Annotated in this window: 41 protein-coding genes (1 of these 41 running past the window's edge); 26 read left to right on the top strand and 15 right to left on the bottom strand. The window is 38.4% G+C overall.

What is annotated here, in order from left to right:
• Positions 1 to 21 precede the first annotated feature (21 nt).
• Together metH and EGI31_RS21680 are read left to right on the top strand one after the other, a co-directional pair.
• Positions 22 to 3,777, top strand: coding sequence for a methionine synthase (gene metH / locus EGI31_RS21675; RefSeq protein ID WP_255039283.1), 3,756 nt, complete (start codon positions 22 to 24; stop codon positions 3,775 to 3,777).
• A 210-nt stretch (positions 3,778 to 3,987) separates the two neighbouring features.
• A complete protein-coding gene (locus EGI31_RS21680) occupies positions 3,988 to 4,617 on the top strand; it encodes a 3-keto-disaccharide hydrolase (protein ID WP_255039284.1) in 630 nt (209 codons plus the stop codon).
• Between the two features lie 65 nt (positions 4,618 to 4,682).
• On the opposite strand, the gene EGI31_RS21685 is transcribed toward EGI31_RS21680, so the two are convergent.
• Positions 4,683 to 5,096 (bottom strand): OmpA family protein, encoded by a 414-nt coding sequence (locus EGI31_RS21685; RefSeq protein WP_255039285.1) that lies wholly within the window; start codon positions 5,094 to 5,096, stop codon positions 4,683 to 4,685.
• A 481-nt stretch (positions 5,097 to 5,577) separates the two neighbouring features.
• Positions 5,578 to 7,797 (bottom strand): catalase/peroxidase HPI, encoded by a 2,220-nt coding sequence (gene katG, locus EGI31_RS21690; RefSeq protein WP_255039286.1) that lies wholly within the window; start codon positions 7,795 to 7,797, stop codon positions 5,578 to 5,580.
• 177 nt (positions 7,798 to 7,974) lie between these two features.
• Between katG and EGI31_RS21695 the strand changes: the two genes are divergently transcribed.
• Complete coding sequence (locus EGI31_RS21695) at positions 7,975 to 8,913, top strand: hydrogen peroxide-inducible genes activator (RefSeq protein WP_255039287.1); 939 nt, start codon at positions 7,975 to 7,977, stop codon at positions 8,911 to 8,913.
• Here EGI31_RS21695 and EGI31_RS21700 read toward each other — a convergent pair.
• The 3 genes from EGI31_RS21700 to EGI31_RS21710 form a co-directional block, all read right to left on the bottom strand.
• Positions 8,910 to 10,337 carry a DUF1501 domain-containing protein gene (locus tag EGI31_RS21700; protein ID WP_255039288.1) on the bottom strand — a complete coding sequence of 476 codons (1,428 nt, stop codon included), beginning with the start codon at positions 10,335 to 10,337 and terminating at the stop codon, positions 8,910 to 8,912. The two genes, EGI31_RS21695 and EGI31_RS21700, sit on opposite strands and share 4 nt — an antisense overlap.
• Before the next feature lie 72 nt (positions 10,338 to 10,409).
• Positions 10,410 to 12,851: a PSD1 and planctomycete cytochrome C domain-containing protein gene (locus EGI31_RS21705; protein WP_255039289.1), complete on the bottom strand. Its 2,442-nt coding sequence runs from the start codon at positions 12,849 to 12,851 to the stop codon at positions 10,410 to 10,412.
• A 127-nt stretch (positions 12,852 to 12,978) separates the two neighbouring features.
• Positions 12,979 to 14,370 carry a vanadium-dependent haloperoxidase gene (locus EGI31_RS21710; RefSeq protein WP_255039290.1) on the bottom strand — a complete coding sequence of 464 codons (1,392 nt, stop codon included), beginning with the start codon at positions 14,368 to 14,370 and terminating at the stop codon, positions 12,979 to 12,981.
• 63 nt (positions 14,371 to 14,433) lie between these two features.
• Here EGI31_RS21710 and polA point away from each other — a divergent pair, with 63 nt between their 5' ends.
• From polA to EGI31_RS21725, 3 genes are all read left to right on the top strand, one after another.
• Positions 14,434 to 17,241 carry a DNA polymerase I gene (gene polA, locus EGI31_RS21715; RefSeq protein WP_255039291.1) on the top strand — a complete coding sequence of 936 codons (2,808 nt, stop codon included), beginning with the start codon at positions 14,434 to 14,436 and terminating at the stop codon, positions 17,239 to 17,241.
• A gap of 182 nt (positions 17,242 to 17,423) precedes the next feature.
• Positions 17,424 to 17,888: a hypothetical protein gene (locus tag EGI31_RS21720; protein ID WP_255039292.1), complete on the top strand. Its 465-nt coding sequence runs from the start codon at positions 17,424 to 17,426 to the stop codon at positions 17,886 to 17,888.
• 11 nt (positions 17,889 to 17,899) lie between these two features.
• Entirely contained in the window at positions 17,900 to 18,535 is a 636-nt protein-coding gene (locus tag EGI31_RS21725) for a hypothetical protein (RefSeq protein WP_255039293.1), read from the top strand.
• A 62-nt stretch (positions 18,536 to 18,597) separates the two neighbouring features.
• Here EGI31_RS21725 and EGI31_RS21730 read toward each other — a convergent pair whose 3' ends face one another.
• The 4 genes from EGI31_RS21730 to EGI31_RS21745 all read right to left on the bottom strand — a co-directional run bounded on the left by EGI31_RS21730 (position 18,598) and on the right by EGI31_RS21745 (position 22,050).
• On the bottom strand, positions 18,598 to 19,362 hold the full coding sequence (locus EGI31_RS21730; protein WP_255039294.1) for a hypothetical protein: 765 nt from the start codon (positions 19,360 to 19,362) through the stop codon (positions 18,598 to 18,600).
• 131 nt (positions 19,363 to 19,493) lie between these two features.
• Positions 19,494 to 20,090 (bottom strand): c-type cytochrome, encoded by a 597-nt coding sequence (locus EGI31_RS21735; RefSeq protein WP_255039295.1) that lies wholly within the window; start codon positions 20,088 to 20,090, stop codon positions 19,494 to 19,496.
• 209 nt (positions 20,091 to 20,299) lie between these two features.
• The gene (locus tag EGI31_RS21740) at positions 20,300 to 21,439 is read right to left on the bottom strand and encodes a DUF4932 domain-containing protein (RefSeq protein ID WP_255039296.1); all 1,140 of its coding nucleotides are present in this window, start codon (positions 21,437 to 21,439) and stop codon (positions 20,300 to 20,302) included.
• 23 nt (positions 21,440 to 21,462) lie between these two features.
• A complete protein-coding gene (locus tag EGI31_RS21745) occupies positions 21,463 to 22,050 on the bottom strand; it encodes a hypothetical protein (protein ID WP_255039297.1) in 588 nt (195 codons plus the stop codon).
• A 384-nt stretch (positions 22,051 to 22,434) separates the two neighbouring features.
• On the opposite strand from EGI31_RS21745, the gene EGI31_RS21750 reads away from it, so the two are divergent.
• From EGI31_RS21750 to EGI31_RS21770, 5 genes are all read left to right on the top strand, one after another.
• On the top strand, positions 22,435 to 22,821 hold the full coding sequence (locus EGI31_RS21750; RefSeq protein ID WP_255039298.1) for a hypothetical protein: 387 nt from the start codon (positions 22,435 to 22,437) through the stop codon (positions 22,819 to 22,821).
• 80 nt (positions 22,822 to 22,901) lie between these two features.
• Positions 22,902 to 25,406 (top strand): YbcC family protein, encoded by a 2,505-nt coding sequence (locus EGI31_RS21755; RefSeq protein ID WP_255039299.1) that lies wholly within the window; start codon positions 22,902 to 22,904, stop codon positions 25,404 to 25,406.
• 1 nt (position 25,407) lies between these two features.
• Positions 25,408 to 27,276, top strand: a complete 1,869-nt coding sequence (locus EGI31_RS21760; protein ID WP_255039300.1) for a proton-conducting transporter transmembrane domain-containing protein — start codon at positions 25,408 to 25,410, stop codon at positions 27,274 to 27,276.
• Between the two features lie 32 nt (positions 27,277 to 27,308).
• Positions 27,309 to 28,898: a SulP family inorganic anion transporter gene (locus EGI31_RS21765; protein WP_255039301.1), complete on the top strand. Its 1,590-nt coding sequence runs from the start codon at positions 27,309 to 27,311 to the stop codon at positions 28,896 to 28,898.
• Positions 28,899 to 28,974: 76 nt separating this feature from the next.
• Complete coding sequence (locus EGI31_RS21770) at positions 28,975 to 29,730, top strand: DUF2490 domain-containing protein (protein WP_255039302.1); 756 nt, start codon at positions 28,975 to 28,977, stop codon at positions 29,728 to 29,730.
• A gap of 350 nt (positions 29,731 to 30,080) precedes the next feature.
• On the opposite strand, the gene EGI31_RS21775 is transcribed toward EGI31_RS21770, so the two are convergent.
• Positions 30,081 to 32,327 carry a fused MFS/spermidine synthase gene (locus EGI31_RS21775; protein ID WP_255039303.1) on the bottom strand — a complete coding sequence of 749 codons (2,247 nt, stop codon included), beginning with the start codon at positions 32,325 to 32,327 and terminating at the stop codon, positions 30,081 to 30,083.
• 147 nt (positions 32,328 to 32,474) lie between these two features.
• Positions 32,475 to 33,548 carry a serine hydrolase domain-containing protein gene (locus EGI31_RS21780; RefSeq protein ID WP_255039304.1) on the bottom strand — a complete coding sequence of 358 codons (1,074 nt, stop codon included), beginning with the start codon at positions 33,546 to 33,548 and terminating at the stop codon, positions 32,475 to 32,477.
• A gap of 380 nt (positions 33,549 to 33,928) precedes the next feature.
• Between EGI31_RS21780 and EGI31_RS21785 the strand changes: the two genes are divergently transcribed.
• A complete protein-coding gene (locus tag EGI31_RS21785; protein ID WP_255039305.1) occupies positions 33,929 to 34,909 on the top strand; it encodes a WD40/YVTN/BNR-like repeat-containing protein in 981 nt (326 codons plus the stop codon).
• A gap of 112 nt (positions 34,910 to 35,021) precedes the next feature.
• Here the strand turns inward: EGI31_RS21785 and EGI31_RS21790 are convergent, their stop codons facing one another.
• Positions 35,022 to 36,779 (bottom strand): DUF885 domain-containing protein, encoded by a 1,758-nt coding sequence (locus EGI31_RS21790; RefSeq protein ID WP_255039306.1) that lies wholly within the window; start codon positions 36,777 to 36,779, stop codon positions 35,022 to 35,024.
• 14 nt (positions 36,780 to 36,793) lie between these two features.
• On the opposite strand from EGI31_RS21790, the gene EGI31_RS21795 reads away from it, so the two are divergent.
• From EGI31_RS21795 to EGI31_RS21820, 6 genes are all read left to right on the top strand, one after another.
• The gene (locus tag EGI31_RS21795; protein WP_255039307.1) at positions 36,794 to 37,009 is read left to right on the top strand and encodes a hypothetical protein; all 216 of its coding nucleotides are present in this window, start codon (positions 36,794 to 36,796) and stop codon (positions 37,007 to 37,009) included.
• A 145-nt stretch (positions 37,010 to 37,154) separates the two neighbouring features.
• Entirely contained in the window at positions 37,155 to 37,889 is a 735-nt protein-coding gene (locus EGI31_RS21800) for an acetylxylan esterase (protein ID WP_255039308.1), read from the top strand.
• 49 nt (positions 37,890 to 37,938) lie between these two features.
• Positions 37,939 to 39,390 (top strand): family 43 glycosylhydrolase, encoded by a 1,452-nt coding sequence (locus tag EGI31_RS21805; protein WP_255039309.1) that lies wholly within the window; start codon positions 37,939 to 37,941, stop codon positions 39,388 to 39,390.
• Between the two features lie 194 nt (positions 39,391 to 39,584).
• Positions 39,585 to 40,337, top strand: a complete 753-nt coding sequence (locus EGI31_RS21810) for an acetylxylan esterase (RefSeq protein ID WP_255039310.1) — start codon at positions 39,585 to 39,587, stop codon at positions 40,335 to 40,337.
• A gap of 95 nt (positions 40,338 to 40,432) precedes the next feature.
• Entirely contained in the window at positions 40,433 to 41,875 is a 1,443-nt protein-coding gene (locus EGI31_RS21815) for a family 43 glycosylhydrolase (RefSeq protein WP_255039311.1), read from the top strand.
• 91 nt (positions 41,876 to 41,966) lie between these two features.
• Positions 41,967 to 43,388, top strand: coding sequence for a CotH kinase family protein (locus tag EGI31_RS21820; RefSeq protein ID WP_255039312.1), 1,422 nt, complete (start codon positions 41,967 to 41,969; stop codon positions 43,386 to 43,388).
• A gap of 192 nt (positions 43,389 to 43,580) precedes the next feature.
• Here the strand turns inward: EGI31_RS21820 and EGI31_RS21825 are convergent, their stop codons facing one another.
• Positions 43,581 to 45,731, bottom strand: coding sequence for a hypothetical protein (locus EGI31_RS21825; protein WP_255039313.1), 2,151 nt, complete (start codon positions 45,729 to 45,731; stop codon positions 43,581 to 43,583).
• 485 nt (positions 45,732 to 46,216) lie between these two features.
• On the opposite strand from EGI31_RS21825, the gene EGI31_RS21830 reads away from it, so the two are divergent.
• From EGI31_RS21830 to EGI31_RS21840, 3 genes are all read left to right on the top strand, one after another.
• Complete coding sequence (locus tag EGI31_RS21830) at positions 46,217 to 46,915, top strand: helix-turn-helix transcriptional regulator (RefSeq protein WP_255039314.1); 699 nt, start codon at positions 46,217 to 46,219, stop codon at positions 46,913 to 46,915.
• A gap of 69 nt (positions 46,916 to 46,984) precedes the next feature.
• Positions 46,985 to 47,407 (top strand): DUF1761 domain-containing protein, encoded by a 423-nt coding sequence (locus EGI31_RS21835; protein WP_255039315.1) that lies wholly within the window; start codon positions 46,985 to 46,987, stop codon positions 47,405 to 47,407.
• 70 nt (positions 47,408 to 47,477) lie between these two features.
• A complete protein-coding gene (locus EGI31_RS21840; RefSeq protein ID WP_255039316.1) occupies positions 47,478 to 48,032 on the top strand; it encodes a YdeI/OmpD-associated family protein in 555 nt (184 codons plus the stop codon).
• A 36-nt stretch (positions 48,033 to 48,068) separates the two neighbouring features.
• Here the strand turns inward: EGI31_RS21840 and EGI31_RS21845 are convergent, their stop codons facing one another.
• Positions 48,069 to 48,512 carry a GNAT family N-acetyltransferase gene (locus EGI31_RS21845; RefSeq protein WP_255039317.1) on the bottom strand — a complete coding sequence of 148 codons (444 nt, stop codon included), beginning with the start codon at positions 48,510 to 48,512 and terminating at the stop codon, positions 48,069 to 48,071.
• 49 nt (positions 48,513 to 48,561) lie between these two features.
• Positions 48,562 to 50,130 (bottom strand): hypothetical protein, encoded by a 1,569-nt coding sequence (locus EGI31_RS21850; RefSeq protein ID WP_255039318.1) that lies wholly within the window; start codon positions 50,128 to 50,130, stop codon positions 48,562 to 48,564.
• Positions 50,131 to 50,993: 863 nt separating this feature from the next.
• Between EGI31_RS21850 and EGI31_RS21855 the strand changes: the two genes are divergently transcribed.
• The 5 genes from EGI31_RS21855 to EGI31_RS21875 form a co-directional block, all read left to right on the top strand.
• Complete coding sequence (locus EGI31_RS21855; RefSeq protein WP_255039319.1) at positions 50,994 to 51,842, top strand: helix-turn-helix domain-containing protein; 849 nt, start codon at positions 50,994 to 50,996, stop codon at positions 51,840 to 51,842.
• A gap of 318 nt (positions 51,843 to 52,160) precedes the next feature.
• On the top strand, positions 52,161 to 53,489 hold the full coding sequence (locus tag EGI31_RS21860) for an alpha/beta fold hydrolase (protein WP_255039320.1): 1,329 nt from the start codon (positions 52,161 to 52,163) through the stop codon (positions 53,487 to 53,489).
• A 20-nt stretch (positions 53,490 to 53,509) separates the two neighbouring features.
• Entirely contained in the window at positions 53,510 to 54,454 is a 945-nt protein-coding gene (locus EGI31_RS21865) for a glycine-rich domain-containing protein (RefSeq protein WP_255039321.1), read from the top strand.
• A 334-nt stretch (positions 54,455 to 54,788) separates the two neighbouring features.
• A complete protein-coding gene (locus EGI31_RS21870; protein WP_255039354.1) occupies positions 54,789 to 55,052 on the top strand; it encodes a tail fiber domain-containing protein in 264 nt (87 codons plus the stop codon).
• 571 nt (positions 55,053 to 55,623) lie between these two features.
• Positions 55,624 to 57,671 carry the 5' portion of a VPS10 domain-containing protein gene (locus tag EGI31_RS21875; RefSeq protein ID WP_255039322.1) on the top strand. Its footprint extends 1,102 nt past the window's final position, so only the first 2,048 of its 3,150 coding nucleotides appear in the window; it begins with the start codon at positions 55,624 to 55,626; its stop codon lies off the right edge, out of view.

Raw genomic sequence — 57,671 nt, forward strand, 5'->3', positions numbered from 1 at the left:
AAAAATTCAGAGAAAGGCTAAATGAGCAAAATTACAGACGTTTTAAAAGAAAGAATTTTAGTTTTAGATGGTGCCATGGGTACCATGATTCAACGATATAAACTTACAGATGAAGATTACAGAGGAGAAAGATTCAAGGACTTTCCACACGATATAAAAGGCAACAATGATTTGCTTTCGATTACTCGTCCAGACGTAATCTTGGCCATACACAAAGAATATTTAGATGCTGGGGCAGATATCATCGAAACCAATACTTTCAGCGGAACTACAGTGGCCATGGCCGACTACCACATGGAGGATTTGGTATATGAAATCAACTTTGAAGGTGCAAAAGTGGCACGACAAGCCGCTGACGAGTACACAAAAGTCAATCCGGCCAAACCAAGATTTGTTGCTGGTTCCATGGGTCCAACTACGAAAATGGCTTCTCTTTCTCCAGATGTGAACAACCCAGGCTTTAGAGCTATCACTTTTGATGAACTGTTGATAGCATTCAAGGAGCAAGTAAATGCCCTCATTGACGGTGGAGTGGATTTGTTATTGATAGAAACCGTAACAGATACATTAAACTGCAAGGCAGCCATTTATGCTGCCACAGAGGTAATTGATGAGCGAAAACTCATCGATCCGAGTTTCGAAATGCCTATAATGGTATCAGGAACCATCACCGATCAATCTGGACGCACACTTACAGGACAAACCTCCGAAGCTTTTTACAATTCGGTATCGCATGGAAACCTCATGTCTATCGGTCTAAACTGTGCCTTGGGTGCAAGGGCCATGAAACCCTATTTGGCGGAACTATCACGAGTAGCCGATTGTATGGTGAGTGTTTATCCAAATGCTGGGTTGCCCAACGAAATGGGCCAATACGACGAATCACCGGCTTATATGGCCGAGCAAGTTCGCGAATTCTTAGAAGAAGGATATGTAAACATTTTGGGTGGATGCTGCGGTACAACACCAGATCACATCAGAGAATTTGCAAAAATAGCGGGTGAATATGTTCCAAGGCAACCTAAAACCATTGAACCTCATTTGAGATTAAGTGGCTTGGAACCAATGACTTTAACCAAAGAACTTGGTTTTGTAAACGTAGGTGAAAGAACCAACGTCACGGGATCCAAGAAATTCCTGAGATTGATAAAAAATAGACAGTTTGAAGAAGCACTCTCGGTAGCACAAGACCAAGTAGAAGGTGGGGCAAACGTGATAGACATCAATATGGACGAGGGTATGTTGGACGGGATAGAGTCTATGACGACCTTCTTGAACCTCATTGCCTCCGAGCCCGAGATTTCGAAAGTACCTATCATGGTTGACTCTTCAAAATGGGAGATTATTGAGGCTGGTTTGAAATGTGTTCAAGGTAAAGGGGTTGTAAACTCCATTTCACTTAAAGCTGGTGAAGAAGAATTTATCCGTCAGGCAAACATCGTTAGAAAATTCGGAGCAGCTGTAATCGTCATGGCTTTTGATGAAGCAGGACAAGCGGATACTACCGCCAGAAGGATTGAAATAGCCAAACGCTCTTACGATATTTTGGTAGAAAAAGTAAACTTTCCACCGCAAGATATCATTTTTGACCTAAATATTTTCCCAGTTGCGACTGGTATTGAAGAACACAAAATCAACGCGATTTCATTCTTTGAAGGCACAAAATGGGTGAAAGAAAACCTTCCTCATGCACACATCAGTGGGGGTGTAAGCAATGTATCTTTCTCTTTCCGTGGAAATGATAAGGTAAGAGAGGCCATTCATTCTGCTTTTCTGTACCACGCCACGCAGGCAGGAATGGACATGGGAATCGTAAACCCAAGTATGTTAGAAGTTTACGACGACATTCCGAAGGACCTTTTGGAGGCAGTTGAAGATGTACTTCTGAACAGAAAAGAAGACGCAACAGAGCGTCTCTTAGATATGGCTGAGAGCCTTAAAGGCAGCAGCAAAGAAACCGAAACAGTAGCCCAGGAATGGAGAAGTTATCCACTCGAAAAGCGTATTGAACATGCTTTGGTTAAAGGTATTATCGAATTCATTGACGAAGACATGCAAGAGTCTTTGGAAAAATATCCCGTGCCTTTGCATATTATCGAAGGTCCTCTGATGGACGGCATGAACGTGGTTGGGGATTTGTTTGGTTCTGGAAAAATGTTTCTCCCACAAGTGGTTAAATCGGCGAGGGTGATGAAAAAAGCTGTCGCCTATCTCCTACCAGCTCTTGAAGCCGAAAAACTAAAAAGTGGCGACTTGAGTACAAACAACGGAAAAGTATTGCTCGCCACGGTGAAAGGCGATGTGCATGATATTGGAAAAAACATTGTGGGGGTAGTACTTGCCTGCAACAATTACGAAATTATTGATATCGGGGTGATGGTTCCGGCAGAGAAAATTCTTGAGGCTGCCGTCGAACACAATGTTGATGCCATCGGTTTGAGTGGTTTGATAACACCGTCGCTTGACGAAATGGTGTATATGGCCAAAGAAATGGAGAAAAGGGGAATGAAAATTCCACTACTCATCGGAGGTGCAACCACCTCAAGAGTACATACGGCTGTTAAAATCGACCCTTACTATTCTGGGCCAGTTGTACATGTTTTGGATGCTTCCAAGTCAGTTCCCGTAGTGAGTAATTTGTTGAGCAAGGAACTTTCAGAGAATTACGTTAGAGAGGTTAAGGCTGATTATGAGCGTTTTAGAGGAGATTATGAAAGTCGTCAAACCGCCAAAGCTTACATCAGAATCTCGGAAGCCCGCCAGAATAAACTGAAAATAGACTGGGAAAATACCCAAATCACCAAGCCTAAATTCCTTGGAACCAAGGTTTTTGAAAACTACAGCTTGAAAGAAATTGCAGAATTTATAGACTGGACGCCATTCTTCCAATCTTGGGATTTGCATGGACACTACCCAAAAATATTGAAGGACGAAGTAGTTGGTATTGAAGCTCAAAAACTCTACGACGACGCCCAGGTGATGCTGAAACAAATCATCTCCGAAAAATGGCTAAAAGCCAATGGTGTGGTAGGTTTCTGGCCGAGTAATGTTGAAAACGACGATACTCAAATTATCTATGGATTTGAAAAACAAGATGAAGGGCATACAAGTTCGTGTTCAAATCTAGCCCACGACCATACGGTTTACAAAGCAAATACACAGCAAACTTTGGCGAAATTTCAACATCTAAGACAGCAAGGTAAAAAAGGAGAAGGAGTACCGAATATTTCTCTAGCCGACTTTATAGCTCCAGTTTCAGTAGGAAAAACTGACTATTTTGGAGGATTTGCGGTAGGTATTTTTGGAGCTGAAGACCGTGCAAAAGCCTTCGAGGCTAATCATGATGATTACAATTCTATCATGCTGAAAGTATTGGCGGATAGGTTTGCCGAAGCATTTACCGAACTTTTACACAAAAAGGTAAGAACAGATCTTTGGGGCTATGCCAACGCAGAAAGTCTTAACAATGAGGAAATTATAAAAGAAAAATATCAAGGTATTAGACCAGCCCCAGGATATCCTGCTTGTCCCGACCATACCCTGAAAACCGATTTATTTAAGCTTTTGGATGTAGAAAATACAATTGGCGTCACACTAACCGAAAGCCTTGCCATGTGGCCAGCCTCAGCTGTTAGTGGTTTTTACTATTCGCACCCACAGTCCAAGTATTTCGGATTAGGAAAAATAGAAAAAGACCAAGTGGAAGACTATACCAAAAAACGCGGAATAGCGATTGAAGAGGCCGAAAGGTGGCTAAGTCCTGCCTTGAATTATTGAGTTTGGAGCCTATTTTCGAACACAGATGACACAAATCTGACTGATTTTCACAGATTATATTTAGAAAAGCCCTGAGTGATTGGGGCTTTTTTTATTAGGTTTATTTCCAAATTTTATTTTCTTTTTTAGATTTTTTTATGATTTTAAAACAAAAAATTCACTTTTCCACTAACTTACATTCACATTTATTTCAACCAAAAAAACAAAAACATGAAAAAAACTATTTCAATGGCCACATTGGCTGTTATTTTAACCGTTTTAATGGGCTTTCTAGCAAAAAAGCCGAAATGGGTTTCTTTATTTGATGGTAAAACCCTAAATGGCTGGAAAGTTGGAGAAAATGCCGCTTCTTTTAAAGTAGAAGATGGTGCAATAGTAGTCAATGGACCTGTAGGCCATTTGTTTTATGATGGTGCCGTAGGCAATCATGATTTCAAAAATTTTGAGTTTAAGGCAAAAGTAATGACTATGCCAGGCTCCAACTCTGGGTTATATTTCCATACCAAATATCAGGAGAAAAGCTGGCCCTCAAAGGGTTACGAAGTACAAGTAAACAATTCACACACCGACTGGAAACGCACCGCAAGCCTCTATGATATTAAAGATGTGAAAGAAACCTACGTCACTGATAATGTGTGGTATACGGAGACCATCATTGTACAAGGTAAGCGAATCATTACCAAAATAAACGATAAAGTAGTAGTAGATTATACCGAACCTGACAAAATTGACCAATCAAAAGGTAGAAAACTGAGCAGTGGAACCTTTGCCATTCAAGCTCACGATCCCAAAAGCAAGGTTTATATAAAAGACATCATGGTAAAGATTTTGCCAGATTGAAACAAAAAAAGACTCTTCGATTAATATTCTCGAAGAGTCTCTTTCTTTTAAGTTATAGTCTAGACTTATTTTTCTTTTTTATCTAAAATTGCTCCAACACCCAAACCAACTGCTGCACCTGTGGCACCTCCAACCAATGCACCTTTGCCTCTTTTTTTAGAAACAACCGCTCCAGCCACCGCACCTGATGTAGCACCGATAATCACCCCTTTTTTCTTATTCGACCATTTCTTTTTTGCTGGTTTCGATTCGACCGAATTATTGTTACCAGTGCTGTTTCCGCCAGATGACACAACTGCTGCTTGTTCTTGTTTTGCCTCTTCTTTTTCTACCGTCGATGTTTGATTTTCGGCATTAATAGAATCAGCATTTATAGTAGGTGTGGCTATTTCAACGGCTGCTGTTTTGGTTTCTTTTTTCGGATTGGTACAATTTGCAAATATCACACTGACCGTTAAAAATAATGCTAGTTTTTTCATGATGGTAATTTGTTTAGTGATTTAAAATATTACTACTTTTCTGGGCAAATACGCCACATTCTATTTTTCCTCAATGGGAGAAATATTCGAATTATCTACGCAAAAATAAGCACTTAGGCCCAACAAATTATCACCCTAAAAAATAGTCTTAAAATATAAAAATCACTTTTAAGCCAAATTTAATACCTTAAAAAATATCATAAATACCTAAAAAACAATGACTTCTGAATAGAAATCCAATACTTCTTAAAACAAACATTGAGAAATTACAAAGCGAAATTTTAAGGGAAATTTAATTAAGATCCTTCTTATTTTAAGGTCTGTTTAATAGGACAAGGCTCTCTTCCGTTTTTTTGGTAAATTCTCAGACTGAGGAATCCATTCTTTATTGAAATCTTTTACTTGATATAATTAATTGACCGAAAAAAAAAGTGGCCTAGAGACTAGACCACCTAATGAAACATATAAATCTTAATAAAAATTAAGCGAGTTCAAAACGATCAAGGTTCATCACCTTGGTCCATGCAGCTACAAAATCCTTCAAGAATTTATCTTGTGAATCTGAGCAACCATATACCTCCGCCAACGCTCTCAATTCAGAGTTTGAGCCGAAGATTAAATCAACGCGTGTTCCAGTCCATTTCAAATCTCCAGTATGACGGTCACGACCTTCAAAAACATCTTGATGAGGCGATGCTGACTTCCAAGTTGTTCCTAAGTCTAGGAGATTTACAAAGAAATCGTTGGTTAAAGTCTCTGGACGATGAGTAAATACACCATTTTTAGACTTATCAAAGTTGGCATTCAAAACTCTAAGTCCACCTATTAGAACGGTCATTTCAGGTGGAGTAAGTGTCAACAACTGAGCTTTATCTACCAACATTTCTTCGGCAGAAGTGGTGTAGTGACCTTTTAGGTAATTTCTGAATCCATCGGCGATTGGCTCAAGAACTGCGAACGATTCTACATCTGTTTGTTCTTGAGAGGCATCAGTACGACCTGGTGTAAATGGAACAGAAATATCTTTTCCTGCATTTTTTGCTGCTTGTTCAATTCCCACACCTCCAGCAAGAACAATCAAATCAGCGATAGAAATTGCCTTTCCATCAGCCGCACTTGCATTAAATTCTGCTTTTATAGATTCCAGTTTCGAAAGTACCTTATCTAGTTGTACTGGATTATTCACAGCCCAGAATTTCTGTGGTGACAATCTTAGACGTCCACCATTGGCACCTCCACGTTTGTCTGAGCCACGGAAAGTAGAAGCCGAAGCCCAAGCTGTAGAAACCAATTCAGAAACACTTAGACCAGAAGCCAAAATTTTTGACTTCAACGTTGCCACGTCTTGATCATCCACTAATATATGATTCACTGTTGGAATCGGGTCTTGCCAAATAAGTTCTTCCTCAGGCACTTCTGGGCCTACATATCTAACTTTAGGACCCATATCTCTGTGAGTAAGTTTAAACCATGCACGAGCAAAAGCATCTGCGAACTGGTCTGGATTCTCGAAAAATCTACGAGATATTGGTTCATATATAGGATCAATTTTCAAAGCCAAATCCGTAGTAAACATGATTGGGGCATGTGATTTTTCCGGATTGTGAGCATCAGGCACCGAATTAGCACCAGCTCCACCTTTTGGCACCCACTGATGAGCACCTGCTGGACTTTTGGTCAATTCCCAATCAAAGCCAAACAAGTTTGCAAAATAGTTATTGCTCCATTGTGTTGGTGTTTGCGACCAAGCACCTTCCAATCCACTGGTGATGGTATATTCACCATGTCCTGTGCCAAAGCTGTTTATCCAACCTTGACTTTGGTGCTCTATGGCTGCACCCGCTGGCTCAGGACCTACATATTGACCAGGGTCTCCAGCTCCGTGGGCCTTTCCAAAGGTGTGTCCTCCAGCTATTAGGGCTACAGTTTCTTCATCATTCATGGCCATTCTACCGAAGGTCTCACGAATATCACGTGCGGCTGCCAAGGCATCCGGAACACCATTTGGGCCTTCTGGATTTACATATATCAATCCCATTTGAACGGCTGCCAAAGGATTTTCAAGTTCACGGTCGCCAGAATAACGCTTGTCAGCTAACCATTCGCCCTCTGAACCCCAATAAATATCTTCTTCAGGCTCCCATACATCTTCTCTACCTCCTCCAAATCCGAAGGTTTTGAAACCCATTGATTCAAGAGCACAGTTACCGGCCAAGATCATTAAGTCTGCCCATGAGATTTTTCTACCATATTTCTGCTTTATTGGCCATAACAGAAGTCTAGCTTTATCTAGGTTACCATTATCTGGCCAGCTGTTGAGCGGAGCGAAACGTTGTGTACCTGCACCAGCTCCACCTCTACCATCTGCTATTCTGTAAGTACCTGCACTGTGCCAAGCCATACGAATAAAAAATGGACCATAATGGCCATAATCTGCTGGCCACCAAGACTGTGAAGTTGTCATCAAATCATAGATTTCTTGCTTTAATGTAGCTAAATCCAATGATTTAAACTCTTCGGCATAATTAAAATCCGGATCCATCGGATTAGAAAGAGAAGAATGTTGACGCAGAATACTAAGGTTCAACTGATTGGGCCACCAGTCTTGGTTTCTAGTACCAAAACCTGCACTTTTTTTCACTTCGCCGTGATTGAAAGGGCATTTTGCCACTCCATTGGCTTCTGATGTATGATTTTCCATAAATAAATGATTATTAAAATTTTGTTATATTCTACAATTGTTCTCAATTACGCTATATAAGTATTCATAAAAAATGACCAGAGATATATTTATGAATTAATTTCACAAATATGGGAAGTTTTGTAGTATAAGACAAATCGATATATTTTATTTGTATATAAGTTTTAATTATACAACATGACCATAACGCAGTTAGGATATATTCTTGCACTTGAAAAGCACCAAAGTTTTGTAGAAGCCTCGAATTTTTGTAATATTTCTCAGCCGGCATTGAGTATGCAGGTCAAGAAATTGGAGGAGCAATTGGGTGTTGAAATATTCGACCGAACCAGCACACCCATCAAAATAACCAGCATCGGACAAGAGGTTATCAACCAAGCCAAACACGTTTTTAAAGAATATAAACAGGTTTTCGAAATCATTTCGGAATACAAAGATGCCATTAATGGAACATTAAAACTGGGTATTATCCCAACCGTTTCGCCATATTTGTTACCTCTTTTTTTGAAGAGTTTCGAAGAGAAATACCCAACTTTGAATATTGAAATAGAAGAACTTACTACTCAAAACATCGAGGAAAAACTTCGAAACGGAAGCTTGGACATGGGTATTTTGGCCACTCCTCTTCATCAAAGCGATTTGATGGAGGAACATTTATATTACGAGGAATTGGTAGCTTATGTTTCAAAGGAAAATATGCTTTACTCCAAAAACTATATTTTAAGTAAAGAACTAGACCTTAACCAACTTTGGTTGCTCGAAGAGGGACATTGTTTGAGAAATCAGATAGAGAATTTCTGCGAACTCAAGCAAAAACAAAACAAAAACTCACAGTTGAAACTAAAAACTGGAAGCCTAGAAACGGTAATAAAACTTGCGGACAATTACGCGGGAATGACGCTTTTACCAGAATTGGTCATTCATGATTGGCCGGAAGAGCAGTTAAACCACATTAGACATTTCTCTGGAGAAAAACCGATGAGAGAAATTAGCATCATTACCGAGAAGACCTATAAAAGAAATGCCATCCTGCAGGCCTTGAAATCTGAAATCTTTCTTCATTTACCAAAAAAAATAATCGAAAACACTTCCCGAAGCCCATTGAAAATCAATTAAGCTTTTTTCTCCAACAAATCCGTGGCCACTTTGCCTTTTCCATCAGGCGTAGTGTAAAATGGCCGTTTTTCTATTTCATAATTGGTATCAGGAGAAATACCCAAAGCATGATAAATGGTTTGATGCACTTCAGCTATTTTTATAGGTTTTTCGATGGTTTTACATGGTCTTTCGTCAGCAGTTTTACCAAAAACACTCCCTTTTTTTACGCCTCCACCAAACATCAACATAGAACACCCATCGGTGAAGTGTCGATGCATACCGTAGTTTTTGATGTCCTCTATCACATCGGGCTGATCTACTTGATCCAAAACCCTTAAATCAGGACGACCTTCCATGAGCATATCTCTACTAAATTCGCTGGCCAAAATCACTAAAGTTTTGTCCATCCTTCCACTTTCATCCAAATCCTTAATTAGCTGAGCTATTGGAGCATCTATCATTTTTTTCATACCCACCAATCTCGTATGACCGTTTTCGTGTGTATCCCAACCCTCAAAAGGAACATATTCGGTCGTAACTGTAATGTATCTCGCTCCTTGCTCAATCAATCTTTTGGCCATCAAACAGCCTAAACCAAACTTTCCGGTATTATAGATATCGTATTTCTCTTTCGGTTCTTGGCTTAGGTCGAAGGCCTTGGCCTCTGGTGAGTTTAAAAGAATGTATGCCTGCTCCATCGAACGTTTCAAGGATTCTTTTTGGTAATCGCTTCCAAACTCACCCATGGCCGATTCTTTCACGAGTTTTTCATACAATTGATTGCGACTTTCGAATCTCTTTTGCGACATTCCCACAGGTGGTCGAACGCTGTCTAGTCCCTTGGTTGGGTCGGGAATCATGAATGGTCCGTACTCACTTCCTAAAAAACCTGCACTGTGAAAAGCCTTAAGTTCTTCACCCTCACCCACATCAAAACGCTGACCGATGTTGATGAACGGAGGAATTACCTCATTTTTAGGTCCTAATTCCTTGGCTATCCAAGAACCCAAATGCGGAACGACTACTGATTGTGGCGGTTCATAGCAGGTGTGCCAGTTGTATTGATGACGGGTATGTAAAATATGTCCCAAATCGGCAGCCACATAAGAGCGAATGACAGTTCCTTTGTTCAATATCTTGCCAATTGACTCTAAGCCTTCCGAAAAATGAACGCCATCTAAAGCTGTAGGCACAGACTTAAAGGTACTCAAAACACTATCAGAACGCATTCCTTTGCTAAATGGCGTGTATTTTTTCGGGTCGAAGGTTTCGGTATGGGCCATTCCTCCAGCCATAAAAAGTACAATAACTGCGTCTGCCGTGGCATTACTCTCGTTTTTCACACCACATGAAGTCAACAATTGGCTAATAGGACTACCAATGGCCATTGTGGCGATAGTAGCTGCACTTTGTTTAAGGAAATCTCTTCTGTTGTTATTCATATTTTATTTTTTCTCGCAAAGACGCCAAGTCGCCAAGAAACATAAACTCACTAGTCCTTAAGCCATTTATTTTTAATAAATTAACTGAAACTCAGGTAAAAGCAAAACCGCCCAAAACAAGTCTTGAATTTGCTCAATACTTGGATTTTCATCCATGGCAGATTGAGCGGTTTTCATTTCTGAATTGTTTGGAAGCCGGCCCAAGGCTTTGCTGAATAATACTCTTATGATTACATCTCGAGTTTTAAACTGAGCCTTCCAATATTTAGCTCCTCTTGCCAGAACATTCGTTAATCTTTCGCCATTGGTCAACTCCAAGGCTTGCAATAAGCTGGCTTGGCTATCTCTGCTCGTGGAAACCACTTCCCTATTTGGTCTACCCAAGGCCGTCAAAAAAGCATTATTAGCCACCAAAGAGGCCCTTGCAAAAGCAGGTTTTAGAATATTGGGCTTTGTACCAGTGTATTTCAAATCTTTTATTGTAAAAATTGGTGTAATAATCTGACTAACAGCATCAGAAAACTGCTCCGCAGATAATCTCCTGCGGGCCATAGCTCTGAAGGTATAAGAATTGTCGTAGAGGAGATTCGTACTTTTTACACCCTCTGAAGGCATTTGGTAAATCTTGGAAGTAGCAATGAGGTAAATCAGCTCCTTGACGTCGTAATTTTTCTCTACAAAATCTGAAGCCAGCCAATCCAATAAATCCTGCGACCAAGGTTCATTGTCCATTTCGTCGGGAGACTCCACAATACCTCTACCCATCATTTGCTTCCAAATTCTATTCACCACAGTCCTGTAAATTCTACCATTTTCAGGTCTTACTAAAAGATTAGCCATTTGCTCCATTTTTTTCGCCCTAGAAGCTGTAGAATCTATATTTCCGAAATTCTGCCAAAGAAGCCGTGTATCAGCAAACTTGCCTGTTGGTTTGTCACAGCGGTTAATTTCTAGCCGTTCTTCTGCAAAAATATTGGCAAAAGCATACGCATCCTCAAGTTTCCAATCGCTGATGAAGCTATCATGACATGAGGCACATTTAAGATTTAATCCCAAAATCACCTGACCCACATTTTGAGCCGCCTGCATTTCTACCCGCTGACTGGCATTGATAGTTCCCCGCCATTGAATACCCTCTACAAAGCCCTTAGAAGGTTCTTTCGGCGAGAGCAATTCCTTGGCAAACTGGTCATATGGTTTATTTTGCTTTATAGACGTATATAGCCAGTCCGTGATATTGTAACGGCCGTTGGTGATATAGCCAGGACCTGTGTAATCGTTCCTGAGTGCATCGTTCCAAAAAGTTAACCAATGTTGTGTGTATTCCTCATCTTGTGCCAAAAGTTGCTTTATCAAGGAAGCTCTTTTGTTCGGATTTTGATCTTTGGAGAAAGCAATAATTTGAGATGCTGTGGGCAAAAGCCCAACGATATCCAAATAAGCCCTTTTCAAAAAAATCCGATCATCTACTTTTGGTTTCCACTCAATTCGGTTTTGTTTAAAATATTCATTCACCCATAAATCAATCGGATTTTTCAAATCGCCGGTTGGAGTCGGCAAAATGGGTTTTCGGGGTTCCATTTTGGCCACTCTGAATAACCTAGGTTGTAACGAGCCCTCAGGCCATGGAGCTCCTTTTTCTATCCAAAAAATAATCAGTGCTATTTCATCCTCATTCAATGCTTTACCTTTGGTAGGCATAGCATCTTTATGGTTTCTAGGGAGTTTTATTCTACGAACCAATTCACTGTTTTCAGGCTCGCCTCTCACAATTACTTTTCCGTGTTTTCCAACCTCAAAAGCAAATTCCTTCTGATCTAATCTGAGTTTACCCTCTTGTTTGTTAGAGCTATGGCATTTGTAACAATTATGTGCAAATATTGCTCTCACTTCACCTACCAATTTTATCTGATTTTCAATGGAAAGGCTATCTGTATTCATACTCAAAAGACTACTTTTATCAGAGGTTGCCTTTGGTTCTGAAAAACTAAAGTAATCATCCCCATGTGTAAGTGAGCCACCATAATGCCCAGTAAAAATGACAGCAAGAGAAGTGGCAAACAATGAAAACCTGTAAACGGAAATCTTGGAGTTTTGTTTCTTTTTCAACACCAACCAATGAAGCCCCAGAGTTATCAAACTCAAAATCGCGGTGCTAAAGCCTCCCCACTGATGCAAGTCTAGGGTATCGCCCGAAATTTCCTCATTTTGAGCTAAAACATATCCAAAAATAGCTGAGAATACAGCTGAAATACCTCCAATAATTATGGCCAAATGGATTGACGGTCGATACTTTGAGTTAAAGTTTTTGAAAGAAAAAACCTCTAAAAGAGTTGCCAACAGCAATATGGCAATCGGGAAATGAACCAACACAATGTGGAATCTACCAATGAATTGCATAAAGTCAAATCCACCTTCTACTTGAGCCACATCCTGAGCTAAAGCCTGAGAATAAGCCAAACAAAAAAATAGAAAAGTACCCCCAAATTGGCCTCCAATGATTTTAGATGGCATTAAATTGTATTTATAGGTTGAATAAAATTCTAACTTTCTATAGAAAGAAAGATTTCAACTACAATTTAGGTTTTTAAAATTTATTAAAAAATATTCGGTGGGATAATTTTGGCAAAAATTAGCCTATTTATTTCTCAAACTTCAATTTCAATACATTCTCTCCTACTTTTTTGCCCATTTCTTGACCTTTGGTGAGGGCCTCTCTGAAATGTATGCCGCCGTAAAGTCTCGAAATACTGGTTTCATTGGCAGATTCCCAAAAACTGTTGAACTTTTTAGGCTCACCTACCCAGTATTTGGAATAATCTGTAAAACCCACATTTTCACCTAAAAGATTGGTTAAAATTGTAGCCATTGTGGCGGATTGCACCGAATGCCCCGATGGAAACTCTGGGAAGGGTGGCGTTAGAATAGCTGGTTCCCACTTAGAATCTATGTATTTTTTGATGTATGCACCTGGGCGAATCAAGTTGTGTTTGTATTTCGACTTCCAGGCCGCTATCATGGCGTCGTTTAGTCCTAAAGTCAACGAAACATACAGTTTTGCTGAAGAGTCTATTGAAACTGGATTGGTCCTTAGGAGTTGAGTCAAAATGGAGACCGAATGGCCCACAGCTGTATAAGTAAAAGTAGCAGCATCGTCCCAAAAGTTGGCAATATTCATTTTATCAGAACCAGCCGTCACTTCTTTTGAAGTATTATACACTTCCAAGGCATCTTTATAAAACCTAGAGTCTTTGTATTTGGAAAACTCAAAGTCGGGCTTAATATCAAAGTCGGTCTGATTCTCGGCTATGAAAGTGCGATTTAATCCCCATTTTGGGTGAAGTGGGCCCGTATTTTCCAAATCAGCCACCCGATTGATTTCAAAACACGACTCGCAAGAAGGAAGCTTATAGTTCAGATCATAACTTCTAAAAAGTGCATTTTTTCCGCCATCTTTGGCTGCGTATTTTAGAACCATTTCGGCTATCGAAACCCCATAATTTTTTGATTTCAGGATAGCCAATTTTGACTGGCCTGCCGAAAATTTCGCATCAACAGAGTCTTTTAAGGCGGCAATTCGCTCCATCCAAATAAAAGGAGCTGCCACAAAAAACTCATCTACTGTCGTAAAAATGGCATTATTCAGAGCTAATTCTTTTATAAAATCAACACTATCGGTTTCGAATTCTTTTGGTTTTTCAAAACCTTGCAATTGACCCGATAACGAAGCTCGCTTTGAATAGGCCGGTAAAATAGACTCATAGGCCGCCAAATTGATGTAGGCCATAGAACGTGCTGCCACCAAAGGTGTATAACCAGTGGTCTGTTCTATCAAATCCAATATCAACAAATGCCATTTAACCTGTAAGTCTGAAGTGGTGAAATCGTAATTTTTGGCTGGCAAAGCGGTTTCGCTTAAAATCAATTGGGTGGTGTTACCTGCCTGAAATTCTCGTCGAACAGGTACTTGACCGAAGCTTAATTTTGCAACAAAAAATAGTAATATTGCAAAATAGATTTTATCCTTGTTCAAAATTTACGTATTTTGATTTTTTATTTAAAGCCGAATTTAATCATTGTCTCATAATTACTACTCATGCGTTCTAAAAAATTATTTTTGCTCGATGCCATGGCATTGATTTACAGAGCCCATTTTGCTTTTATCAAAAATCCAAGAATAACCTCAACAGGCGTGAATACAAGTGCTGTTTTTGGGTTTACCAACACCATGCTCGAGGTGATAAAAAAAGAAAAACCAACGCATTTTGCCGTTTGTTTTGACACCAAGGCTCCTACTTTTAGGCATATAGATTTTCCTGAGTACAAAGCCCAAAGAGAAGCTCAACCTGAGGATATAACCACTGCCATACCTTTGGTAAAAAGACTGGTAAAGGCCATGAATATCCCATTGATAGAACTAGATGGTTTCGAGGCTGATGATGTGATTGGAACTTTGGCGAAGAAAGCTCCAAAAGACGAATTTGATGTCTTTATGTACACCCCTGATAAGGATTATGGCCAGTTAGTAGATGAGCATATTTTCTTGTACAAACCGGCATTTTTAGGAAATGGCATAGAAGTTATGGGTGTTCCTGAAATATTGGCGAAATGGGAAATCAGCAGAATTGACCAGGTAATTGACATGCTTGGGTTGATGGGTGACAAAGTAGATAACATTCCGGGCATACCGGGTGTGGGAGAAAAAACGGCGGTAAAATTACTCCAAGAGTATGATTCTATTGAGGGTATATTGGCGAACGCTGACAAAATACCGAATAAAATCGGGGAGAAAATTAGAGCTGGAAAAGAAAGTGCTTTGATGTCAAAACATTTGGCTCGTATCGAAATAAATGTACCTGTCGAATTTGACGAGGAAGACCTCAAGATGTGTGAACCGAATACGGAGGAACTTTCAGCACTTCTTGATGAGTTGGAGTTTAGAACCTTGAAAACGAGATTGATCAAATCTGACGGCAGTAACCAAGACCTCAATAAACCAGAGACTAAAGACAAACCAAAAGCAGAAACCAATCAAATGTCGCTTTTTGGAGCTACTGAGGAGGAAGAAGTGGAAAAAGAAGTCAAAGAAAAAGATACTATTAACTCGGTCGTACACGATTATTATTTGATAGAAGGCAAAGAACAAAGAGCCGAATTGATAGAATATTTAATGGCTCAAGACGAGATATGTTTTGACACAGAAACCACAGATGTTGATGCCATCGATGCCGAGATCGTCGGACTTTCATTCGCTTACCGAGCAAAAGAAGCATTTTATGTACCTTGCCCACCGCGTTTTGAAGAGGCAAAAGCGGTTTTGGAAGAATTCAGGTCAGTGTTTGAAAATGAGAAAATCATGAAAATTGCTCAAAACCTGAAGTACGACTTGACCATTTTGAGCAATTATGGCATCGAGATCAAAGGAACTTTATACGACACCATGCTGGCACACTATATTGTGGAGCCGGAGCAAAGACATGGTATGGATTATTTGGCGATGAATTATCTCAACTACGAGCCGGTAAGTATAGAAACCCTGATAGGAGGCAAAGGCAAAAAACAAGGAAACATGCGAGATGTGCCGTTGGAGGCCATTAAAGAATATGCGGCTGAAGATGCTGACATTACGCTTCAGCTCAAAACCATTCTCGACAAAGAACTCAAAAAAACCAGCCAAGAAAAGTTGTTGTACGAAGTCGAAGTACCTCTGGTAAGTGTTTTGAGCAGTATGGAGCGTGAAGGGGTAAAACTTGACGTGCAAGCCCTACAAGATCTTTCAGATACTCTTCACAAAGATTTGGTGATTACTCAGTCAGAGATTTTTGAAATAGCTGGAATGGAATTCAATGTTGGTTCGCCCAAACAATTGGGAGAGATTCTTTTCGAGAAAATGAAAATAGATGAGAAGCCTAAGAAAACGCCAACGGGTCAATATGCTACGGGTGAAGATGTACTGAGCAATTACGAAGCCGAGCACGAAATCGTGAAGAAAATCTTAGATTTTAGGGAATTGAGCAAATTGAAGAGTACGTACGTAGAAGCCTTGCCACAGTTGATTTCGAAGAAAACGGGAAGAATACATACTTCATATAATCAAGCAGTTACAGCAACTGGACGTTTGAGTTCAACCAATCCAAACCTACAGAATATTCCGATAAGAACCGAGCGAGGACGTGAAATACGTAAGGCATTCATTCCACGTGATAGCGATCATTTGATACTTTCTGCCGATTACTCTCAAATAGAATTACGGATAATGGCAGCCTTTAGCGAGGACGCAAGTATGGTGGAAGCCTTTAACCAAGGCATTGATATTCACTCCACTACAGCCGCAAAAGTATTTGGTGTAGAATTGGCGGATGTCAATTCTGACATGCGTAGAAAGGCTAAAATGGTAAACTTCGGTATCATTTATGGTATTTCGGCTTTCGGTTTGGCTCAAAGATTGGGTATTCCGAGAGGTGAGGCAAAAGATATCATAGACGCCTATTTCACACAGTTTCCAAACGTGAAAACCTTTATGGACGAATGTATCAATAAAGCCAGAGAAACAGAATACGTTGAGACCATATTAGGTAGAAGGAGATATTTGAGAGATATCAACTCAAGAAACCAAACCAATAGAGGTTTTGCAGAAAGAAATGCTATAAATGCACCTATTCAAGGTTCGGCAGCCGATATGATAAAAGTGGCGATGATAAATATCCACGATTTTATGAAAGCTGAAAAGCTAAAATCAAAGATGATATTGCAGGTACATGACGAATTGGTTTTTGATGCTCACATTTCAGAAATTGAATATCTAAAAGAAAAAGTGGATTATTTCATGGTAAATGCCATTCCGATGAAAGTGAAGATAGAAACAGGCATAGGAGTTGGTAAAAACTGGCTGGAGGCACATTGAATTATTAAAATTTTTGATTCAGATTTTAAAAGAGGAAAGCGGACACGTCTTCCTCTTTTTTTATTGCGTATTATTTCAAAAATACCCTAAAACAGTGACCATCGTCATAGGAATATTCACGATTGTTTTGGTCATTTATATTGAAATGAAGAAAAAGAAAAAAGGCATTCTCAATATAAATAATGAAAGATTTTAAAACTCTGAACCTTTGGCCGTACAAGTTCAAAAAATGGTCTATTCCATTGATTATAATTGGAATAGCGTTTCTTACAGCATACCAAAAAGGCATTAAACCCGAGTGGGGGAATATCAAAGTTTTTGCTGTGGCTAGCACTTATCTCGAAAACCGGTTTCTTCAAATAGTACAAACCAACTTAATGGATGAAATAGGTTTTGTCTGTTTGATGTCAGGAATTGGGTTGTTGATTTTAACACAAGAAATTAACGAAAAATTAGTCTTTAATGAATATCGGCTTAGAGCATTTATAATCGCTTTGAAAATAACACTGGGTATATGGTTGGTTAGTTACCTTGTTCTTTTTGGCTATATTATTTTCCCTGTTTCAATGCTCATGTTCCTTATTTTTCTAGTCGTTTATTATGCATCTTTTAGATATCTCAAAAGCGAACTTTATTTTAAAAACTAAACAATAAAATTATGAAAACTAAACTAGTTTTGGTCTCTGCCCTACTTTTTTCAACCATAAGTTCTTGTGACTTAATTGAATCCATAAAGCCCAATGGCGACCTCGGTGGAACGCAGTCGGCAATGGGTGAAGTCGGGAATACCTTTAGTTTGGGTACGATTTCGGGCATAAGTTCTGCTACAGCGGAGGTAAAAACCTTAAATTCTGGCATAAGTACCATTACTGCTTCTGCCACAATTTCAGATCCAACCCTATTGACCATAGCGAAAAATATCCCTGACCTCATCGTTGATGGAAACAAAGTGAGCGTTACCAAAAAATATAGAATTACCGACGAAGGAATTCAAAATGTTTATGAGGATGGAAACTTCACACTCGTAAAATACAGCGATAAAGTGGGTCAAAAATACACACACAAAGTAGATGGAAAAACTGTGACAAGAGAAATAGAATATATCTCGACAGACAATGAGTATCCTTATGGTTTTATGGAAATAAAAGTCATGAAAATAGCCGAAACAGGAAGAGGAATAGCTGGAGTTTCCAAAATAGAATACATTACCAATCACAAATTTGGTTTGGTTGGATTTAAAACGTATTTCGAAGATGGAAGTTCTAAAGAGGTGCGGTTTTACAGCAAAGTTTAAAGCAAAAAAGCTCCGAATACATGAAAATTGCCTTCGTGCATTCGGGGCAAATTCAAATCTTTCTACTTCGTAAGTGTTAATACCACACGACTTTTTTCAACCCCATTTTCTTCCAAAACCAACTCAAAGCTATCTTGGTCGCAGTTTTCACAGGCTTCTTGATTGAGGATGGTATATTTCCAATTGTTATTCGTAAAAGTCCAAAAAGTAGAGCCCATGGTACCTTCATGCACCTCCTCCCCTTTTAATATTACCAAATCAGGTTTTTGGCTAATGGGCTTGCCTTTGCTCCAAGATGCATAGCGGAGGTCACCATTCTGAAGTCTATCCACACGCACCATCAGATTTTTTGACTTACCAACAAAAACATTGCTCTCCCATTGGTTTACCGAAGGATGAATAACCGATTGAATCATTTTCGTTAGCGACTTTTCTAAAGACATTTCCTTTTCTGAAAAATAATTTATACTTACTATTCCAGATTCGTCGTACCAGATTTCACCATGAAAAACATCTCCAACCATTCCATATAAGCCATTTTTCACGAAAACTTCCTTCTGATTGAACTTAGGAACCAACTTCTTGAATTTGGCATCAAAAAGATTAGGATAATAAGCCACAAATTCCTTGGCGTTTTTAATGTTTGGTATTGGATTAGGCCTTTGAAGTGGATAATTAACAAATTTGGCCAATTCTGCAGCCTTATTTTGGTTTATCAAATTCAGAATCTTTTTACCCAACACTAAACCAGCTTTCGGGTCTTGGGCAAACGTTTGATCAGAAAAAAGCAATAGACCAAGCCAAAAAGCAACAAAAATTCTCATCATCGATACAAAAATTAATGGTGCAAATTACTATAAAATTTAGCCTTCAGAATTTTTTGCTCGCAAAAATCATAACAAAAAATGCCATTCTTGAAAATTCAAAAATGGCATTCTTTGTAAAATTTAACCTCAAACTACATCTTATCTGGTGTGATTGGAGCCGGTACAACGTTTTTAACAGGTTTTAAACTTTTCAGATACATAAACATGGCATGTGCATCCTCGTCCTTGATGTTTCTATAATTCTGCCAAGGCATCGGGGGTAGCAGCATTCTTTCAGAATCCAGACCTTTGTATCGACCTTCTTTAATAGCTTTTTTGAATTGTTCCTCCGTCCAGTTCCCAATTCCAGTTTCGTCGGGTGTTATGTTGGCCGCAAAAGTGACTCCCCACGGGCCCGCACCCGCGGCGAGATCGGGGTAAAAGACCGCAAAGCCCTCTTTAATTTTCTTTTCATCAAACTTGACAATTGGCCGATCCGAAGGATAACCCGATAACAAAAGCTCTTGAATGACTTCAGGTCCATTGGGACCCATTTTTTTGGGAGAGTGGCAGTCATTACAACCCATAATTCCAACTAAATATTCGCCTTTTTTCACTACATCTTCAGGGCGTTCCTCCGCTTCTACGACTTGTTCAGCGGCTTGTTCTTGTTTTGAGCTACACGAAATGGAATAAAAGGCAATGCTTGTACAGAGCAAAATTGCCAAAGGGTAAAATTTTCCTTTCATTTTCAGGGGTTTAAAAGTGAGTCAATTAGGGACGGCAGATTTCATGGCTCTACCATTTCGGATTCAATTTTATACAAAAAGAAAATATTTACCACTTAATTAATTAAAAATCTGGGTAATTTTTTATCGAGCGTAATTTTTAAGCCGAAAATCAGATACATAAATCATAATAAGCTTTGTAATATCTTAAAAAAGAACAGTTAAGAAACTCAGTTCTGGTTTTGAGACTTTACCCATTCAATGATTATAGGATATAAGTCGGGGATAGTTTCTCCTTTACTCTTGTTGCTGTATAGGTCTTTTAACTCCTTGTAGAAATCAGAAAATCGATAATACTTCCTACGGTTCTCCATTAAAGAAATCCTTGCATTTTCTATAACTTTTTGATCTTCAGGGCCAAATTTATCCATAGTATAAAGCAAGTAAACCGCATGAGTCATATACTCATTAAAAACTTTATAACCAGTACTATAATTACCTTGACCTGAATTCAACTTTAGCCATTTTGACATATTCTCACTACCCATAATGACATTCAAATCATCCTTAAACCTGTCGCTAACTGGGTTGACGTAATTGTGATCTATTTCGGTCATAATTATGCCCGTGTATCTGCCTCGATTTTGTGCGGTATTTGTCTCATAATCTCTGGCATCTGCCACCCACATAACGCACTTTTTACCTCCTCTAGCATTAAACCTCCGTGTAAAATGAACGCCTCCCATCAATGGACTCACCACAATATCATAAAAATCATATCTCGCAGGAAATTGCTCCTCCAACCATCTTTGTTGTTGATCAACTTCAGAGAAGGCTCTTACCTTTTCTAAATTTTGCTGATAATATTCAGAATGATCCTGGTAAAAACCCTCAAAGTTGGTTTCTTTGGCAAATCGAGTAAGATCTTTCCTTTTGATATTTTTGGAAATGCTGTATTGCAGTCTATGCATTAAAGGATATTTAAAATCTCTTCTAAATTTTCCCTTTCGCCATTCGGTATTATATGCCAAATGGAGGTTGTGCCGATAAATATTGGCTGATTCCTTTAGCGATTTGTTGAGTTTCTGAACCAAGGGATGCGACCGATACTTACCAAAATAAGCCATAACATCTTGATAATAAACGCCCTCTGAATCAATGAGTAGTTTATGAATATTTTCGTTACCCGCATAAATACTTGTGTCGGTAAGTGCAAACAAAATGTGCATCAGTTCATAGGACTCAGGGCAGGTATAAGTGGTGTTCAAATGCTTTACCGTAACCTCACCTTTTGAAGTTTGGCACGTACTTTTGTGAGAACTAAAAACAAAAAAAAGTAATACTGAGAACAATTTAAAAACACATTTCATTGAATATCAATTATTTATAATTATTAAAATAGGTACAGTTCAGTTTTTTTAAACCTCAGACCAGGGTCATTAATCTCCGTGGTTTCAAAAATGAAATTAATTAAAGAGAAAGTGCCTTCATACACCTTCAACTGGCTATATACCGTCATACCCAGTAGTTTCCATTGTAGAATTCCATGAACCGTGTATTTGAGCATATTGTGGTTATTTACAGTTTTGTATTCAACATTTTGAACCTGCCAATTTAAACCCGAAACCAATCCTACTAAGCCAGAATAATCAGTAAGTTCAACTTGTCCATTGCCTTTATCAGAAACTAGGACGTTCAAGTGAATTTGTGTCAAAAGTCCGTTTTCCAATTCAATTCTCTTCAAACCAGAACCTTGCGGCAAATTACTGCCCGTTACTACCTTACGATTTTCTTGATTGATGGAAACAATATTTTTTTTATGTTTTTTGGGGGAGGTCATAAATGACAGTAAACCAAAAATAAAAACTACTAAGGCAAAACCACTTAAGTGTTTAATACCTAAAAGAATAACCTTGAAGCCTACAAAAATAAAATAAAGAAATAATCCGATATTGAGCAAACTCCAGAAAAACATAGTCATGTTGATAGCAATGGTTTAAGAAGGTGATTTTGAATTATTGTGAAATATTAAAAGCAAAATCGAAATCTATGATAGTAAACGCACAAAAAATTTAAAAGAAGTTCAAACAAATAATTATTGAGAACAAGTTGGCCAACGAGATGACATTTTATGAAGCGAGAATGTTTCCAATTAATTATAACCATGCCAAACTAGTTTATACAATAGAAGGAAGAATGATAATTAATTTTGAAAAAATAGCAGCCCTAAGTATTTCACTATACATTGTGATTGACTTTAACTCGAAAAATATTACTTTTCTACTATTTCTTTGTTGATTTTTAATTTTTTGAATGAAAAAAAAGTTAAAAATATTTTTTGTCCTGAAAAAATATTTTCATTTACATGCTGAAAAAGAACGCAAGATTGGAAAGATTTAAGAAAATATTGGTTTTATCGTTACTTTTTGTGCTAGGAATTGGCACTTTGAGTGGCTTTGCTACCAATTATTTTTCTGATTCAGAAGATTCAAATTCGCCAACTTATAACCAAAACAAAGAGGAACATCATCTAGATAAATTCATTTTGGCTGTGGCCGAAGTGGAAGAAATAGAGGAAGAAACAGGTGATGAAAAACATGACCTTTCCTATCTAATTCCTCTAGCTCAACAAAACTTCTTAAATTTCGTAGGTAGGAACGAAGTTCGCACCGTTCGAATTTCTTTTTCTTTATCGCACCGGTACACACGGAAATTATCCCTTGTTTATTTGTTTAGAAATATTCGAATTTGAGAGTAATGTAAAACAGGACCTCATGGCCTGACTACATTAAACGCTAACTATCTGTTAGACAAACTCTTAAATTTTGATATATGAATTCAAACCATCATATGGCTGGATTTGATGAACAACATTTGTTGCATCTATTACAGCATTATTTACCGGCACAAGCCCCATTGAAGGACTTTGTGCATCACAATACCTTGCATGGGTTTCAGCACTTGTCCTTCCCAGATGCATTGAGAACCGCAAGGACGATTTTCGGTTATAAAACTTCCTTATCTCTTGATGAATATCGGATTTTTTACTCCGAAGGAAAAATTTCCGAAAGTGCTATTTATCAAACCATTATAAAAGATAAAGGAGAAAACTATCTCGAATTTTGGTTAGAAAACCTCAAAAACAAGAACTTCGACAACGACACAGAGGCGAGAATAGGGGCTGTTAGAAACCATTGGAAAGAAGTCTATCAAATCGATTTAGACTCTATGGTTCAGCCGATTTTGTTTCGGCTTTTGTGTTCTTACCTGGACCAAGGCATAGCCATTTGGAGGTTTCCCTTGGAGAAAAAAGGCTTTCTCGAATCTGTATATGAACTCGAGAAAAACGGATTATTCTCGATATTTAAAACCGATAGAATCCGAAAATTATTTCTCTCGAAGGAATTCTCGCTTTCAGGCCTTTTGGAAATGCTTGTTGGAGACGAAAGTCTTTACGAACAATATATATTTGACCAACAATTTTCGCATCAAGGATGGTCTGGAATGGTTTCGGTCATAGAGACACTCCCAGAAACATTGTTGGAAACTAGAAATATCTCTCTTCTAGATCTAATTAAGCTAGAATGTTTCTTAGAACTGGATGCCATAGAATCAAGAATGGGCAAAAAGTGGAAATCTATAGGTAAAAGTATTATCCATAAACCTATTTCATTGTTTTCAGAAGTCCCTCAAACAGAGTACTTTGAAACTTTAAATCTTTGGCAAAAGGCATTTGAGTGGACTTATTACGAACCAGTTTTACATGGTCTGCAGGAAAACAAGAGAGAATACCAGACCCCACAAGCGTTCCAAAAAAGTTTCCAGGCCATGTTTTGTATCGATGATCGGGAATGCTCATACAGGAGATATCTTGAAGTTTTAGATTCCAAATGCGAAACTTTCGGCACACCTGGTTTTTTTGGTGTTGAGTTTTTCTTTAAACCCATTGAAGGGAAATTTTATACCAAAGTCTGTCCAGCACCTGTCACTCCCAAGTTTTTGATAAAAGAAGAGGGGAAGGAAAGAAAAATGGAAGTAGACGCCCATTTCTCAAAACACAGCCACAATTTCATAAGTGGTTGGCTTATAGCCCAAACGCTTGGATTTTGGTCGGCTTTCAAACTTTTTCTGAATATTTTCAAGCCTTCCATGGGCCCAATGGTAAGCCATTCGTTCAAACACATGGACAGTGGCTCAAAATTATCCATCGAGCATGTAGGCGAATTTGAAAATGACTTACAAGTAGGTTTCAAGATTGAAGAAATGGTGAACAGGGTGGAGAATGTTTTAAAAAGTATTGGTTTGGTGAAGGATTTTGCCCCACTTATTTATGTAGTAGGTCATGGAGCGAGCAGTATCAATAATCCTCACTATGCAGCTTATGACTGCGGAGCGTGTTCGGGTCGTGCAGGATCTGTGAACGCTCGTGTTTTCTCAACCATGGCTAACAAAACAGAGGTTCGAGACCAGTTAGCATTGCGAGGTATTATAATTCCTGACGAAACTCGGTTTGTGGGAGCATTGAGAGATACAACACGTGACGAAATCATGTTTTATGACATAGATACGCTTGACCATAATCATCAAACCTTACACAAAAACAACCTTACCAAGTTTGAAGAGGCCTCAAAAAGGAACTCTAAAGAGAGGTCAAGAAGGTTTGAGTCTATCAATACAGACTTGTCTATTGATGACATTCATAAAAAGATACTTCAACGCTCTGTTTCGCTATTTGAGCCGCGTCCTGAGCTCAATCATGCCACCAATGCACTTTGTATTGTCGGAAAACGTGAACTTACAAAAGGTATTTTTCTAGACCGAAGGTCTTTCTTGAATTCTTATGATGCCAAAATTGACCCAGAGGGAAATCGACTATTGGGTATTTTGAATGCTGCCGTACCGGTTTGTGGTGGGATCAACTTGGAGTATTATTTCTCAAGAGTAGATAATCAGAAACTAGGTGCTGGCTCCAAACTACCGCATAATGTGATGGGGCTTTTCGGGGTAGCCAACGGAATTGACGGTGATTTGCGACCTGGACTTCCCAATCAAATGATAGAAGTTCATGACCCAATTAGACTGTTGATGGTAATAGAGCAAAAGGCTGAAGTAGTGTTGGATGTAATAAAAAGAAATCCCGCTACCTATCAATGGATAGAAAACGGCTGGGTTTTGATAGCTACCATTGATCCTGTAAACTGTTCAATTTCGATTTTCGAAAATGGTGAAATGGTGGAATATACTCCTCAGGATACTAAAATCGAGCAAATTACAGACTTAGGAAGCTTGGTAGAGAGTGGTATGGAAAATTTGGAAATTTATAAATATGAAGCTTGATATGGAATTAGTATTGCAGATTTTCATTCTAATCCCCCTATTTGGTTTCTTTTTGAGCCTTATCGTTCCAGAGACCAAAGAGGGATTTTTGTCGTGGATTGCTTTTGTAACTATCGGTATCCAGTTATTTCTAGCCATTGTTTATACTTTCGTTTGGCTTATCAAAGGAAGACCATCTGTTAATTTCAATACAGGAGATCTTTACCAAACAGAGGGTTATAGCTTCTTCTTGTCCTTTTATTTTGACAAAATCTCTGCCGCCTACTTATTGGTTGGAGGAATATTGGTCTCTTTGGTAACGAGGTTCAGCCGATACTATTTGCATAGAGAACCCGGCTATAAAAGGTTTTTCAATACGGTTTTGTTCTTTTATACAGGTTATAGCATTACCGTTTTGTCGGGTAATTTGGAAACGCTATTTGTTGGCTGGGAGATTTTGGGTATTTGTTCATTTCTACTTATTGCCTTTTACAGAAACCGTTATTTACCAGTTAAAAATGCGGTAAAAGTATTCTCCATTTACAGAATCGGCGACGTGGGTATCTTGTTGGCAATGTGGATGAGCCATCATCTGTGGCATGAAAACATCACCTTTCAAAAACTGAATAATTTTGAATTGGTGCATGAACATCTTCTGAGTCACTCTTCCACTGGCGTTTTTATAGCCATGATGCTTGTTTTAGCCGCGGCTGTAAAGTCAGCTCAATTGCCATTTTCGAGTTGGTTGCCCCGTGCCATGGAGGGTCCTACCCCATCAAGTGCCATTTTTTATGGCTCTTTGTCAGTGCATATTGGGGTGTTTTTGTTGCTTCGTACATTTCACTTTATTGAACAACAAACCTCTGTGAGGATTTTCATAGGCGTAATGGGATTAGTAACAAGTGTGGTAGCTACCGGAATTGGAAGGGTACAGTCTTCTATAAAAAGCCAGATTGCTTACGGATCTATTGCTCAAATAGGGCTAATATTCATAGAAGTGGCCTTGGGTTTACAAAACCTAGCTCTTTTTCACTTTGCAGGAAATGCTTTTTTGCGTACTTATCAACTTTTGGTTTCGCCGTCTGTTGTTACTTACCTTATCAGAGAGCAATTTTACAGATACTCACCGGATGATAAATCCATAGAGTCAAAATACCCAACAAAACTTGCTAACTCACTGTATATATTGTGTTTAAAAGAGTTCAATCTCGACAATTTTATGTACAGTTACCTATGGAATCCAATGAAAGTACTTGGCAAAAAGATACATTTCTTAAGCCTGAATAAGCTCATTGCTTTCTTTGTGCCTGTGTATTTACTGGGAATTGTTTTGTGGTTTTATCAGGCCAACTTTTCTGAAAAAATCATTCATATTCTGCCGATAGTTTTTTCAATTTTCGGTCTTTTGATGGTTTTAAAAGCCTTTACTGAAAGATTTAGAGCAAGAATGTCCTGGGTTTTGATTTTACTGAATCACGCTTGGGTAGCTCTGGCTATCTCTTTCAACGAGCATTTTAGCCTGAGCCATGTTTTCTTGTATTTAGGTGGCATTGTGATTATGGGTCTTTTGGGCTATTTTACTTTGCAAAGAATAAAAAACTTGGAGGGAAATATAGACCTCGACCGCTTTCATGGCCATGTTTATGAGCACCCAAGAATCGCCTTCGCATTTTTTATCGCCTGTTTGGGAGTGAGTGGATTTCCCATCACACCCTCATTTGTAGGTGAAGATTTGATTTTCTCTCACATTCACGAGGACCAAATTCTGCTGGCACTTCTGACTGCCTTGAGTCTAATAATGGATGGTCTGGCCATCATCAGAATATTCGCTCGGGTGTTTTTCGGGCCTCATACCAAAACCTACCACGAGGTAGCTTATCGTTCGTCATAAATAATCGCCGAAAGGCATAAAAAATAATTAAAATGAATACAGAAAATAAAAAACTTAAAATTCCTTTAGACGGCTTGGCTGGACTTAAAGAGAACTTCTCAACCGACGCAATATCGGGTTTTATCGTATTTTTACTTGCTTTACCGCTCAGTTTGGGTATAGCCAAAGCCTCAGAGTTTCCACCCATTATGGGTTTGGTTTCGGCCATTATAGGTGGTTTGGTGGTCAGCTTTTTTATGGGTTCAAGATTGACCATCAAAGGTCCTGCAGCTGGTTTGATAGTAATCGTCGCCGGAGCTGTAAATGAGTTTGGAGGTGGAGAAACGGGCTGGCATTTGGCTCTAGGAGCTATGGTAGTCTCTGGAGTTATTCAGATATTGTTTGGTGTTTTTAAAATGGGCAAATTGGCGGACTTTTTTCCTCTTTCGGCCATCCACGGAATGTTAGCAGCCATTGGTATCATCATTATTGCCAAGCAAATACCCATATTGTTGGACATCAATCCTGCATTGCTCAAGGGTAAAGACCCGCTAGAATTGCTGGCCTCTATTCCTAACTTTGTAATGCACATGGATCCTAAAGCAACGTTGGTGGGTTTGGTGAGTTTCAGTATAATGATGATTTGGCCGCTTTTGGACAGTCCCATCAAAAAAATACCAGCTCCTCTGATGGTTTTAATGTTTGCTATCCCAGCCGAGCTGATGCTTGATTTCCAAACCACAGAGCCCGCTTATGCCTTGGTTCATATCGGTAATCTTTTGGAAAACATCAAAATAAATGTTGATTTTGGTGGATTTGCTCAAACGGGAGTTTTTATAAAATATGTCATTATGTTTGCCCTAGTGGGTACTTTGGAGTCGCTTTTGACAGTTAAAGCTATTGACATGTTAGACCCTTTTAAGCGAAAATCAAATACCAACAAAGACCTGATAGCCGTGGGTATAGGCAACACAATTTCAGCTATTTTGGGAGGTTTACCGATGATTTCAGAAGTGGCAAGGAGTTCGTCAAATGTAAATAACGGGGCCAAAACTCGTTGGGCCAATTTCTTTCATGGCTTCTTTATTCTGAGCTTTGTATTGTTGGCCTCGCACTTGATAGAGTTGATACCTAATACAGCACTAGCGGCTATGCTCATAACTGTAGGTATTAAATTAGCCCATCCACGTGAATTTATTCATACTTTCAAAATAGGCAAAGAGCAACTGGCCATTTTTTTGGTTACGATTTTCTTTACTTTATTTGAAGACTTATTGGTAGGTATAGCAGCCGGTATGATCTTGAAATTAATCATTCATACTTATCATGGTGCTCCAATTTTGGCTCTTTTTAAAGCTCCAGTTGTAGTATCTTTTACTGACAATGAATATCTGGTTGAAATAGACAAAGCGGCTGTTTTTTCAAACTTTTTGGGCATTAAAAGCAAGCTGGAGGCCATTCCACCAGGTTTTAAAGTTATCATTGACCTCAAAAACACCAAACTCGTGGACCACTCCGTGATGGAGAGTCTTCATAATTTTGAGCATGATTATACCGCACAGGGCGGCACTGTGTCTATAGTAGGCCATGAAGAACATCAGCCTGCTTCTAATCATGCCCTAGCAGCTCGATTTAAAAAATAATTCTCAAAAAAAACACTAATTTCGCCCTCATATTGAAAAAAGATGAGGTCGGAATTGGTGTGTAATCATAACAAAAATGAAGAAAATAACGGTAATCTTTACCGCCCTTCTAGGGCTTGTACTCAGCAATTCTTTTGCCCAAAAAAAAAGCCAAAACAACAATATTTGGCTGCATTATGTTGGCAAAAACAAAATAGCCAAAAAAACCTTTTTTACATTGGAAGCCACCATGCGATATGCCAATGGCTTTTCCGAAAAACAGCAATACTTTATAAGACCATCAATTGAATATCAAACAAATAAGCATCTGGCTTGGAGTGTCGGCTTTACTCACTACAACACTTTTGTTTATGGCAATCCTGCTCTAAATAAAAGGCCCATTCCTGAAAATCACATATGGATTCAGGCAAATTTTACACACCAAATAGGAGATTTAAGAATTACGAATCGCCTACGTGATGAAAATCGCTGGGTGGGATTGGCAACAACAAATTCTACCACGGGTGAATTAGAAATCACTGATTACGCTTATCGTAATAGACTAAGGTACATGCCTCTTCTTACCTACCCAATCGTTAAAAAAGACAAAAAAACGCTCTTGAGTGCATTTGTAGGTGATGAGGCCTTTATAAATATTGGTAAAAAAGCCGGAGCTACTTTGTTCAATCAAAATAGAATTATTGCCGGTTTGGGGTACACATTATCCAAGAGTAGTCAGGTACAGCTGAGTTTTATCCAGCAGCAAATCTGGAATTTTACGGATACCATAGAAGAAAGTAATCCTACCTTGCGTATTTCTTACCTTTCCAATCTGGACTTTAGTAAACATTGAATTTAAATTTTGAAGACCAGCGAAATTGGTTAGTCTTCAATTCAAAAGATAAAAACCTCTAAAACTCTCTTATTTAATCTTAGAAAGTTCTCTAATTTAAATATAAGCATGAGTTTTAGAGGTAATTTTAGCTAATTTTAAATTCGTCTGATTTTTAAAGAACTTAGAATCATTTTTCAAATCGATAATTCTTCCCCGCACCTTGAGAATAATATTTTAACCTACCCAAGCCTAAAAATGAATGTCTTGGCTTTAGTAGAATATCTTAGTCCGAATTCTTTTAAAGTACAATTAGGTGTAGTACTTACTAGACCTTGATTGCTTAATTAAACTTTACTGATCAGCGTGCTTTACTTCACCTGATATTCGTCTTTGGGCCACATATCTGTATTAACATCTTTATTATCAAGAAGTTTACCATTCTGAACAACTTTCAAAGTGTTCAAGAAATTACTCATAATCACCTTGGCATCGATATTAGCTCTTTTGTAAAAATCTAACGTAAAAGGATCATCAAATCTTTTGAGAATGGTTTCTCTATCAAAGTTAAGGGGAGATTCCGAGCCGATAAAAAGCGATTCCTGAATTTCGTAGACATACGGAAAAACCGCACCAAAACTATGTTTGATTCGTTCAGTCGGGGCCCAAGTGACCGCTATTCCCCTAGGTTTTAGTTTTGACTTCAGTAGACTGAAATATTCTACGGAATACAGATTTCCTGCAAAAGATGACCTAGGGCGGAGAGCATCGGCTTCCAGAACATCATACAACATTTCAGAACTCTGAATATCCTTTCTTCCATCCTCCAACTTTAAGTTCAGCCTTTTGTCGTTCAAAATTAAATATGCCGAACTGTCTTTTGTTCGTTTTACATATTCATAAAGCACATTAGGCTGGCTTTTTATGACTTCCCAACAAACAAGCTGTTTGGTGTTGGTCCTTCCCGAAGCTCCATAAAGTGTACCCGCTGACCCTAGTCCTATGATACCAATTCGCTCAGGGTTTGGATGAACAAAGGCCGGAACAGCACCTAGCATGATATGGAAATAATCGGTTCGCATTGGAAAATGACTTTGCCCTAGACCGTTTATAAATACCGTCGACTCCGTTTCTCCAATTTTGATGGAAGACAAGGCAGTCTTATCCTCACTGAAAATGAATTTAGACTCTTCCCTCATACCTGAAACTACTTTCCAAAATTCTTGCTTTCCTGGCACTAAAAGTACCAAAACCAATAAAAAAAGGCTCAACAATACAGGATAAAGCCAATTAATCAATCTTTTATACCAAAGAATTCCTATATATAAAAACCCTGTAAGAATCAATAATTTAAGAGTAAGTGAGGTGCCTAATATTTCGAAACCTATCAAGGAAGCAAACCAAGCCCCCGCGGTAGAACCGGCAATATTGATAAACTGTAGAGAACCTAACTTTTTCCCGACCAAAGAAAAATCGTTTTGGATGATGTTCTGAGAAATACTAAAACTGAAACCCATTATAAAGGTGGGTACCGACATCAAAAACACCGGAATGATAAACATGGTGGTCATTCTTAGCTTAAAACTCGGGATTTCATCATAGCCTTCAAAAAAACCTCTGAGCGGTTCAAGAAAGCCTAGATTTTCAATAGAAAGATAAAGAATAACCATACTCAAGGCCACATAGGTATACAAAACCGTTTGAACTCGGAGAAAAGTTTTAAGTTTACCACTTTTATATTTCTTATTGTATAAAACGCCCAACCAGGTTCCAATAGCCATCGAACCCAAATAAATGGTCAGAATTATGGAGAAAGTCACTGCATAAGACTTCATCATGACATCTATCATCCTAAACCAGATAATCTCGAATGATATGGCCGTAAAACCAGATATAAAATACTGAATCAACCAAAATTTGAAAGGAACATTTAGTTCTTCTTCAATTACCTTATTTGAAGGCAATTCGTTCACATCTTGTTGATTTTCAGTACTCTTCCCATACAAACCAAAGATGAGAACAGACAAACCACAAAAGAAATTTAAAGCAGCAGCAACATAAATGGCGTTTTCAAAACCCATTTTTGGTATTAAGTAAAACGAAGTAACCATGGTGCCTATTGCTGCCCCGAGGGTATTGGTAAAATAAAGAAGGCTTATGAAATTACCTTGATTTCCGATGTTTTTGAAAGCCTTCGAGAGTAAAGGAAGCGAAACACCCATCAAAAATGTTGGTATTAAAAGCAAAAGAAATAAGGTAAGGTACAAGTAAATAGAACCCAACTGAAAGCTGCTATTGGCCACAAACATCCAATCATAGAAAAGGATTTTGCTAAAAAGAGCAAATACGCCGATGCCCACCTCAGCGGCGAAAAAATACAAGATGTGTTTGCCTTGTTTCAGGCGGTCAGAAAGATACCCACCAACCAAGTAGCCAATTCCTAAACCTGCCATAAATGCAGAGACTATCAAACTAATGTTGACCGAACTTATACCTGTAAAAAAAGCTAGCCACCTTTGCCAAATAACCTGATAAACGAGAGCCGCGAAGCCCGAGAAAAAATAAATTGAAATTAAAAACAGGGATGTAAAACTTTTACTTTTGGGAATATTATTCATATAGGTTTTCTGTATACTTACTTACAAAAGACCAAAATAGAGAATAATATTCTTAATTGAAGTTTTTCTTTTTGTTTTTTAATTAGATTATAATTGTAGTTCCTGCTATTTAGCCTATAATTGGGATATCGACATTTAAAAGCAACATTATTTTATGACTGCATTTATTTTTTCCCAAAGGGATCTATCAAAACCCGAAACTGCAAAACTTGGGTTGGCTTTATCTGCGGCATCTCCCATTCGTACAACCACCATATTTTTGCTCGGAATCACATAGATTCGTTGATCCTCAGCACCCATGGCAGCGTACAAATCAGAAGGGGCATTCGGAATAAGCATACCAGGATACACCGTTTGAGAACTTGGCACCATGAAATTTGACTTACCATTTAACCACCACAAATAGCCATAAGAAGGATTTAAGCTTTGTGACGAACTTGTGCTCTCTTTCCAATATGTTTCATTCAAAATCTGTTCATCTTTCCATTTACCTTCGTTTAGGGCCAAAAGCCCGAACCTTGCCATACTTCGGGTATCACTATGGTAAATTTTAAAAATCAAGCCCATATTCCATGAACCATCCATACCGATTTTGTCACTGAGTTTATTTTTGAAATAGGTCTCAAAATTTTGTTTACTTGCCGTGGCTATCACATCCATCAATTTCTGAAAAACATTTCCATAAGCCCAGCGTTTTCCAGCATCGGCCACATAAGTAAGATTGGCTTTCGTGACCAGTTGTTTTTCATCGTCCAAACCGGAAGTCATGGTGAGCAAGTGTCTGGAGGTTATAAGATTTTCCTTCTCCAATGGCTCAACTGTCCAACCAGTACCCAAATATTTCGATGCTATGTCATTGATATTGAGCAGTCCTTCCTGCTGAGCAATTCCAGTTGTTGCGGCAACCAAGGTTTTACCTGCACTATTCCAAGCCCAAGAAGTCTTGGAAGTATGTCTATTAAAGTACTCCTCCATCACGATACGGCCATTTACCAAAATCATGAAGGACTTAGAATTTTTCTCTTCCAAAAAATCCTTCAAAGGTTTCACCGCGGCCTCATTCCAACCCAAACTCGCCGGGGAAGTAGTTTCCCAATTGTTACTTGTATTAGAAGGGAAATACATCTCGCCAGAGGGAGTTGTAGGCTCGGTGGAATTATCTGGTTTTTCGCAAGAAAAAAGCGTAAAAAGTAATATTGCAGTAAGAAATTGAGTTTTCATAAACTATTTGTTTGGCTTTCAGATATTTCTTCGACAAAAATTCAGCCAAAAGGTTTAGTTAGCTTTCGTAATTTCTTATGATTCTATCGGCACACGGATTGTACGGAACGTTGTTCTTAGGCTTTTTTATTAGTTATACGTTTAATAGAACACGGATGACACGGATCCTTTGGATCACGGATTTACACATTTAAAAAATTTCAAAAGAGAAATCATTAATAATCTGTCGTACAGATAAGCATTAGCCATTCTGCTTGCCAATTTACATTATGTTTAGTAGAACTTTTTACATTCAATTTACATATTTTTACTAAAGAAATTATTGTCGAATACTTTACACAAGTACTTTTACCTCCATATTTCACGAAACCAATTTTACAATGAACACGCTAAAACTAAGTCTCCTAGTTATTTTTCAAATACTAGCTTTACTCTTTACAGGAAAGAATTTGACCTGCGAGGATCCGATATTTCTAAATACCAAATCCAATGTGGCCAAAAATGTGATTTTTCAGTCGGTAGATTCTGGAAAAACTTGGCAAGATATCAGTACAGGCTTACCGGCAAACTTAGAAAATACCGAACTTTTTGTGAATAATAATGGGCTTTATTTCTACTCGGAAAAGGAAATGTACCATCGAAATGCCAACGTGATGGCACCTTCCTGGAAAAAAGAATATGCTGTAAACAAACTAGGCAATGTGTCGGTGTGTAAGTCAGGACTGTATGCAGTTACCTATGGAGGGAAAATTTCAAAATTTGATTCTAAAACCCATATTTGGAGTCCAGTATTTACCAATTTTGGTAAAAGTACACTTCGAACCATATTTGAGACACAAAAAAATACTTTTCTGATTGGTACTGATGGTGGACTATTCAGATCAACCGATAATGGAAAAAACTGGAAAAACGTGCTTGAAGGCTGGGTTATTAAAGCTGTGGAATCGAAAGGTGTCTTAGTAGCTACGAGTCAAAAAGGTATAGTTCGGTCAACAGATGATGGAGCCACGTGGCAAAACGTTATCCATGAAGGGGGAGTTGGGATTGATGTGGCCATCATAAATGGAGGTTTTGCAGCCATCAGCTATAATGCCCAGTCAAAAACACGCAGAGTAAGAACCAGCTACGACACCGGCAAAACTTGGCAGGCCATTGATGCCGGACTTCCTCCTCACGATTTAACAGCAAATATCTTGGAAGTGGACCATAACCTTTTCATTGGCCACCCCAAAGGAATTTACAAGTCCGCAGATAAAGGAAAGTCTTGGACACTGATTTCACCCGCCATTGACGACAAAGTCTTTAATTTATACGTCTCAGGAAAAGCCATTTATGCCGTTCCAAGAGCTGGAGGTTGTTGAATTGGTTTAAAAGCATACTGTCCATAGTCCTGAAAACAGACTATGGACAGGAATTTTCGCCGTACAACTTTGACAACTTAGTCCGCTTATGTTCAGATTTGTCTGAAAATAATTATTTCACACCTTTAGCCCAAGTGTCCAACTTCGTTTCTAAAACAGCCAAAGGCAATCCGCCGTCTTTTAGCAATTGATTATGAAAATCGGCAATATTAAATTTCTTTCCCAATTGCTTGGTGTACTTTGCCCTAAGCTGTATCAATTTAATAGAACCAACTTTATAGGCAGTAGCCTGGCCAGGTATAGCCATATATCTTTCTATTTCGGCTGTAGCGGCCGCCTCAGTAATGGGCTCATTATCAACCATATATTTTATGGCTTGTTCTCTTGTCCATCCTTTAGCATGCATACCTGGGTCAACCACCAATCTAATCGCCCTGTGAATTTCGTCGCCCAGAGCCTTCATATACTGGTACGGATCGGTGTAAAGTCCGAGTTCCTTGCCTAGGCTTTCAGAATACAAACCCCAACCCTCAGAGTAGGCCGTAAAACTGCTATATCTCCTAAACTGTGGCAAGGCGTCATTTTCTCGCTGTAGCATAATTTGATAATGATGACCCGGCACGGCCTCATGAATAAATAAACTCTCCCGAACAGGCGTGCTGGCGGGATCAATGATCGGCACATAAAATATTCCCGGCCTACTTCCATCTTTCAAGCCAGCATAGTATTGAGCCGCAGCCGAGGCAGCCCTGAAAGCCTCCGTTTGCCTTACTTCAAAAGAAGTTTTGGGCTTATACAAAAACAGTTTATTGAGGGTTGGCGTTATTTTGGCCTCAATCTCCCGATAGGCGTTCAATATTTCATCGGCAGTTTTATATGGGTAAAACTTGGGATCTGTCCGCATGTATTCAAAAAAAGCTTCTAAGCTACCTTCAAACTTTACCGATTTTTTAACAGCCTCCATTTCAGTGCGTATTCTTTTCACTTCTGCTAGGCCAGTACTGAATATTTCGTTGGCCGTTTTGTTGGTAGTGGTGATTTGCTTTAGGTTGTACTCATAAATCTCCTTTCCACCTGGTAAAGAGCCTATACCGGAGCTACTACGAGTTTTGGGCAGATATTCGTTTTTCAAAAAATCAGCAAGTTTGGCATAAGTCGGCACCAATTTGTCCATAATTAGGGCTTTGTAGGCGGCGGTCATTGCTGTTTTCTGTTCTTCAGTAAAATCAGCGGGTAGGTTTTTGATGGGTCCGTAAAAAACAGATTTGCTCGGGTCTTCCACCACAAAGCTCTCCATTTGCTTGATGGTTTTTTCGGTTAAGAGTTTGGGTAAAACGTAGTTTTCTGCCATTCCTTTTCTGAAATAAACTATCGCACTATCGGCCCAGGCTGGTAATCGAGAAGCACGCTCGATCCAATTTTGGTAATCAAGATAAGTTTTAAATGGCTGAACTACACTGCCCGAACCATATTGAGCAACGGTAAGCGGCACAGAATAAAATTGGTTAAATGGTATTCTATTGGTTTTTAAATCGTAGCCTTCAATATCCATATCGAGGCGATATTTGTAAATATCATAACTCAATCGGTCATTTTCACTCAATTTACTTCGGTCATACTTGGCCAATTCTGCCTTATTTTTCAAAGCTATTTGCTTCAACTTGGCCCGATAACTGTCTGTAAACTCTATGGCCAGCTGGTTGTTGAATCGGTTGTCGCCAATATTGGTGGCATTAAATGGACTCAGTTGAATTTGCTCCTCAAACTTCGCCTCAAAAAAATCATTTAATGCCTTGTTATTTGGTATTTGGGCAATCAATTGAGTACTGACAAAGCAAATCAGAATAAAAAATGGGGATAGTTTTTTCATAAGATATTATTTTTATGATTTTCGTGATTAAAAAATTCTGGAAGGAGAAAGGCAATCTAAACACTTTTAGAATAACTTTCAATCCAACCTTGAGCAATCATTATCTATTGCTCGAACAAGGTATAGCATCTAAACTAAAATACAAAATGCATGATATAGGCATAAATTTAAAAGGTGCTAACTCGGAACAAAGAAGTTTTTTTTTACTACTATTCGTTGGCGAAAATTAACATAAAATACTTCAAAGAAAAAAATTGTGTTCATTTGACACTATTATAATTTATTCTATTAACTTTGCTTCAGCTCTATTAAATCCGTCACATTTTTTCATCATAAATTTCAATTCATTTATTCAAAAATTATAAAAACAAATCTATGAGTATTAGTCTCAAACAGTTGTTAATTACCACTTCTGTTGCTGCTCTTTTGGGCACTGCCTTGCAAGGGTGTAACTCCACCAAGCCCAAAATCAATAGCACCGTTGCCAAATCCGATACCACCCGCAGTATCGCTCCATTTTTTGTAAAAGCCACCAACAAAGTAAAAACGCCTGATAATGATGGCTTTATACAACGTTGGATGCTTTTGGAACCTATCAATAAGCCCAATCGAGGCAATACTGTTTTTACGGATAGCTATTTACGTGAAAATTTTACGAAAGAGTATTTTCCGAATCAGTTTGCCATCATGCCTACAGATGGTGAAAAAGTAAAAGCTGGAGAGCAAGAACTTACGTGGCATGCTTTAGAAAGCACCAATTTCAATGTAAAACTTTACTGTTTTGCCTATGGACTCAGAAAACAAGTTTACGGTGTTTTGTTCTGGGGAGTTACAGTAATTGATAGCCCTCGTGAAATGAAAAATGTACGCTTAGCAGTTGGTTCAAACTCAGCTTCGATGTGGTGGCTAAATGGCAAAGAAGCGGCACTACTTTCGGGCGATAGACGAATGGTTATGGACGATGTAGTTTCTAATCGCTTAACGCTCAATAAAGGTCGTAATATTTTACGAGGAGCAATTATTAATGGTCCGGGTATGAGCGATTTCTGTGTTAGATTCTTAGACGAAAACGGCCAACCTATCAAAGACCTTTCTATTACTTGCGAGTGAGAAATTATTTCTTAAAACTCAAAAACTTGATTTAAAAAATTAATTAAATATGAAATTGAATATAAAAAATATTGGCAAATTAGCCCTCGCCATAGGGTGTTTATCTGCCGAGGTAAATGCTCAAATCGGGAAACCATTTATTCATGACCCCTCTACCATAATGGAATCAGATGGTAAATACTACACTTTTGGTACTCGTGGCGGTGGTTTGGTATCAGAAGATGGCTGGACATGGAACCCTGGCGGTGAAAGACCAGGTGGTGGGGCTGCACCCGATGCCTTGAAAATTGGCGACCGCTATTTGATTGCCTACGGTGCAACGGGTGGCGGCTTGAATGGTGGCCACAACGGTAAAATTTTGACAATGTGGAATAAAACCTTAGATCCAAAATCGCCTGACTTTAAATATACAGAAGCCATAGTGGTGGCCTCCTCGGATGGAAACGAAGACTGCGATGCCATAGACCCGGGTTTATTGCTTGACCCCACCGATGGCAGATTATGGCTTTCTTACGGCACTTACTTTGGATTTATTCGCTTAGTGGAACTCGACCCCAAAACCGGTAAACGTGTCGAGGGAAACAAGGAAATAAACATTGCCATAGACTGCGAAGCAACGGCCTTGTTGTATCGTGATGGGTGGTATTATCTCCTGGGTACGCACGGTACTTGCTGCGATGGAGCCAATTCAACCTACAATATCGTTGTTGGTCGTTCTAAAAAAGTAACTGGTCCTTACTTAGATAACATGGGACGTGACATGCTAAAGGGTGGTGGCAAAATGGTCATGGGATCTGGCGGCGGCAGAGTAAATGGTGCAGGTCATTTTGGTCATTGGAAAATTGACGAGGGTGTAGAGAAAATGTCGTTTCACTATGAAGCGGATTTAGATATGAGCGGTCGTAGTGTTTTAGCCATTCGCCCATTGCTATGGAAAAACGGCTGGCCTGTAGGTGGTGAGCTTTTCAGAGAAGGAACTTACCAAATAGAGTCAGAACGACGTGGTTATGGCCTAGAATTAATTGTAGATTTTACCCGCATGCCTGGTGGTTTTCGTGGACCTCGCGATCCCAACGAACCGATTGTTAAGGTGGCCTCGCAAGAGCTTAAAGATGTAATAGATACCTGGCCAAAAGGAGAAATTGGGGTAAGAGCTGGCGATTACATAGCAAGACCCCATCAAAAATGGACAATTTCAGCGGTACCTGATGGAGGCGGGAATCCGGGTGGACCATATTATAAAATTGTGATTGCGGGTACAGAACGTGCTTTGGCAGCAACTGCAGATGCCGAATTGATCACAGTGCCGAAGTTTACAGGGGCAGCAGAACAGTTGTGGAGAATTGACCAACTGATTGACGGTACATACCGCATCATGCCAAAATTAATACCCAATTCTAACGAAAAATTAGCCTTGATTTCTTCAGGCGATAGTACGCCAACTTTGGGAAAATTTGATTTTAATAGCGATAATTCTAAATGGAATTTCAAGAATCAATAATTCATTGGTTATAAATAGAAATCAATATTTATTCTAAAATCCATAGGGTTAAACAGAGTAACATTATTTTCGTAATTTTATATGTTTCGGTCTTGAGAAGCCAATTCTTGAGGCCGAAACTTCTGAATGTTTATCTAGGCAGAACTGCACAACTATCATTAGAAATCATAATTTCAACCTTAAAAAAATCGACGATGAACAGAAAACACCCATCTGTAATGCGGGTTTTTATTTTTGCCCTTTTATCATGGTTAAAAATAAGCAGTAGTGCAGTTTTTGCACAAGGACCGGGCCCAAGACCTTCCCTCCCTCCTATTCCCATTAAAGGAGATACCACGCACACACTTACCAAGCATTTCACTCAGGCATCTTCAGAACCAAAAAAAACTGATGCCAAGGGATTTATCCAGCGTTGGCTTGTTCTCGAGCCCGTTAAGAAAAACATTGCTCGAAACAATATTATCACCGACAATTTTCTAAAAACGACTTTCTCGGCTGATAATTTCTCTAATGATTACAACATGATTCCCAAAGATGGTGAATCCGTTAAAATTGGTGATCAAGACCTAAAATGGTATGCATTGGACAGTAAGACTTTCAATTTTAATTTATATCATTTTACCTACGCCCTCAACAAACCTAAATATGGAATACTGGTTTGGCTGGTTACGGTGATCAATTGTACCGAAGATATTGAAAATGTAAGAATGTCTGCTGGCTGTAACTCAGGAAGCATGTGGTGGTTAAATGGTCAAGAAACAATGATTCTTTCGGGCGACAGAGACATGATAGCTGATAACGTCACATCTCCGCGAATCACTCTTAAAAAAGGTAAAAACATCATACGTGGGGCTGTGATTAACGGGCCTGGCATGGCCAATTTCGGAGTTCGTTTTATAGATGACAAAGGAGAACCTGTGAAAAACTTTACCATTAGTTACCAATAAATTACCGTCGTTTTATTCTGAAAAAAATACTAGAATACAGGTATTATTTCAAAATGAGCGAACATAAAACCCTTGATTTTCATAAAACTAACGATATGAAAAAAAATAAAATAACCTTCATAATAAGCACATTGGCTTTGTCGATAGTACAATTCTCAATGGCACAAATCGGCCGTCCTTTCATTCATGACCCATCAACAGTTGCCGAATGCGAAGGCAAGTATTATACATTTGGCACAGGTGGCGGCGGACTAATATCTAATGATGGCTGGACATGGCACGGTGGCGGCGTAAGACCTGGCGGTGGAGCTGCACCAGACGTGATTAAAATTGGTGACCGCTATCTGGTAATTTATGGAGCCACAGGAGGTTCTCCCAACCACAAAGGGGCAATTCTGACCATGTGGAACAAAACACTCGATCCAAAATCTCCCGATTTTAAATATTCGGAACCTATTGTGGTGGCTACATCAGACGGGTATGAGGAATGCGACGCCATAGACCCGGGTGTTATGATAGATCCCACCAATGGTCGCCTTTGGTTGACTTACGGCACTTACTTTGGCTACACCCGGCTGATTGAATTAGACCCAATAACGGGAGGTTTAAAAAAAGGAAATAAACCCGTAGATGTTGCAATAGTCTGTGAAGCAAGCACTTTAGTTTATCGCGATGGCTGGTATTATTTACTTGCCACGCATGGAAGCTGTTGCGATGGTGCCAATTCAACCTATAATGTGGTGGTGGGACGTTCGAAAAAAATAACTGGCCCATATATGGACAATGTAGGCAGAGGTATGCTCGAAGGTGGAGGAAAAATGGTAGCGGCCACCAGAGGCGATTTGATAGGCCCTGGGCATTTCGGACATATTATTCTTGAAAAAGGCGTTGAAAAAATGTCTATTCACTACGAAGCTGATTTGGAGCAAGGCGGACGCAGTGTTTTAGGAATATTGCCAGTAGTTTGGAAAGATGGATGGCCTGTTGCGGGAGAAAAATTCAAAGAAGGCACATTTGAAATTGAATCAGTAAGAAGAGGGTACGCATTAGAACTAGCGGTGGATTTTAGCAGAATGCCCAATGCTCCAAGAGGTTTTAATCAACCTAATACTGAACCGATTAAGCCTGTGCCTGCACTCAAATTAGAAGATGTGGCAAAAAACTGGCCTTCAGGCAATATAAATCTAAGAATTGGCGATTATATGTCTCGACCACACCAAAAATGGACCATTACTGATGCTCCAGATTCGACAGGATATTTGGGTGGGCCATACTATAAAATTGTTTTGACCGGAACAAACCGAGCCTTAACTGCCACAGCTAATGCGGAAGTTATAACGTTACCAGAATTCACTGGCTCGCCTGAACAATTGTGGAGAATAGACCAATTAACTGACGGAACTTACAGAATCATGCCCAAAGCAGTACCTAATTCTAACGAAAAGCTTGCTTTGATCTCATCGGGTGATAGTACACCAACCTTGGGTAAATTTGATTTCAAAAGCGATAATTCTAAATGGAATTTTAGGAATCCATAGATCTGTTGGGAGACGCAAACTAATACTTGCATCTACACATCATATATCATTTTTGACTTAAAATTAATTCGGTAGCAATGCTGTTTTTGCCATGAAATCTTTAAACCCACTCAAAATCCTCTTCCTATCATTTTTAGGGCTATTCATCATTATTTCTTGCTCGAAAGAAAAACTGGAGGATAGTTCACCAATACCACTTTTAAAAGATGTGGTACCGAAAATCACCCCGAAAGGTACTGAAAAGTATCTGGCAAAAAACTCTGATTATGTTTTCAACCAAGAGGAAGTAAAAACTTATCAGCTCATATTAAGAGAAGCCGATTTATCAAAACTAAACGCTGACCCTACTCGGGAAGAGTATGTAGAAGCGGCTTTGGTTTTCGAAGGCGACACCATTAGTCCTGTCGGTATTCGTTACAAAGGTTCGGTTGGGGCTTATTTGAATTGTTTGTCGGGTACAGATTGGTCGAAGCCTTCGGGTTACAAAACTTGTGTAAAGCTCAGTATGCAAATAAAAGTGAATTGGCAAGACCGAAAAGAACGTTTTTATGATTTGAATAAACTACAATTTCATAGCCAAAACTATGACAAATCGCAGCTTCGGGAGCGTTTGGGTTATTGGCTTTTTGCCCAGATGGGCGTACCTGCTCCGCGTTCAGTACATGCAAGAGTGGTGGTCAATGGACAACTTTGGGGGCTTTTTGGTTTAACAGAAGAAATCGACAATCGTTTTGCCGAATATTTTTATAAAAACGGAAAAGGGGATATTTACAAGGAGGTGTGGCCGCTCAAACCGAATGGTGAAGTACAAACCAGTAAGGCATTGATCGATGCTCTAAAAACCAATGAGGATAAGCCTGATGTGAGTTTTATCAAAGAATTTGGTGGTGCTTTTGCTGCTTCAAATGCCAAAAATCCAATGGATTCTGTTAGAAAATATATGGATGTTAATCAGATCATTTCATACTCGGTGGTTGACAGATTAATTCGCCACGACGATGGGCCATTTCACTGGTATTGCAATGACTTGGCTTCGTGCTACAATCACAATTATTATTGGTTTGAAGACAAAAAAAACAGAAAAATGCACCTAATACCTTGGGATTTAGATGGAGCTTTTGAACACGTGATCAGAAATGCCAATAATATTGTACCAATTGCTGACAAATGGGGAGAAATATCGAATAATTGTGGTTTGATAAATTTAGGAAATCCAACCTTTAAACAGCGTTCGGCCGCTTGCGATAAACTTACAGCAGCATGGATGAGCTTCAAAACTGAATATTCTGATTTAAGAAAACATTTGCAACAAAATATATTATCTGACGAAAAGACTATCAAACAAATGGATATATGGGCAAAGCAAATAGAGCCATTCATTAAAGAAGCTGACGTTTTTTATAATACAGGCATCACAAACGAATTTAACAAACGAGCCACTTCCGAAGCCACATGGAACTCAGCGGTAAATACATTGAAAAGTCAAGTTAGATTTGCCCGAACACAGCCGTAAACTAGGAAAATAGCTTAATTTTCAAGAATATATGTAATTCATCAATCAAACCATAGCCTTTGCACCGTAACTTGGCATGCTGGCAGCCATGGGTCGTTGGGGATTTTAACAAGGTAAAACCACACATTCAAAAAAGGTGTGGACAAACTATTTATTGCGATGGTACTTTAGATCTATTTTGCAGTCCGAAAATCACTTTTCAAATACCGTTTTCTTTGCAATTTCGATGTCGTTGGCCACGACTGGGCGTAAAATGTGCCAATGAAAACGCAGGGCTTCGTTCTGTTCTTTGGTATTTCCTGCTTGTTCGGTAAAATGTACCAAGGGCATATCATTATAGATAGGTTTAGTGATTGCTATTACTTCATCCCAATACTTCAAAGCTCCTTCCAAATACTTGATTGCTTGCTGTTTATGATGCAAATCGCCATTGGTTCGGTAGGTTTGTAGGGCAATACCACCTTTAATTTTTTCGGCATAATACAAGCCCAAATACGCCCATGAGCGAATATCTGCCACTTCATACATGAGGTTGTTGTTATTTTTGGTATTGATATTTTTTACCAATTCCAATGCTTTTCTGCAATCATTTTCCAACATTTCGGCCAAAATGGGTGGCGTGACTTTCCCTGTTTCAAAACTTCCACCGGTGGTTTTTATTTTCACATAATCCGCAATCGAAACAAAACTGGGCTCGGTAACAGGTTGTTCGATTTGTCGGATAATATCAATGTAACTAACTGTTTTATCTTTTAATGACAAAAAGCCTTCGCTGTACAAACTAAAATCCCAAGTAAAATCAAAAGACGAAGCCAATCTTAGCGGTGTTTTTCCTGCCAACGAACTGGCAGTAAGCAAGTTTTGTCCATCTTTTCCATATCTACGAGTAAATTCGGCTTGAAATACCGCATCGGGTGTGTTAGGATTGTAAAGCAATCTGCCCCACAATTTATAAAATAACCACTGACGCTCGAAGGCGTATTTCCAATCAACTTTGATATCAGATTTCGTAAAATAATCTTTAGCAGGAATATAGGTTTCCGAACCAATGGTATAGCCTCCGACATATTCTTGGCTATTTTCTTTGATATGGCTTCTAATGAAATCAGGAACTCCCCACCTTAGGCAGAAAAAATCTTCATTCCGAGCCGTCCAAGTAACTTTGTAAGTTTGTGGTTTGGGTACAAAATAGGTATCAAAAAGCTTTCCTCCGTGTACTTTCACAAGCGTAGGCGTAGAATGTCCATGCGACCAATTGTATTTGAAATCCGCCCAAATTGGTTTTTCAATAAAATCCATCGTCCCTTCTTCGTCGATGGCCCTTCTTGTTAATCGCTCGGTTTCTATGCTCGTAGGCCCAAGTGAACCTACATTGCTCGAAAACGGTATGCGGTGAATCAATTTGCACTTTCTGCCCGATAGTCTCATACCCTCAATGATGGTTTCTTTCATCCAGTCTTCACGTTGCTGCGGCGTCATTCCGCCCATACCTTCGCCCAAGGTCAGACCAAATCCTGTAAGTTCGGGATATTCTTGTAAAACTTGGGCTACACTTTCACGGGTGTAACGTTTGATGATGATTGAAGTATCGCCTTTTACAAAGTGGTGGTGTTCCAAATTATCCATCGCCACATTATGGGCTTTTGAAAATTCTGGACTCACAAAAATGTTGAAAGGCACTAAATAAGTTTCTATTTCACGCTCTTTGGCCATTCGTAAAATACCATGAAAAAGCGTTTGCCATTCTTTCATTTCGGCATCAGAAAAAGGCGAAGCTTCGGGAAAGTTTTTGGCACGAATCATATACACATAGGGGTGTAAGTTCCAAAGGCTTAAGATATTAAAGCGATTTTCAGCCATCATGTCCAAAAACGCCTCCCAATATTTGATGTCTTTGCAGGTCTCCTGATGCAAATCTAAAGCATAGCTATGGCGGTAGGTATCGTAGGGTAAATCGAACTTTATTGTACGGTAGGGATATTTTGATTTTTCTTCAAAAGCCTTGATTTTATCTAAACCAACACCGTTTCTTATATTTTCGCATACAGCCAGCGAGCCATATATCAAGCCACGTGTATCTCCTCCAACAATGCTAATGGTGGTTTTGTCGGTTAAAATACCAAAAGATTCAGGTTCATATTTACTGGCATCTATTTTTAAAGTAATCGTAAATTTTGATGTAGAATTTTTCATCGCATACCCTTTCTTACTCAGCGTTTTTTCGAGCATATGCATAGAATAGGCTGTTTTTGAAGCATCTAATGAAGAAATGAATTTAACTGATTGCGAGAAACCTATACCATGAAATGCAAAGAATAGGAATATGAAACAAAGTTTTTTCATAGACTTTTATTGTTAATTTGTTTGGGGTTGAATATTGAGAAGACAAAACAACTTTATCCAAAGTTAATGTTAAAATTTGAAGTCTAAAGCAGAGTTTTGTACGAAATTATCAACTAACAGTAATCTGAAATTTGACCTTGATAGAAAGAGCCATTTTTTGGTAAACTATCAATATTTTAAGCACTTTAATCTCTTTTTAGCTCCGAAGATGATTGAAGGCATCTAATTATTAATCGAACTTATTTTTTCAAATTACTGGTACAAAAAAGCAAGCTTTTTTACTCTTCCTTTTATCAGGTTATTCCTCAAGGATTTAAATGTAGCAATGACCTAGATTTTGTCTTTCAAATAAATGGTAGATTTAATTTTTCTGATGATTTAATAGGTTAATATAAGCTCGGAGATTACTTTAATTTTATAATTACATTACTCCTGACATACCCTTGTCATTCATATTCATTATTTTGGCAAAAAATAAGAAAATTATGCAGGACAATGAGACCAAACGCCTTTCACGGCTTGTCGCCATACTCACCAGTTTACAGTCCAAACGACTAATAACTGCTACTTTTTTAGCTGAAAAATTTGGTGTAAGTGTTCGAACCATCTACCGCGACATCAGAGCTTTGGAGCAAAGTGGCGTGCCTGTGATAACGGAAGATGGTAAAGGCTACACCCTAATGGAAGGTTACAAAATACCTCCTGTAATGTTCAGTGAAGCTCAAGCTAATGCCCTTATTTTAGCTGAGCAGTTGGTTTTAAAAAGCAGGGATAGTTCATTGATTAAAGATTACGCCGAAGCCATTGATAAAGTAAAGGCAGTTTTAAAGCAATCGGAGAAAGACAAAGCCAACTTACTTTCAATTCGAACCAAATTCGCTAAGCTAAATAACTTTGAAATCAACAGCAACAACTTATCCGATTTACAAAATGCACTTACCAATTTTTTACTGGTTCAGTTTGATTACATCAATGCTGAGGGCAAAGAAAGTAAAAGAACTGTGGAGCCATTTGCTTTATTGAACATACTGGAAGGTTGGTTATTAGTTGGTTTTTGCCGTTTACGAAAAGAATTTCGTTATTTTCGGTTGGATAGAATTCAAAAATTACAGATTCAACCAGAGAAATTCACCCCTCACAAAATGACACTTCAAGAATTTTTCGAAAAATATCACAAGCATTAAATACCCCTGACATAAGGCTGTCATTGGCTCATATTTACTTTGTGTCATCATTAATCAAATCGAAAAATTATGTTACAAAAAATTTCAAAAATCAGTTGGATGGGTGTTGTACTTTCTCTAGTATTTTACTCTTTTTTGGGTTGGCTTTGGTTCACGGTATTATTTCCGAACCAATACGCTAGCACCTTAGACAAATTAGGATTGATACCTGCAAATCCCGAACCAATATATCTTTATGGTCCCCCTTTGACAATTTTGCCAACTATCATTACCTCCGCTCTTTTGATGGTTTTGCTCAACATCAGCTCCAAAAAAGCGGCTATGGAATTTGCATTTATCATAGGCTTGGGCTTTTTAGTCGCTAATACCTTTGATATTGCCATCAACCCCAACATACCACATCCAATGGCTTATGGATTATTAGTTGGTTGTTTTCATATGGTTGGCATCTTTGTATCATGCTTGATATTGCAAGCATTGTCTAAAAAATGAACTTAGTTGGTTGTTTTCATATGGTTGGTATCTTTGTGTCATGCTTGATATTACAAGCATTGTCTAAAAAATGAACAAGGAAGAAATAGAGCATTTTTACCCAGAAACAAAACAGCATTGGCGTGAGTGGTTGGCGAATAACCACCTTCATAAAAATGCTGTCTGGCTTATTCATTTTAAAAAAAATAGTGGCAAACCATCCGTGGCTTGGACAGATGCCGTGGACGAAGCCCTCTGCTTTGGCTGGATAGATAGCAAAGCGGTAACCATAGATACCGATTCGTACAAACAATTTTACACCAAACGAAAGCCCAAAAGCACCTGGTCACAAGTCAATAAAGACAAAGTTGAACGACTTATTGCTGATGGAAAAATGAAGGAAGCAGGCCTGAAATGCATCGAAATTGCCAAACAAAATGGTTCTTGGACTATCCTCGACTGTATTGATGCTTTAGAAATTCCAAAAGAATTGGAATTGGCGTTTGCTAGTAATGATGGTTCAAAGGAAAAGTTTGAAGCATTAAGTAAATCAAAGCGAAAGCTCATGCTTTACAATCTAATGGTGGCTAAAACAGAGGTTACTAAATCAAAAAGAATAGCTGAGATACTGGAATTGATAAAGTGATGAGAACAAAGTATCCTTTTTTGAGAAGAGCCCTCTTTACAATTCTTTTTTGAGATAAATCATATCAACCAATTGCACGCCTTCCTCGAAAATTGGATGGTCGTAATGGTCTGTGAAGAAATTCTTAACACGATGAGATCTTTGAAATCCACAATTTTCATAAAAACGCAAGGTTGAAGGGCTTTCTCCTGTGCCTACTTGCATTTCTTTGAAGTCTTTCTTGTAAAAATCACAAATGAAATTTATCAAGGCTATCCCATATCCTAGGCCTTGATATTTTTTATATGTGGCGATGTTTTTCAACTCACATTTTTCCTCGTTTATCTGCACCACCACACAGACACTTTTCAAATCAACGTCATACAAAGCCCACAAATCCCCCGCTAAAAGATATCTATCAATCATACTTTCTTGTTCGTCAGCCAATAGAAATAGATCTAGATACTGTTTCTTGTTTTCCGTTACTTTGAGTATTTGCATTGTTTATATTGGCAAAGGCTTCAAAAGGTACTTAGTTAATTCGTAGCTTTTAATTCTCTTTCAACTTTACATTCCTAAACATATAGGCATTATCACTTAATCGAAGTGTTTTACCACTTGTGACTTTTACATTTTTTAAAATTACCTCTTTGGTGATTTGATAAGGGAATTTTTCTGAATAACGCTCATCCTTCATTTCTGGGTTAAAATCCATAAAAATAGCTGGCCCTGAATAGGTTTCTGAAAGTTTGGAGTCATCAATTTTGAGATTTTCTATCAAAATATTAGCAGGCATAGTACATGGATATCCAAAATCATGTAAGCCAGAATTGTAGCCAGCTATGAGTTGAACCTTCTGTTGGACACTCTCTCGTGGAACAAAAAGACAATCACGGATTATCAAATCACCATCCCAAGTGCTGCCATAATCACTTCTTAAATTCACTATACTCCCTCCTCTTATAACACTGTTTTCTACCAAAAAAGTACCACTTCCTATGGCATTAATGCCCATGTGGCCCAAGGTTGAATTTCGTATGGTGGCGTTAGCAACTCCTTGATGGGCGTCAAATCGAGAAAGTTTACAGCCATCATACAATAGGTTTTTACAGAAATTCGAGCCCAATATTCCCCAATATTTGCGGTCCTCTATGTCGTTGGTTTGGGTACAATTGACAAAAGAAACATTTAAAGCTCTGTTAACCAAGAGGTCATAAGAACCCATAGAGACAGGTTTCCCAGCATTGCCTATGGTTTCGTAGGTTTTGTGACCCGTTAAAATGCAGTTTTCTACTTTTACAAAACAACATTCGCTAATATGTATAAAACCACCATAGGGAGCACCCTGCTCTCTTTCATCTACAATTTCATGATATAAGCCTGAAACAGTAACATTTGAACGTTTTATAGCCAAATTTCGACTGTAATAATTGTATTTAGAAGGCTCTCGATTGGCAATTGTTTTAAACCTCCCACCTGTTATGGTTAACTTCTTTTCGTCTATGGGTAAAGCAGTTATGCTTGTAATTTTGTCAAAATCCCAAATAATCGGAGCAGACTGGTCAACTTGTCCGTTTTTACCAACCAAGAAAATATCTGTTTGGTCGCTACCATTATTTTGGTTCAGCCCAAAGCGAATGTAGTGTTTCACATTAGAATTTGTCACAGTTATTAGGCTGCGATGCCTTAGATTTAAATCAATTTTGGATTGGTTTCTCTTTAATGATAGAATACCTTCAACTTTCTGGGCCTTCATTTTAGAACTTACCAAAAAGACCGAACTGGTTCTGTTTGCCACGTTTGAATCATCAATTATAAAACTCGCATCACCAAAATCAGTGTCCGTTTGAATGATGGCTGTACGGTCCTTACTTCCAATATAATAAGTGGCACCATCATCGACTTTTACTTTGAGATTATGCTCATTGGCATAGGCATGAGCTGCTATAATGGCCTCGATATCGTCGGCTTTGCCATCACCCTTTGCACCAAAATCACTGTATTTTACTGTTTTGGTTTTGATGATGGATTCTGATGATTCTTTAACTTTTATAGAAATTAAGGTTTCATGGCTCGTAAATAGATTACACACAAAAAACAGAAAGTAGAAAAATTTCATAATCTTCAAGGATTAGGATAAAATTATCATTCAAAGATAAAAATCTAAATTTAAGACATTAGCTTACAAAAAAACCATGTTTAGAGCATTTATTGACTTTAATAAAATCCCAACTAATAGACATTATTGAGTTAGTAGTTGTTTCAATTTTGATAAAAATGATTGTTCCCAAAAAGACACCCAATAAATGTCAATAAGCCAAAAATATTTCACTATTTTTATTCATTCATAAACTTCAATTCAGAAGTTTAGCCCTTAAACCAATTAACTTACAACCATTTCATAAACAAATAGACCATCTTAAATTCTATGAAAAAACTCGCCTCTATCCTATTTATTTTCTTCTCTTTTTCCGCATTTTCACAATCTTTCCCAGAATTCCAACAAGGATAGCTCCTTATTTAAAATCTAAAATTTACAAACATTGTCCCTTTTAGAGAGGTTCGATCAGCGTGTGCCACTGGGGCCTAATTAATGACCCACAAACTTATTAGAGCCGGGCTTTGGAAAACCGCAGACGCTTGTTACAAATAGAAGAATTTTTATCAGATGGATTGTTTAAAAGGAGCCCTGTTGTTGATGCTACAAAATCTGTTTCTCAACAGTAACATCAAAAATCACTTTTAATTTTCATTCAAATCTACATTTTTACCCAACATTTTTCATATCGAATATGAGTTCTTTCAATTTAATGGTTTTATTAAATTTAAGGTCAATGATAATTAAAATTACAATTTACACGGCCATAAATATTATTCTTACGTAATCACACTCATTTGATTTTTAACAATTTAATACTATTTTAGAGGATTATTTTTTATTAAATACAATAATAATCATTTCACATAAACCAGTGTTTAGGAATGGAAACACCGATGCATTATGTCAAAATTATTCCCCCAAGTGATTTATTAAAGGAATTTGTAAGGTATTTCATGCTTTTTAGAAGTAATATTCCTAATGATCTAAAACCCATAGAATTTCCACTGCCACCTTCTCCCGAAAATTTTTTGTGTTTCTACGTAGAGAATGCGGCAGAACTCTACAATTCGATTAGCAAATCGAAAGAAAAACAATCGAACAGTGTAATTGTCGGTCCCAACGATAAACTTTTTCAAATCAAACTTCCTCATCGCACTTTTCTAATCCGAGTGATTTTACAACAAGGAGTCTTATCAAGAATACTTAAAATGCCCTTGACCGAACTTATTGATATAGACACTTTTGACAGTAATTATATTTTACCTGATATGCGAAAAGTAAATGACCGATTATCTTTTGACTTAAGTGATATGGAGGCTATTGGTGTCATAGAAAATTACCTGAATGAAAAATTTCAAAAGGCTTCAAAACCATTGGCAATTGACACGGCCTTAAATCAATTGATACAATTTGAGGGGAGAATACGAGTTGATGACTTGGCTAAAATTTCAAATTTAAGTAACCGACAGCTAGAAAGACAGTGTTTATATAGAACCGGATACACCCCAAAATACATTGCCAGAATGGTGAGGTTTGTAAAAGCTTGGAATTTAAAAGAAAAATATCCAGAACTGTCTTGGACGAATGTTGCCTATCAGTGTGATTATTCTGATCAAGCCCATCTCATAAAAGATTTCAAACAATTTTCAGGAATTAACCCAAAGCAAGCACAATTCCATTTTAACAATTTACCACTAGATTTACAAAACGACCTCCTATTTGAAAGGTGAAACTGAATTAAATTTCAAATGTCGTTTTTTTACAATTTTTAGTCATTCACTGATCCCAACTTTGTCAAAGAAAAATATAGCAGAGGAGTATCTTGACTTATGAGTTAATAAATTTCAGACTTATATTTTCCAATTATCATTCTAAAATATTCCAATTGGAGCATTATTCCTTTGTCAATTATTTAATCTAACAAACAATAGTCACCATACGAAATTCGAATTGAGATAGTCATATGGTTGAATAATAATCAATTCAAACTCATGTAGTCAATTTTAACAATTTTCAAGTTTTGTAAACCTTTAAAACTAAATATTTTAATGAACAATTTAACCTTCAAGCTAATTTTACTTCTTGGAACCTCGGCTATTGCACAAAATAAATTATTCGTTCCTCCACTCCCCGAAATGAGCTATGTTTCAGTAGTTGACAAATCGAAGTTTGTCGGCGACCGATGGAGTTTTATGGAGTCGGGGGCAAAAGATGCTCCTGTTATCATAGCCATGCACGGTTACGGCGGAAGCTCAGCCGATTGGCGGTATCAACTTCATGACCTTTCGGATACTTACAGAGTCATTGCATGGAATGCCCCGGGTTATATGTTATCGGATGAATTAAAAACCGACTACCCAACCTGCAAAGATTACGCCGATGCCTTAGCCGATTTTTGTAATGCCCTCAAATTAGACAAAGTACATTTGTTGGGCAATTCGTTCGGAAGCCGAGTATCGCAGTGTTTTGCCTACCATTATCCCGAAAGAGTCATAAAAATGGCTTTTGTGGGGCCATCAGCCGGCAAGAAAAACATAAGCTACGAAGAGCGTGAACGCTACGTAAATATGCGTTACGACCAAATCAAAGATGGTGCTTTTGCATTTACCAACAAAAGAGTTGAGGCACTGCTTGCCCCTAACACCTCACCCGAGCTCATCGAAATTGCTCGTCAGGGCATGAGAGGTGTTAGTCCACGGATGTTTATGCGTGGTACCAATTTTATGATGGCCGAGGACCATTTTCCCGAAAAAATTGCCACCAAAGCCACCATGCCAACTTTAGTGATAGCAGGTACGGAAGATAAAGTCTCGCCGATTACCACCAACGCCGAACCTATATCGAAGGCTTTTCCGAATGTAAAACTTGAAATTTTGAAAGGAATCGGGCATCTGCCGCATTTGGAGGCTTATCAACAAGTCAATAAAATGGTTCGTGAGTTTTTTGGTGCAAATGCGAAAGCAAAATCCAATCAAAAAGCTTTCACCGATTACGAAAAAAATGTGTATCGACAAATTGATAGTTTGATTCAATACCAAGAACAATTGGTCTTAAAACAAGATACTTTAGCGATGCGTGCTTTTTACCCCGATGACATGGTTATCACCAATCCTTTTGGACAAATGATAAATAAAGAAACTACGATTGCAAGAGTGAAGTCGGGCATTATCAAATACAGCAAATTTGAAAAAATAATCGAACATTTTGCCATGGAAGGCTCCAAAACTGCTATTGTAGCAGGTTTGGAAAAAGTTACGCCTACCCCCGATGCCAACCGAGCAGATGCAGGTAAACCTCATGAACGGAGATTTACCGAAATTTGGGTGTATCGTGATGGCCGTTGGCAGAGGCTGATTAGACATGCGAGTAATATTTAAAGGATGATAAATGTGATTTTATGAAAAAGTTTGTGTTTTTATATTTTGTGATTTTTGGAGTAAATGGACAATCAGTTGTCATTGACCCCTCCAATGCCAATTCTAACATCGTCACCGCTACTGCTTCCAATAAAGCTGTGCAATTGCCAAGGGTAAACGATACCCAAAGCATCGCTAATCCTCAAATTGGGCAGATGATGTATAATATGGGTACTGCATCGCCTAACTATTACAATGGTAACAACTGGCAGAATGTATCGCATGGTAATCTGTACCAACTATTTCCAAAATCGCAAGTCTTTACACCTTCAAGTATAATTGAGGATGCACTTTCAAATAGTAAAGAAAGCTTCAATTTTCAGATTCCGGCTGGTGTAAAGAAAATATGGGTAGAGGCGTGGAGTGGTGGTTCAGGAGGTCAAGATTTTAGTATTTTATCTTCGTTAATAACTTTCTCAAATAGAAAGGGCGGAAATGGCGGTGGATATTTAAGTTTCATTTTAGATGTGGCGGAAAACCAAGTTTTGGGTATTTTGGTAGGGAAAGGCGGCAAAGGCTCAGCACTACAAATTCCTCCTTTTAGCGGAGGCGGTACGGACATAGTAAATTATACCAATGGTATCAATAATCCACCTCAGTTAGTCGCATCTGTTAATTCTAATAATTTCAGTCTGAATAGTAGTATTTATGCCATTAACTTAATCAGTTTTTTTCATGGAGAAAAGGGTCGCAATAGTACCTGGTCATACCAAAGATTTGAGAATGTGGACAGATTGGTTTTTTCAGGGGGCGATGGTGGAAAAAGTTACGGTAGTTTAGGTGGTGTGGGTGTACAATTTGATGCTTTGTATCCTTTGCTTGATGTATTGGAGGTAAATCATGGTGGTTTCCCGGGTGGAGGTGGAGCAATAGGAAGGGGATTTGGTGGGAATGGAGCCGGAGGGATGGTAGTCATCCGATATTAAAAAAAAATATTATTGACCAGTGTTTTCAAAAAAATAAGGTTATAACTATCAGAATTTTAATTGATTTTAAAATGAAAAAGATCAATCCAATAAACCAATTATATTGTTTAATCTTTCCGGCGATTGTTTAATATAGTTGCCAAAAGACTGATCGGTCATTCGCTATCGGAGGGCATTCTTCTAACGCTATACCTCAGGTTGCCAATACCACAAACTATCAAATGATGATGGCTTTTCATAATTATCGGTTTTGGACCTAAAAATCAGGTACTTACGTTGATTTTGGATCAAACGGTCAGGTACTGCAACTGGAGCATATAATAACGTTTCAGATATTCGCCTTAAAAAAGATATAAAACCACTTCTATCCTCACTATCTAAACTAAACAAATTGAAAGGTTTCAATTATTATTGGAAAACCGATAGTTCTTCATCAAGTCTTAAAACCGGCGTCATTGCCCAAGAAATCAAAGAGATATTCCCTGAATTAGTTCAAGAAGACGAAAAAGGAGTGTTATCGGTAAATTACATTGGTTTAATACCTCATTTGGTTGAGGCTGTTAAAGACCAAAATCAGCAAATTCAAACTCTAAAATAAGACAATCTTGAGCTTAAAGTTAAACGCCAGCTAAAACGATAATAAACTTAAAAACAATTAGATTCAATCTCTAACAAATTTCAATGAAATGATTACAATCAGTTCATTAACAATATCTTAATGCACTAAGATAGGTTTAAATTGTATATATTTAACTGGGAGAATAATCATTCAAATTAACAATAAGGCAAGATTTATACCTGAACCATTGAGCCAACTTTAGAAATTGATAAATATCCAGATCGGTTCAAATAAAAACTCAATTTTATTTTCGAAAGAGATAAATCTTTACAAAAAAAATGACTTTAAAAGTAAATACAAGAATCGGACGAACTGGAGAATCATAACATTCTTGAATTGATTTTTATTCCAAATGGAATAACAAGAAAGAATAAACACATATTCTTAAGGAGAATTCACACAACTGACTGGATAGAAAAATGATTAGACAAATAAGCCGTAAGACATTTATTTTAACTAAATTTATAAATTCAAAAATCTCAATTCAAAAGTTTGACGATTTAACCTATTTGTACATTATCTCAAAAACAAACTGACCTTATACAAAAACATGAAAAAACTCGCTATAATACTTTTAATATTTAGCTCTTACACTGCATTTTCACAATCTTTTCCAGATTTTCAAAAGGATAGCTCCTTATTTAATAATCTAAAATTTAGAAACATTGGCCCGTTTAGAGGTGGCCGCTCAGTATGTGCTACTGGTGTGATTAATGACCCACAAACCTATTATATGGGAACCACAGGTGGCGGACTTTGGAAAACCAAGGATGCAGGTTATAATTGGAAAAATGTGTCTGATGGTTATTTTAAAACTGGGACTATAGGTGCCGTTGCTGTTGCCGAAAATGACCCGAACGTGGTGTATGTAGGCATGGGCGAACACGCACCTAGAGGTGTGATGACGAGTTTTGGCGATGGCGTATATAAAAGCACCGACGCTGGACAAACTTGGAAAAACATGGGTCTGGTTAAAACCCAACACATATCTAGAATTGTAATTCATCCCAAAAACGAAGACATACTTATAGTGGGTGCTCAAGGCCCTCTTCATGGACCGTCTGCCGAACGTGGCATCTTCAAAAGCACCGATGGTGGCAAAAACTGGACTAAAACATTATATATCAACGAAACCACAGGCTGTAGTGAATTGTCTCTTGACCCTACCAATCCAAGAATCATTTATGCTGCCATGTGGGACCACGGCCGTAAACCTTGGGAAGTAAAAAGCGGTGGCCCTGGTAGTGGTTTATACAAATCTACTGACGGTGGCGACACCTGGGTGAAGTTAACAGAGGGCTTGCCCAAAATGCTTGGTAAAACCGCCATAGCCATGTGCCCTTCAAACCCTCAAAAAGTGTATACACTCTTGGAGGCTGATTGGGAGAAAAATGAGGGTGGTCTTTATGTATCTACCAATGGCGGCAAAAAATGGTCTCTAGTAAGTGGCGACCACAGACTGATACAAAGATCGTGGTACTATATCGAGCTATTTGTTGACCCCAACAATGACCTAAATGTGTATGTGATGAGTGCTCCAGCTCTAAATAGCACCGACGGCGGTGTTACTTGGAATAGAATGTCGGGCACACATGGCGACTACCATGATTTGTGGATCAATCCTAAGAATAGCAAAAATATGATTATTGCTGACGACGGCGGTGCGGCGGTTAGCTTCAATGGCGGCGACACTTGGTCTCATCAAGATTTGGCCACTGCCCAAGCCTACAGAATAAATACAGACAATATGGTGCCTTACAATATTTACTTTGGCCAACAAGACAATACCTCTGTAAAAATACCTTCATGGAATATCAACGGAAGCGGTATCGAACGTAAAGACTGGGAATATTCGGCAGGTGGCGAAAGTGCTTTTTTGGCTTTTGATGTAAACAATCCTAGATATGTTTTGGGTGGTAGTTATCAAGGAACTATCGAAGTATTAGACACTAAAAATAGAAGCTCCGTTAATGTGATGGCGGCCCCGATTCAATATTTGGGCAAAGATGCCAAAGACATGAAATACCGATTCAATTGGAATGCCCCTATCATTTGTAGTATTCATGACCCCAAGGTGTTTTACCACGGTTCACAAATGCTACTTGAAACCAGCGACCTAGGCAAAACATGGCGTGAGGCATCGCCTGATGTGACCAGAAACGAAAAGGCCAAACAAGGAAAAGCTGGAGTACCATTTACCAACGAAGCCGTAGGTGCCGAAAACTACGGAACGCTAACCTATATTGCGGAATCTGCCCTAGAAAAAGGCGTAATTTACACAGGTAGCGACGATGGCTTGGTACAATTGACTACAGACAATGGCAAAACTTGGAAAAATGTAACACCAGCAGGCCTAGAAGAATGCCAAATAAATGCCATCGAGGTTTCGCCCCATAGCAAATCAACGGTATATATTGCCACCAATAGATACAAATTCAACGACCATAAACCAGGCTTTTACAAATCGACAGACTATGGTAAAACTTGGGTAAAAATAAACAACGGATTACCCGAAAACAGCATTTCTAGGGTTGTTAGAGAAGATAATGTTCAGAAAGACTTATTATTTGCAGGTACAGAAAATGCCCTTTACTACTC

Source organism: Lacihabitans soyangensis, assembly GCF_024343775.1.
GTDB lineage: Bacteria > Bacteroidota > Bacteroidia > Cytophagales > Spirosomataceae > Leadbetterella > Leadbetterella soyangensis.

Excerpts from the sequence above, each read along its gene's own strand:
- EGI31_RS21750 (WP_255039298.1), top strand. The coding sequence starts at position 22,435 with ATGCTGAAAAAGAACGCAAGATTGGAAAGATTTAAGAAAATATTGGTT.
- EGI31_RS21855 (WP_255039319.1), top strand. The coding sequence starts at position 50,994 with ATGGAAACACCGATGCATTATGTCAAAATTATTCCCCCAAGTGATTTA.
- EGI31_RS21745 (WP_255039297.1), bottom strand. The coding sequence starts at position 22,050 with ATGACTATGTTTTTCTGGAGTTTGCTCAATATCGGATTATTTCTTTAT.
- EGI31_RS21700 (WP_255039288.1), bottom strand. The coding sequence starts at position 10,337 with ATGAATAACAACAGAAGAGATTTCCTTAAACAAAGTGCAGCTACTATC.
- EGI31_RS21790 (WP_255039306.1), bottom strand. The coding sequence starts at position 36,779 with ATGAAAAAACTATCCCCATTTTTTATTCTGATTTGCTTTGTCAGTACT.
- EGI31_RS21725 (WP_255039293.1), top strand. The coding sequence starts at position 17,900 with ATGAAAACTAAACTAGTTTTGGTCTCTGCCCTACTTTTTTCAACCATA.
- EGI31_RS21785 (WP_255039305.1), top strand. The coding sequence starts at position 33,929 with ATGAACACGCTAAAACTAAGTCTCCTAGTTATTTTTCAAATACTAGCT.
- EGI31_RS21845 (WP_255039317.1), bottom strand. The coding sequence starts at position 48,512 with ATGCAAATACTCAAAGTAACGGAAAACAAGAAACAGTATCTAGATCTA.
- EGI31_RS21795 (WP_255039307.1), top strand. The coding sequence starts at position 36,794 with ATGATTTTCGTGATTAAAAAATTCTGGAAGGAGAAAGGCAATCTAAAC.
- EGI31_RS21680 (WP_255039284.1), top strand. The coding sequence starts at position 3,988 with ATGAAAAAAACTATTTCAATGGCCACATTGGCTGTTATTTTAACCGTT.
- EGI31_RS21695 (WP_255039287.1), top strand. The coding sequence starts at position 7,975 with ATGACCATAACGCAGTTAGGATATATTCTTGCACTTGAAAAGCACCAA.
- EGI31_RS21825 (WP_255039313.1), bottom strand. The coding sequence starts at position 45,731 with ATGAAAAAACTTTGTTTCATATTCCTATTCTTTGCATTTCATGGTATA.
- EGI31_RS21840 (WP_255039316.1), top strand. The coding sequence starts at position 47,478 with ATGAACAAGGAAGAAATAGAGCATTTTTACCCAGAAACAAAACAGCAT.
- katG (WP_255039286.1), bottom strand. The coding sequence starts at position 7,797 with ATGGAAAATCATACATCAGAAGCCAATGGAGTGGCAAAATGCCCTTTC.
- EGI31_RS21735 (WP_255039295.1), bottom strand. The coding sequence starts at position 20,090 with ATGAAAGGAAAATTTTACCCTTTGGCAATTTTGCTCTGTACAAGCATT.
- EGI31_RS21865 (WP_255039321.1), top strand. The coding sequence starts at position 53,510 with ATGAAAAAGTTTGTGTTTTTATATTTTGTGATTTTTGGAGTAAATGGA.
- EGI31_RS21860 (WP_255039320.1), top strand. The coding sequence starts at position 52,161 with ATGAACAATTTAACCTTCAAGCTAATTTTACTTCTTGGAACCTCGGCT.
- EGI31_RS21765 (WP_255039301.1), top strand. The coding sequence starts at position 27,309 with ATGAATACAGAAAATAAAAAACTTAAAATTCCTTTAGACGGCTTGGCT.
- EGI31_RS21800 (WP_255039308.1), top strand. The coding sequence starts at position 37,155 with ATGAGTATTAGTCTCAAACAGTTGTTAATTACCACTTCTGTTGCTGCT.
- polA (WP_255039291.1), top strand. The coding sequence starts at position 14,434 with ATGCGTTCTAAAAAATTATTTTTGCTCGATGCCATGGCATTGATTTAC.
- EGI31_RS21815 (WP_255039311.1), top strand. The coding sequence starts at position 40,433 with ATGAAAAAAAATAAAATAACCTTCATAATAAGCACATTGGCTTTGTCG.
- EGI31_RS21780 (WP_255039304.1), bottom strand. The coding sequence starts at position 33,548 with ATGAAAACTCAATTTCTTACTGCAATATTACTTTTTACGCTTTTTTCT.
- EGI31_RS21805 (WP_255039309.1), top strand. The coding sequence starts at position 37,939 with ATGAAATTGAATATAAAAAATATTGGCAAATTAGCCCTCGCCATAGGG.
- EGI31_RS21830 (WP_255039314.1), top strand. The coding sequence starts at position 46,217 with ATGCAGGACAATGAGACCAAACGCCTTTCACGGCTTGTCGCCATACTC.
- metH (WP_255039283.1), top strand. The coding sequence starts at position 22 with ATGAGCAAAATTACAGACGTTTTAAAAGAAAGAATTTTAGTTTTAGAT.
- EGI31_RS21730 (WP_255039294.1), bottom strand. The coding sequence starts at position 19,362 with ATGATGAGAATTTTTGTTGCTTTTTGGCTTGGTCTATTGCTTTTTTCT.
- EGI31_RS21770 (WP_255039302.1), top strand. The coding sequence starts at position 28,975 with ATGAAGAAAATAACGGTAATCTTTACCGCCCTTCTAGGGCTTGTACTC.
- EGI31_RS21685 (WP_255039285.1), bottom strand. The coding sequence starts at position 5,096 with ATGAAAAAACTAGCATTATTTTTAACGGTCAGTGTGATATTTGCAAAT.
- EGI31_RS21810 (WP_255039310.1), top strand. The coding sequence starts at position 39,585 with ATGAACAGAAAACACCCATCTGTAATGCGGGTTTTTATTTTTGCCCTT.
- EGI31_RS21740 (WP_255039296.1), bottom strand. The coding sequence starts at position 21,439 with ATGAAATGTGTTTTTAAATTGTTCTCAGTATTACTTTTTTTTGTTTTT.
- EGI31_RS21850 (WP_255039318.1), bottom strand. The coding sequence starts at position 50,130 with ATGAAATTTTTCTACTTTCTGTTTTTTGTGTGTAATCTATTTACGAGC.
- EGI31_RS21820 (WP_255039312.1), top strand. The coding sequence starts at position 41,967 with ATGAAATCTTTAAACCCACTCAAAATCCTCTTCCTATCATTTTTAGGG.
- EGI31_RS21835 (WP_255039315.1), top strand. The coding sequence starts at position 46,985 with ATGTTACAAAAAATTTCAAAAATCAGTTGGATGGGTGTTGTACTTTCT.
- EGI31_RS21775 (WP_255039303.1), bottom strand. The coding sequence starts at position 32,327 with ATGAATAATATTCCCAAAAGTAAAAGTTTTACATCCCTGTTTTTAATT.
- EGI31_RS21760 (WP_255039300.1), top strand. The coding sequence starts at position 25,408 with ATGGAATTAGTATTGCAGATTTTCATTCTAATCCCCCTATTTGGTTTC.
- EGI31_RS21705 (WP_255039289.1), bottom strand. The coding sequence starts at position 12,851 with ATGCCATCTAAAATCATTGGAGGCCAATTTGGGGGTACTTTTCTATTT.
- EGI31_RS21755 (WP_255039299.1), top strand. The coding sequence starts at position 22,902 with ATGAATTCAAACCATCATATGGCTGGATTTGATGAACAACATTTGTTG.
- EGI31_RS21720 (WP_255039292.1), top strand. The coding sequence starts at position 17,424 with ATGAAAGATTTTAAAACTCTGAACCTTTGGCCGTACAAGTTCAAAAAA.